Source organism: Paenibacillus sp. DCT19 (genome assembly GCF_003268635.1).
In the GTDB taxonomy this organism is placed as follows: domain Bacteria; phylum Bacillota; class Bacilli; order Paenibacillales; family Paenibacillaceae; genus Paenibacillus.
In genome coordinates, this window is record NZ_CP029639.1 from 1,913,255 (window position 1) to 1,970,925 (window position 57,671).

Annotated in this window: 51 protein-coding genes, 1 tRNA gene and 4 pseudogenes (2 of these 56 running past the window's edge); 45 read left to right on the top strand and 11 right to left on the bottom strand. The window is 44.6% G+C overall.

Annotated elements, in window-relative coordinates; all coding sequences use genetic code 11:
• The 8 genes and pseudogenes from DMB88_RS08605 to DMB88_RS08635 all read left to right on the top strand — a co-directional run.
• Positions 1 to 100, top strand: partial view of a hypothetical protein gene (locus DMB88_RS08605; protein WP_128101031.1) — the end only. It extends 359 nt beyond the left edge of the window; only the last 100 of its 459 coding nucleotides appear in the window; its start codon lies beyond the left edge, outside the window; it ends in the stop codon at positions 98 to 100.
• A gap of 132 nt (positions 101 to 232) precedes the next feature.
• A pseudogene (locus DMB88_RS08610) lies at positions 233 to 1,122 on the top strand (TIGR01777 family oxidoreductase).
• A gap of 186 nt (positions 1,123 to 1,308) precedes the next feature.
• Positions 1,309 to 2,169, top strand: coding sequence for an SDR family oxidoreductase (locus tag DMB88_RS08615; protein ID WP_128101032.1), 861 nt, complete (start codon positions 1,309 to 1,311; stop codon positions 2,167 to 2,169).
• Between the two features lie 57 nt (positions 2,170 to 2,226).
• Positions 2,227 to 2,403 (top strand): hypothetical protein, encoded by a 177-nt coding sequence (locus DMB88_RS30200; protein ID WP_164848567.1) that lies wholly within the window; start codon positions 2,227 to 2,229, stop codon positions 2,401 to 2,403.
• A gap of 96 nt (positions 2,404 to 2,499) precedes the next feature.
• The gene (locus DMB88_RS08620; RefSeq protein ID WP_128101033.1) at positions 2,500 to 3,039 is read left to right on the top strand and encodes a GNAT family N-acetyltransferase; all 540 of its coding nucleotides are present in this window, start codon (positions 2,500 to 2,502) and stop codon (positions 3,037 to 3,039) included.
• Between the two features lie 363 nt (positions 3,040 to 3,402).
• Positions 3,403 to 3,876 (top strand): GNAT family N-acetyltransferase, encoded by a 474-nt coding sequence (locus DMB88_RS08625; protein WP_128101034.1) that lies wholly within the window; start codon positions 3,403 to 3,405, stop codon positions 3,874 to 3,876.
• A 50-nt stretch (positions 3,877 to 3,926) separates the two neighbouring features.
• Positions 3,927 to 4,880 carry a glutamate racemase gene (murI, locus tag DMB88_RS08630; protein WP_254438509.1) on the top strand — a complete coding sequence of 318 codons (954 nt, stop codon included), beginning with the start codon at positions 3,927 to 3,929 and terminating at the stop codon, positions 4,878 to 4,880.
• Positions 4,881 to 4,904: 24 nt separating this feature from the next.
• Positions 4,905 to 5,456, top strand: a complete 552-nt coding sequence (locus DMB88_RS08635; RefSeq protein WP_128101035.1) for a histidine phosphatase family protein — start codon at positions 4,905 to 4,907, stop codon at positions 5,454 to 5,456.
• 70 nt (positions 5,457 to 5,526) lie between these two features.
• On the opposite strand, the gene DMB88_RS08640 is transcribed toward DMB88_RS08635, so the two are convergent.
• Positions 5,527 to 5,889 (bottom strand): DUF423 domain-containing protein, encoded by a 363-nt coding sequence (locus DMB88_RS08640; RefSeq protein ID WP_056698751.1) that lies wholly within the window; start codon positions 5,887 to 5,889, stop codon positions 5,527 to 5,529.
• A 57-nt stretch (positions 5,890 to 5,946) separates the two neighbouring features.
• Positions 5,947 to 6,876: a type I pantothenate kinase gene (gene coaA / locus DMB88_RS08645; protein WP_128101036.1), complete on the bottom strand. Its 930-nt coding sequence runs from the start codon at positions 6,874 to 6,876 to the stop codon at positions 5,947 to 5,949.
• 250 nt (positions 6,877 to 7,126) lie between these two features.
• On the opposite strand from coaA, the gene DMB88_RS08650 reads away from it, so the two are divergent.
• The 10 genes from DMB88_RS08650 (at position 7,127) to odhB (ending at position 15,625) form a co-directional block, all read left to right on the top strand.
• On the top strand, positions 7,127 to 7,924 hold the full coding sequence (locus DMB88_RS08650) for a DUF3891 family protein (RefSeq protein WP_128101037.1): 798 nt from the start codon (positions 7,127 to 7,129) through the stop codon (positions 7,922 to 7,924).
• Positions 7,925 to 8,109: 185 nt separating this feature from the next.
• Positions 8,110 to 8,604, top strand: a complete 495-nt coding sequence (locus tag DMB88_RS08655; RefSeq protein ID WP_128101038.1) for an 8-oxo-dGTP diphosphatase — start codon at positions 8,110 to 8,112, stop codon at positions 8,602 to 8,604.
• An 85-nt stretch (positions 8,605 to 8,689) separates the two neighbouring features.
• A complete protein-coding gene (locus DMB88_RS08660) occupies positions 8,690 to 9,115 on the top strand; it encodes a GNAT family N-acetyltransferase (RefSeq protein ID WP_128101039.1) in 426 nt (141 codons plus the stop codon).
• Between the two features lie 124 nt (positions 9,116 to 9,239).
• On the top strand, positions 9,240 to 9,725 hold the full coding sequence (locus DMB88_RS08665) for a GNAT family N-acetyltransferase (protein WP_128101040.1): 486 nt from the start codon (positions 9,240 to 9,242) through the stop codon (positions 9,723 to 9,725).
• Positions 9,726 to 9,727: 2 nt separating this feature from the next.
• Positions 9,728 to 10,087, top strand: a complete 360-nt coding sequence (locus DMB88_RS08670; RefSeq protein ID WP_128101041.1) for a cupin domain-containing protein — start codon at positions 9,728 to 9,730, stop codon at positions 10,085 to 10,087.
• A gap of 14 nt (positions 10,088 to 10,101) precedes the next feature.
• Positions 10,102 to 10,233 carry a hypothetical protein gene (locus tag DMB88_RS31705; protein WP_260865854.1) on the top strand — a complete coding sequence of 44 codons (132 nt, stop codon included), beginning with the start codon at positions 10,102 to 10,104 and terminating at the stop codon, positions 10,231 to 10,233.
• Complete coding sequence (locus DMB88_RS08675) at positions 10,233 to 10,670, top strand: NUDIX domain-containing protein (protein WP_128101042.1); 438 nt, start codon at positions 10,233 to 10,235, stop codon at positions 10,668 to 10,670. Before DMB88_RS31705 ends, DMB88_RS08675 begins: the two co-directional genes overlap by 1 nt.
• 15 nt (positions 10,671 to 10,685) lie before the next feature.
• Positions 10,686 to 10,759, top strand: a tRNA-Pro gene (locus DMB88_RS08680).
• 712 nt (positions 10,760 to 11,471) lie between these two features.
• Complete coding sequence (locus DMB88_RS08685; RefSeq protein WP_128101043.1) at positions 11,472 to 14,345, top strand: 2-oxoglutarate dehydrogenase E1 component; 2,874 nt, start codon at positions 11,472 to 11,474, stop codon at positions 14,343 to 14,345.
• 5 nt (positions 14,346 to 14,350) lie between these two features.
• Positions 14,351 to 15,625 carry a 2-oxoglutarate dehydrogenase complex dihydrolipoyllysine-residue succinyltransferase gene (odhB, locus tag DMB88_RS08690; RefSeq protein WP_128101044.1) on the top strand — a complete coding sequence of 425 codons (1,275 nt, stop codon included), beginning with the start codon at positions 14,351 to 14,353 and terminating at the stop codon, positions 15,623 to 15,625.
• Positions 15,626 to 15,748: 123 nt separating this feature from the next.
• Here the strand turns inward: odhB and DMB88_RS08695 are convergent, their stop codons facing one another.
• From DMB88_RS08695 to DMB88_RS08710, 4 genes are all read right to left on the bottom strand, one after another.
• On the bottom strand, positions 15,749 to 16,726 hold the full coding sequence (locus DMB88_RS08695; protein WP_128101045.1) for an alpha/beta fold hydrolase: 978 nt from the start codon (positions 16,724 to 16,726) through the stop codon (positions 15,749 to 15,751).
• A gap of 81 nt (positions 16,727 to 16,807) precedes the next feature.
• Positions 16,808 to 17,785: a type I phosphomannose isomerase catalytic subunit gene (locus DMB88_RS08700; RefSeq protein WP_128101046.1), complete on the bottom strand. Its 978-nt coding sequence runs from the start codon at positions 17,783 to 17,785 to the stop codon at positions 16,808 to 16,810.
• Positions 17,786 to 18,045: 260 nt separating this feature from the next.
• The gene (locus tag DMB88_RS08705; RefSeq protein WP_128101047.1) at positions 18,046 to 18,630 is read right to left on the bottom strand and encodes a tRNA 5-(aminomethyl)-2-thiouridylate-methyltransferase MnmM; all 585 of its coding nucleotides are present in this window, start codon (positions 18,628 to 18,630) and stop codon (positions 18,046 to 18,048) included.
• A 1-nt stretch (position 18,631) separates the two neighbouring features.
• Positions 18,632 to 19,585 carry a tRNA modification radical SAM protein MnmL/YtqA gene (locus DMB88_RS08710; protein WP_056698715.1) on the bottom strand — a complete coding sequence of 318 codons (954 nt, stop codon included), beginning with the start codon at positions 19,583 to 19,585 and terminating at the stop codon, positions 18,632 to 18,634.
• Positions 19,586 to 19,888: 303 nt separating this feature from the next.
• Here DMB88_RS08710 and DMB88_RS08715 point away from each other — a divergent pair, with 303 nt between their 5' ends.
• Together DMB88_RS08715 and trmB are read left to right on the top strand one after the other, a co-directional pair.
• On the top strand, positions 19,889 to 20,089 hold the full coding sequence (locus DMB88_RS08715; RefSeq protein ID WP_128101048.1) for a hypothetical protein: 201 nt from the start codon (positions 19,889 to 19,891) through the stop codon (positions 20,087 to 20,089).
• Positions 20,090 to 20,240: 151 nt separating this feature from the next.
• Complete coding sequence (gene trmB, locus DMB88_RS08720; protein WP_128101049.1) at positions 20,241 to 20,990, top strand: tRNA (guanosine(46)-N7)-methyltransferase TrmB; 750 nt, start codon at positions 20,241 to 20,243, stop codon at positions 20,988 to 20,990.
• A gap of 82 nt (positions 20,991 to 21,072) precedes the next feature.
• On the opposite strand, the gene DMB88_RS08725 is transcribed toward trmB, so the two are convergent.
• Complete coding sequence (locus tag DMB88_RS08725; protein ID WP_128101050.1) at positions 21,073 to 23,325, bottom strand: AraC family transcriptional regulator; 2,253 nt, start codon at positions 23,323 to 23,325, stop codon at positions 21,073 to 21,075.
• A gap of 405 nt (positions 23,326 to 23,730) precedes the next feature.
• Here DMB88_RS08725 and DMB88_RS08730 point away from each other — a divergent pair, with 405 nt between their 5' ends.
• The 3 genes from DMB88_RS08730 (at position 23,731) to DMB88_RS08740 (ending at position 27,222) form a co-directional block, all read left to right on the top strand.
• Positions 23,731 to 24,636: an ABC transporter permease gene (locus DMB88_RS08730; RefSeq protein ID WP_128101051.1), complete on the top strand. Its 906-nt coding sequence runs from the start codon at positions 23,731 to 23,733 to the stop codon at positions 24,634 to 24,636.
• A 30-nt stretch (positions 24,637 to 24,666) separates the two neighbouring features.
• Positions 24,667 to 25,566 (top strand): carbohydrate ABC transporter permease, encoded by a 900-nt coding sequence (locus DMB88_RS08735; RefSeq protein WP_056698705.1) that lies wholly within the window; start codon positions 24,667 to 24,669, stop codon positions 25,564 to 25,566.
• Between the two features lie 105 nt (positions 25,567 to 25,671).
• Positions 25,672 to 27,222, top strand: a complete 1,551-nt coding sequence (locus tag DMB88_RS08740; RefSeq protein WP_128101052.1) for an ABC transporter substrate-binding protein — start codon at positions 25,672 to 25,674, stop codon at positions 27,220 to 27,222.
• Positions 27,223 to 27,383: 161 nt separating this feature from the next.
• Here DMB88_RS08740 and DMB88_RS08745 read toward each other — a convergent pair whose 3' ends face one another.
• Both DMB88_RS08745 and DMB88_RS08750 read right to left on the bottom strand, forming a co-directional pair.
• The gene (locus DMB88_RS08745) at positions 27,384 to 28,532 is read right to left on the bottom strand and encodes an MGDG synthase family glycosyltransferase (protein ID WP_128101053.1); all 1,149 of its coding nucleotides are present in this window, start codon (positions 28,530 to 28,532) and stop codon (positions 27,384 to 27,386) included.
• A 50-nt stretch (positions 28,533 to 28,582) separates the two neighbouring features.
• Complete coding sequence (locus DMB88_RS08750; RefSeq protein ID WP_128101054.1) at positions 28,583 to 29,110, bottom strand: phosphatase PAP2 family protein; 528 nt, start codon at positions 29,108 to 29,110, stop codon at positions 28,583 to 28,585.
• An 884-nt stretch (positions 29,111 to 29,994) separates the two neighbouring features.
• Between DMB88_RS08750 and DMB88_RS08755 the strand changes: the two genes are divergently transcribed.
• The 9 genes and pseudogenes from DMB88_RS08755 to DMB88_RS08795 all read left to right on the top strand — a co-directional run bounded on the left by DMB88_RS08755 (position 29,995) and on the right by DMB88_RS08795 (position 38,707).
• Complete coding sequence (locus tag DMB88_RS08755) at positions 29,995 to 31,233, top strand: glycosyltransferase family 2 protein (protein WP_128101055.1); 1,239 nt, start codon at positions 29,995 to 29,997, stop codon at positions 31,231 to 31,233.
• A 322-nt stretch (positions 31,234 to 31,555) separates the two neighbouring features.
• The gene (gene infC, locus DMB88_RS08760; protein WP_128104375.1) at positions 31,556 to 32,050 is read left to right on the top strand and encodes a translation initiation factor IF-3; all 495 of its coding nucleotides are present in this window, start codon (positions 31,556 to 31,558) and stop codon (positions 32,048 to 32,050) included.
• Between the two features lie 24 nt (positions 32,051 to 32,074).
• Positions 32,075 to 32,278: a 50S ribosomal protein L35 gene (rpmI, locus tag DMB88_RS08765; protein ID WP_017689665.1), complete on the top strand. Its 204-nt coding sequence runs from the start codon at positions 32,075 to 32,077 to the stop codon at positions 32,276 to 32,278.
• 88 nt (positions 32,279 to 32,366) lie between these two features.
• Complete coding sequence (gene rplT, locus DMB88_RS08770; RefSeq protein ID WP_095288335.1) at positions 32,367 to 32,726, top strand: 50S ribosomal protein L20; 360 nt, start codon at positions 32,367 to 32,369, stop codon at positions 32,724 to 32,726.
• A gap of 552 nt (positions 32,727 to 33,278) precedes the next feature.
• Positions 33,279 to 34,318: pseudogene (locus DMB88_RS08775) on the top strand (BMP family protein).
• A gap of 232 nt (positions 34,319 to 34,550) precedes the next feature.
• Entirely contained in the window at positions 34,551 to 36,089 is a 1,539-nt protein-coding gene (locus DMB88_RS08780; protein ID WP_128101056.1) for an ABC transporter ATP-binding protein, read from the top strand.
• Positions 36,082 to 37,160 (top strand): annotated as a pseudogene (locus DMB88_RS08785) (ABC transporter permease). The gene DMB88_RS08780 and the pseudogene DMB88_RS08785 overlap by 8 nt, the downstream one beginning before the upstream one ends.
• A complete protein-coding gene (locus DMB88_RS08790) occupies positions 37,161 to 38,123 on the top strand; it encodes an ABC transporter permease (protein WP_128101057.1) in 963 nt (320 codons plus the stop codon).
• Between the two features lie 203 nt (positions 38,124 to 38,326).
• Positions 38,327 to 38,707, top strand: coding sequence for a hypothetical protein (locus DMB88_RS08795; protein WP_128101058.1), 381 nt, complete (start codon positions 38,327 to 38,329; stop codon positions 38,705 to 38,707).
• Here DMB88_RS08795 and DMB88_RS08800 read toward each other — a convergent pair.
• A complete protein-coding gene (locus DMB88_RS08800; RefSeq protein WP_128101059.1) occupies positions 38,704 to 39,174 on the bottom strand; it encodes a GNAT family N-acetyltransferase in 471 nt (156 codons plus the stop codon). The two genes, DMB88_RS08795 and DMB88_RS08800, sit on opposite strands and share 4 nt — an antisense overlap.
• Before the next feature lie 598 nt (positions 39,175 to 39,772).
• Here DMB88_RS08800 and ilvB point away from each other — a divergent pair.
• From ilvB to DMB88_RS08820, 4 genes are all read left to right on the top strand, one after another.
• On the top strand, positions 39,773 to 41,524 hold the full coding sequence (gene ilvB / locus DMB88_RS08805) for a biosynthetic-type acetolactate synthase large subunit (protein WP_128101060.1): 1,752 nt from the start codon (positions 39,773 to 39,775) through the stop codon (positions 41,522 to 41,524).
• Positions 41,521 to 42,003 (top strand): acetolactate synthase small subunit, encoded by a 483-nt coding sequence (gene ilvN / locus DMB88_RS08810; protein ID WP_128101061.1) that lies wholly within the window; start codon positions 41,521 to 41,523, stop codon positions 42,001 to 42,003. Before ilvB ends, ilvN begins: the two co-directional genes overlap by 4 nt.
• Before the next feature lie 235 nt (positions 42,004 to 42,238).
• Positions 42,239 to 43,231: a ketol-acid reductoisomerase gene (gene ilvC, locus DMB88_RS08815; RefSeq protein ID WP_056698659.1), complete on the top strand. Its 993-nt coding sequence runs from the start codon at positions 42,239 to 42,241 to the stop codon at positions 43,229 to 43,231.
• A gap of 179 nt (positions 43,232 to 43,410) precedes the next feature.
• Positions 43,411 to 44,952 (top strand): 2-isopropylmalate synthase, encoded by a 1,542-nt coding sequence (locus tag DMB88_RS08820; RefSeq protein WP_128101062.1) that lies wholly within the window; start codon positions 43,411 to 43,413, stop codon positions 44,950 to 44,952.
• Positions 44,953 to 45,178: 226 nt separating this feature from the next.
• Here DMB88_RS08820 and DMB88_RS08825 read toward each other — a convergent pair whose 3' ends face one another.
• Complete coding sequence (locus tag DMB88_RS08825; RefSeq protein ID WP_128101063.1) at positions 45,179 to 46,159, bottom strand: aldo/keto reductase; 981 nt, start codon at positions 46,157 to 46,159, stop codon at positions 45,179 to 45,181.
• Between the two features lie 234 nt (positions 46,160 to 46,393).
• Here DMB88_RS08825 and leuB point away from each other — a divergent pair, with 234 nt between their 5' ends.
• The 9 genes and pseudogenes from leuB to DMB88_RS08870 form a co-directional block, all read left to right on the top strand.
• Positions 46,394 to 47,479: a 3-isopropylmalate dehydrogenase gene (gene leuB, locus DMB88_RS08830; RefSeq protein ID WP_056698648.1), complete on the top strand. Its 1,086-nt coding sequence runs from the start codon at positions 46,394 to 46,396 to the stop codon at positions 47,477 to 47,479.
• Positions 47,480 to 47,755: 276 nt separating this feature from the next.
• The gene (locus DMB88_RS08835) at positions 47,756 to 48,295 is read left to right on the top strand and encodes a peroxiredoxin (RefSeq protein ID WP_128101064.1); all 540 of its coding nucleotides are present in this window, start codon (positions 47,756 to 47,758) and stop codon (positions 48,293 to 48,295) included.
• Between the two features lie 359 nt (positions 48,296 to 48,654).
• Positions 48,655 to 49,071 carry a hypothetical protein gene (locus DMB88_RS08840; protein WP_024628323.1) on the top strand — a complete coding sequence of 139 codons (417 nt, stop codon included), beginning with the start codon at positions 48,655 to 48,657 and terminating at the stop codon, positions 49,069 to 49,071.
• 523 nt (positions 49,072 to 49,594) lie between these two features.
• Positions 49,595 to 50,698 (top strand): PAS domain-containing sensor histidine kinase, encoded by a 1,104-nt coding sequence (locus tag DMB88_RS08845; RefSeq protein WP_128101065.1) that lies wholly within the window; start codon positions 49,595 to 49,597, stop codon positions 50,696 to 50,698.
• A gap of 135 nt (positions 50,699 to 50,833) precedes the next feature.
• A complete protein-coding gene (locus DMB88_RS08850) occupies positions 50,834 to 51,802 on the top strand; it encodes an AAA family ATPase (RefSeq protein ID WP_128101066.1) in 969 nt (322 codons plus the stop codon).
• Between the two features lie 2 nt (positions 51,803 to 51,804).
• Positions 51,805 to 52,866, top strand: a complete 1,062-nt coding sequence (locus DMB88_RS08855; protein WP_128101067.1) for a DUF58 domain-containing protein — start codon at positions 51,805 to 51,807, stop codon at positions 52,864 to 52,866.
• 49 nt (positions 52,867 to 52,915) lie between these two features.
• Complete coding sequence (locus DMB88_RS08860; protein WP_128101068.1) at positions 52,916 to 54,211, top strand: hypothetical protein; 1,296 nt, start codon at positions 52,916 to 52,918, stop codon at positions 54,209 to 54,211.
• Positions 54,212 to 54,303: 92 nt separating this feature from the next.
• Positions 54,304 to 55,260, top strand: a complete 957-nt coding sequence (locus DMB88_RS08865) for an aldolase catalytic domain-containing protein (protein WP_128101069.1) — start codon at positions 54,304 to 54,306, stop codon at positions 55,258 to 55,260.
• A 466-nt stretch (positions 55,261 to 55,726) separates the two neighbouring features.
• Positions 55,727 to 57,671: pseudogene (locus DMB88_RS08870) on the top strand (EAL domain-containing protein); it runs 49 nt beyond the window's last position.

Here is a 57,671-nt window from a genome sequence, read left to right on the forward strand (position 1 = left end):
TTTTTATGATGAGCTGCGATATCAATTGGAGCAGAATCCTGCCAATGATTGGGCGATTCAAGAGCGTGATCGATTGTATGCTGCTATGGGAGCAAAATAAATATTCATTCGATTATGGAATTAGCTGATGCTGTGTTAGCCACATGTAAAAGGTTGTTTGTGAATTCCGTTGCGTTGTGAACACGTACCCTACGTTAATCGTCTTATACCCATTTGGAAATGAGGGGATGGAATGAATAAGGTCGTTTTGGCAGGTGGAACTGGTTTTGTGGGTCAGGATTTTGCTCAGCGATTTAAGCGATTAGGTTATGAGGTATTCATTATCTCACGCCAGTCTGGTCATATAGCCTGGGAGGATCGAGCAGGCATTATTCAAGCGCTGGAAGGTGCCGAGTTATTAATTAATCTGGCTGGAAAATCCGTGAACTGTAGGTACACAGAAGAGAATCGTAGAATCATTCTGGAGTCCCGCACACAAACCACACGTATCCTTGGGGAGAGTGTCTTGGCCTGCAACAACCCTCCTAAACTATGGATTAACTCAAGCACAGCTACAATATATCGACATGCTGAGGATCGACCTATGACGGAACAGGACGGCGAGATTGGTACAGGCTTCTCCGTGGATGTGGCTACAGCATGGGAGCAAGCTTTTTTTGAATTCAGTTTGCCTTCTACCCGGCAGATTGCACTACGAATTGCCATTGTGCTGGGAATGGCGGGGTTATGGAGCCTTTAACGAATCTGGTTCGTTTTAGACTAGGTGGTTCTCAGGGCTCTGGGCGGCAGCAGTTCAGTTGGATTCATATCGAGGATCTGTTTCGGATGGTGATCTATTTACAGGAGCATTCTCAGTTGGAAGGTGTATTCAACGCCTCTTCACCTCATCCTGTTACCAATCGCCAATTGATGGCAGCGCTCAGACAACAATTGAATGTGGGATGGGGGCTTCCTTCACCGCGCTGGATGTTAGAATTCGGTGCTCGCATCATTCGCACGGAGACAGAACTTGTGCTCAAAAGTCGTTGGGTCATTCCCGAGAGATTAGAGCATGAAGGCTTCGTATTCACATATAATACGTTGGATACAGCGCTTGCTGAGATCCTCAAGCAGAAGAATTAATCTTCACGACAATTCAGTCTCACGAAGAAAGTTTGTTCTGAAGAATAAATGGTTCATAACCATACAGAAACACGATGAGAGGGACAGCGACGACTGTCCTTCTGTTATTCTATCTGCACGTCTTGGCATGAGGTATAGAGAACGTAGGGATGCTTGGTAAACGGAGTGAGGAAGAAGGTGAATTTATTGACGAATGGAAAAAGGAAGACGGACAATGCACCGGTGGTCTTAATAACCGGCACATCTAGTGGATTTGGGATGCTGACAGCGATTAGTTTGGCGAAACGAGGTTATCTGGTTGTAGCAACAATGCGTGACCTCAGTCGTAAGGAAGCGTTGGTGAGGCTAGCCGCAGAAGCGGGAATCTCGGATCAAATACGATACATACGCTTGGACGTCACTGATCCCGATTCGGTAACGGAGGCGATGGATGAGATCCTTCGGCAGTACGGCCGGATTGATATGTTGGTGAACAATGCAGGTTTTGCAGTTGGAGGATTCATTGAGGAAGTACCTATGGCGGATTGGCGAAGACAAATGGAGACGAATCTGTTTGGACTTATTGAGGTTACGCGCGCTGTTCTGCCAGTGATGCGTAAGCAAAGAAGCGGATTCATTATTAATATCTCCAGCGTTAGTGGGTTATCGGGCTTTCCAGGATATGCACCCTATGCTACCTCTAAGTTTGCGGTGGAAGGTTTCACAGAAAGCTTACGCCATGAGATGGCTCCATTTGGTATAAAGGCTGTATTGATAGAGCCCGGCGCGTATCGTACCCCTATATGGAACAAGGGCTTAGGTGAGATTCGTCAGCGGGAGCAGTCGCCTTACTACAAGCAGCTGGATGCAGTGCTCCGTTACTCCCGTCGTACAGGCGAAACTGCGCCTGATCCGCAAGAAGTGGCTGACCTAATTGTTCGGATTGGACAGATGCGCTCCCCACGACTTCGATATGCGCTCGGCAAAGGCTCTCGTTTGCTGATTATCGGTAAGGCTCTATTGCCGTGGAAGTGGTTCGAGTGGATTATTGCCCGTGGATTGAAATAAAAATAAAGAATGGGCAGCTAGCTGTTAGAGCAAATGTGAAGCAGATTTTCATGGGAGGTGCTTGAGCTGTTTGAATTCATTGTAATCGTTCTATTGCTGATCATGGTTACTCTTCTTCTACGAATCAATAGTAAATTGCCTAAACGAGATCCAGTGGAAGAAGCGATGGAGCGTGACGCTGCTCGCAAGCAGAAGTTAACCCATATCCAGCCCACTAGAGAGCAGGACGAGTAGTCTAGTTTTGAATCACTATAGTATTATTTGTTGTGCGATATATGTCGTGCAAGGTTATTACTATATGAACCTATGAAATGCAAGGAGTGGTGAGGTATGAGCAAAGCTTCCTCCAACGAATCTATCTCAATTTGCAATATTGTGCGTGATGATGCAGAGCACTACTGGCCTTTTCGACTAGAAGCGCTCAAAAATCATCCTGAAGCGTTCGGTGCTTCGTTTGAGATTTCAGTACAGATCCCCATGACTGAGGTGCAAGAACGCATACATAATGAGCCGGATGATTACATTCTTGGAGCATACGCCCAGGATGGTTCTCTAGCAGGAATGATGGGGTTCAAGCGAGAATATGGGCTAAAGTTAAGACACAAAGGCATGATCTGGGGTGTCTATGTGTCTCCTGCTTATCGTGGACTTGGAGTGGCTTCTCGTCTACTTCAGGAGGTGCTTGAGCGAGGGAGACAGCTAGAGGGATTGAAACAAATCAATCTATGTGTTGTTACAACGAATGGATCAGCTAAACGTTTATATGAACAAGCGGGGTTTGAGACATACGGAATCGAAAAAAATGCCTTGGAAGTTTATGGTCAGGGATATGATGAAGCTCATATGACTTACTTCTATACGAAACAATAGCAGACAGCTGAGTCTACTGCTACGTAATGCTCATTCGTAATTACGCAATCTCAATTCGTATCTCACAGGAATATACCGTATAATGGAAAATGATTGAGAGAATAGGTGGATATGCAGGTATGCTCGATCTGAGTCTTATAGAGGTTGTTCAAAAAGTCCGCTTTTGATTACGAAGAATGCCTGACGGCATCTCAGCATCGAATATGGGATTCAGCCGAAATGTCTGTTGCTCACGTAGTCCTGCCTACGCTCCGCTACTCCATTTCTAGCTTCAGCCCATCTTCTTGGTACTGAAAACCGACCTTTTCGAACACGCACTTATAGATAAGTCTTATGTGAACAGAACAGAGGTGTGTCAGGGCAATGATCCGAACTTTTGAACAAAAGGACCTACAATATGTCATTGAAGCTCATATCCGTATCTATCGAAATGAGTATAATTATGATCATAGCTTTGCTATTTTCATTGAGGAATCTGTTCAGGAGTTCGGTCGTGCTTGCCATCACAAGAAGCAAATGATCTGGATTGTTGATCTGGACGGAGTTGCCTCAGGTTGCATTGGGCTCGTTGAACTGGATGAACACACTGCTCAATTACGCTGGTTTCTCATTGAACCTGAAGTTCGTAATGAAGGGTGGGGTCGTCATCTGGTTGAACATGCTATTCAGTTTGCCAGAGAACAAAACTATGCTTCGATCTTATTATGGACTAATCAAGACTTAACAGGAGCACGCAGACTCTATCAATCTCTTGGTTTTCATGTGGTCGAGACCAAGCGGCAGTTCTTATCCGGACAGGAGCTTACGGAGGAGAAATGGGTGCTTCCCCTGACATAACTTGTTGGGGTGAGGATCACGATCTGAATGAATGAATATGGCATAGGCAAGTGACGAGTTTACTTGGAGAAGATCGTACGGCGGAGCATTGGAACAGTGGCAGAGACTGGCTCATGCAGTATAAAATGAAGGAAGAATCAACATACCTCACCTCCAGTCATCATGAGCAGGAATACCGGGTTCGATGGAACCTGAAAGAATACGTTATAGAGGTGAAACCTTTGAATAAGAAAATTGCATTTTTTGACTCAGGCATTGGTGGTCTAACGGTGTTACATCGAGCGTTGCAACAATTTCCTGAAGAACAGTTTATATATTACGCAGATACTTTACATGTTCCTTACGGACCCAAAGCTGCAGATGAGGTAAGAGGACATATTTTTGATGCTGTAGATGCGATTCTGCACGAAAATGTAAAAGCCATCGTCATTGCTTGCAATACAGCAACCAGTTTGTCTGTGAAGGATTTGCGTACCCGAATCGACATTCCGGTCATCGGCATGGAACCAGCGGTGAAGCCAGCAGTGGAGATGAATCGTGAGAGTGGAAAAAGAGTACTTGTATTTGCCACGGCATTAACCCTGAGTCAAGCCAAATATAATGAACTGGTATCTCGTGTGGATGACCATAATACTGTAGATTCCATCCCGCTTCCTGAACTTGTTGAGTGGTGTGAGCGATTGGATTTTGATGAGGAGAAGGTCACCGCATATTTTCGCATGAAAATGGCGGATCTTGATCTGAACAAGTATGGAACTGTGGTACTTGGCTGCACGCATTATCCATATTACACCGCTATGCTTCGCAAAGTTCTTCCAGCACATGTGCGAATCATTGATGGAAGCACAGGCACGGTTAATCGTCTGCAACAGCTCCTTGAGCTGTCTGAGCAGCACGGTGTGTGGACAGAAGATCAGATTACTTTTCTCAGCTCCTCTGGAAAATCGGTAGATCGGGATAATATGAAACGAGCCCTGCAATACCTTCAAATGAGCAACTTGTAATCTCGTTTAACAGGAGGATAAGATATGAAGTCCATTTATCTCATTCGACATGCCAAAGCGACCGGGCAGGAACCCGAATCGGAGCTTACAGCAGAAGGATTGCAACAAGCTGAGCAGCTAGCAAAGGTGCTTGGACAACATGACATCACTTATATTGCTTCGAGTCCTTGGAAACGGGCGCTACAGACGGCGATGCCGCTTAGCCTATCGTTGTCCCAGCAGATCCATACGGATGAACGCCTTCAGGAGAGAGTGTTAAGCACCCTACATCTGGAAAACTGGATGGATTCGCTAAGACGTACATACACTGACGAAGACTGGACGGAAGAAGGAGGCGAGTCTTCTCGTACGGCAACAGCACGTGGCATGAATGTGTTGGATGAGTTGTGGGAACGATCCGAATCAAGCGCTGCAGTGGTGACTCACGGGAATTTATTATCCCTGATCATCCGTCAGTACGATTCATCCTTCGGCTTCGAAGCGTGGAAATCTCTAACGAATCCGGATGTATATGTACTGGAGCAGACGGCAGCAGATGAGTTAGCGCCTTCGATTCGTCGAATCTGGACGAATTGAAAAGCAAAAAAAAGAGTGCTTTAGTCAACAGCTAGAACACTCTTTTTCTTGTAATCTATTGGTGTAGGAATTACAGAGCTGCAATCAATAAAGTTACCCATCCTGCGAGAAATGCGACTCCGCCTAATGGAGTGATGGCACCAAGCTTACGTACACCTGTAATGCTGAGTACATAAAGGCTACCTGAGAACAGGATGATGCCTGCGAACAAAAGCCATCCAGCGAGCAATACAAGCGAAGTCTGTTCCAAGCGATCAGCAAGCAGTCCCATGATGATGAGTCCAAGTCCATGAATCAGGTGGTATTGGACACCCGTCTCGTAAATTTTGATCATGTCAGCGGACAATTTGCGCTTCAGTGCATGTGCTCCAAATGCACCCAAGGCTACGGCCAGAAACATCATAATGCTTCCTAATATGATTAACGTTTGCATAGGGATATCTCCTTCATATGGTGGTATTCGGAACATGGAGTGCTCCGAACCCGTCAACTACAGTTTGCGCAATTGAATACGTTGGATGGAGTGATCAGCTTCCTTTTTCAATATAAGTCTGGCTCGTCCCTTCGTTGGCAAAATGTTTTCGTGCAGATTTTTGGCATTGATATCTTGCCAGATCTGACTAGCGGTTTGCACGGCTTCCTGCTCGCCAATATTGGCGAAACGGCTGTGGAAGAAGGATTCTGTGTTCTGAAACGCGGTATTGCGTAGAAGCTTGAACCGCTCAATGTACCAGTGGCGTATATGTTGTTCTTCTGCATCAATATAGATGGAGAAGTCAAAGAAGTCGCTCACCAGTAACGGTGTCTCTTTCTTGATTTGAAGTACGTTAATGCCTTCAATGATCAGGATGTCCGGCTGACAGATCGTCTTTTCCTCGCCTGGAATTACATCGTAGGCAAGATGGGAGTAGACCGGAGCTTTAACTTCGGGCTTGCCGGATTTCACATCACCCATGAATTGAATGAGTGACTTGATATCGTAGCTTTCAGGGAAACCCTTTCGGTTCATGATGCCCTTTTCCTCCAGCACGGCGTTGGGATATAGGAATCCATCTGTCGTAACGAGGTCGACTTTGGGATTGTTTTTGCCTCTGGCTAGCAGAGCTTGCAACAGGCGAGCAGCGGTACTCTTGCCTACGGCAACACTACCCCCAATCCCGATAATGTAAGGCACAGGGCCAGCTTCTTTTTTTAAGTAAGAGGCAGTTAACCGATTTAACTCTCGTGAGACACGTGCATATAAGTCAATAAAGTGGGTAAGAGGTAAATAAATATCTTTTACTTCCTGTATAGATACCTCTTCATTTAATCCCTTGAGCTGTTCTAATTCAATTTCCGTCAGCGGAATTGTGGTCTGATGCTCTTGCAGTCCAGCCCATTCCTTGCGGTTGAACTCGATGTAAGGAGAATATAAATTCATGAGATCCCGCTTTCTATATGTAATGTAATCTGTGACACAATCTTTAGTGTACCAAATTTCAGGGAACTGACAACACCTTTACATTTAAAATGGCGCCAGGGCTTATAGTGAAGATGTATAAATAACGGGGTATCCGAAATTTTATACGTAATTTTAACCAATTTACATCATCCCATGTTGAAATGAAATGGGAATTATAACATGGGAGCAGTGTAGAGTCGAATTATACCATGCGGAAGGGTGACAGCAAATGATCGTCTATGAGAGAGAGCATGATTTTGTATTGACCGCACAACAAGAGCATGGGAAAGTAGCTGGAGAGATGGCTTCGCATTGGAAACACGAGTTGCTCGCTGACGCCAGTCACTTTGAAGAGCTTGTTCTTGCGGCAAGAGAGCATGATCGTGGATGGATTGAACTGGATGCTGCTCCGTTCTGGAATGATTATAGTCAGTCTCCGTACTCGTTCCGTGACTTTCCGCTGCGTCCGCGCTTTGTATTTTACCAGAAGGGCATTGCTGAAGTCTGTGCAAAAAACGTGTACGCAGGATTGTTATGTAGCATGATGTATACGGAGTTGTTCCAAAATACACTCGGGGCTAATGCACATGATGATGAAGATATCAGGGAATATCTGAATAGCGAGCGTAAGCAGCAATCGGAATGGATTGCACAGCTAGGTGGTGGAGAGGAGTTACAACGTAGATTACAAAGTGATGTGGACATTATGCTTTTTTGTGATCAGTTGAGTCTGTTTCTCTGTATGGAGGAACCGGGCACTCCTGCGGCACGTTATGAGTTTTTTGCCGAAGGGTTAGGCTGTACATTTGATGCTTGTGGGAGAGAACCGATTCGGGCGGAATGGATATCCAAAGAGAAGGTTGGCTTGTCTTACGTACCGTTTAAGGAAGAGTTTACGGTAGTCATGCCTTATAAATCCGTGCCAAAAGCCAGCATTCGCAAATTCGGTCTGTTACAGGCCTATCGACGTGCGGAGTGGAAAGAACGGAGAGTTTTAATTACAGCGTTGAATCAAGATAGCCATTAATGATGAGTGGTAAATAGGTTGAGATAGACAGACTCCGAGACTCTTCGGGGTCTTTTTGGTACATGGCTTTTTCTAATAATTATGCATGACTACGTGTTGTTAGAAATTAAGATCAGTCGAAGCAGGAAAAACCAGTGGATTACCAGAAATGTTAATGTACAACGAAGGATTGCAGGAGGATACGTATGAGTACACAAATTGAGATTCTGACGATGTGCATGGTGTGGGATAAGGCAAAGGGTAAGGTGTTATTGATGAATCGCCCGGACAGTAAAGGGTTTCCGGGATACATTGCACCTGGAGGCAAGGTGGATTATCCAGAAAGTATTGTAGATGGAGCCATGCGAGAGGTAGAGGAGGAAACTGGACTTAAGGTTACTGAAATTACGTATAAAGGACTCGATGAGTTCTGTGATCCGGAGCAGGGATTGCGTTATATGGTGTTTAACTATCTGGCAACGGCGTTTGAGGGAGAGCTGCTGCAGAATCCGCCCGAAGGTGAATTGATATGGATTCCCTTGGAGCAGGCGCTTGATCTTCCGATGCAGGACTGGTTCGCAGAGCGTTTCCCACGATTTTTCCATGAGGGTACATTCGAACGAAGTGTGATCTGGGAGAAATCCACAGGGCAGACGCTGAAGGAAACGTTTAAAGTCTATTCGGATAAAGTTCTACAATAGCAAGAGATCATCCATATCTATATAGTAATATCCATATATTATGATATAATGAAATTTACTTTGTTTTGAGATGAGGGTTGGTTATATGCATGTAACGTTTCGATCCTCGATAGAGGAAATAGGTGTGGAGCAACTGTCAGGACATTTTTTCGATGGTTGGCCGAATCCACCATCTCTAGCTACATTTATGAAGTTATTGGAACAGTCTTATGCTGTAGAACTAGCTATTGATGAAGAGAGTAATCAAGTGGTTGGCTTCATTCAGGCAATTTCAGACGGTGTGCTTAGTGCATATATCCCGTTATTGGAAGTTGTGCCATCGTATCAAGGTAAAGGAATCGGGGCTTCTCTGTTAGAGCGAATGCTTCATCGACTTCAGCATCTATATATGATTGATCTGTTATGCGATGTAGAAATGCAAAATTTCTATGAAAAGCAAGGAATGATCAAAGCGTCAGGAATGCTGATGCGCAACTATTCTAATCAATCAGGTGCAGCAGGAAGTTCATAGAATGAGTTAAAAGAGGTTACATGGCGTGTTGATGCTACGGTGACATGACATGAAGATTTAGCCGATACATAGGCTTCTGCAAACGGGACGTAAATGAATATTGTTACAAAAAGGTGGGATTATCATGAAATTATCGTTCCGAATCTTGGATTGGGAAGAAGAAAAGCCTTATGAGCTTTTGTTGATGGCTGATCCTTCAAAAGCGATGGTTGACGAATACTTGAGCCGGGGTGTTTGTTTTATTGCTGAATATGAAGGAGAGATGGTCGGAGAGTTCGTCTTGCTGAAGACCCGGCCGGAAACCGTGGAGATTGTTAATATTGCAGTTCAAGAAGAGTTGCAAGGACAAGGTGTAGGCAGACATATGATTAAGGAAGCGATTGAAGCTGCACGTAGACTGGGATGTAAGACGGTGGAGATTGGCACAGGAAATTCAAGCTTCCACCAACTGAAGCTGTATCAGCGTTGTGGATTCCGTATTGTTGGCGTCGATCGTGATTTCTTTGTGAGACATTATGAGGAAGAGATCATTGAGGGTGGTATTCGTTGTGTGGATATGATTCGGCTGTCATTAGATCTGGATACAATTCCAAGGCAGGATGAGAAGTGAACATGTATCGAATGGACTGGGCAGACGGTCGAGTAATTACGGCTTTTGATAGCAAGGCAGCCATGATTGCACCTATTCTTCGCAATACTGCGGGGTGCCATGTGGCATTTATCAAGCTAGATGTCGGTGGACATGTTGGGCTTCATCCAGCCGTAGGTGAGCAATTGTTCTTCGTGCTGGAAGGAGAGGGCTGGGTAGAAGGCGGCGATGGAAAACGGGTGGTGATCAAGGCAGGAGAAGCTGCCTTCTGGCAGGATGGAGAGAATCATCAGTCTGGCTCAGACCATGGTCTGATCGCTTTAGTGATTGAAGGAGAAGATTTAGTTGTTCGTATGTCTTTGACAGCAGATGAAGCCGAATAAGAGGAGTGGTTCATTTGGAATATATGTGGGTCGCTGTAATCATCGCTGGCTTGGTGGTGACTCCATCTCTTTATCAGATGAATAAGCGGATACGAAGATTGGAAGAACAGGTCAGACATTTGTCTGGCGATAAGAAGGTTCTATAATGGAGCGCCATACACATCTAGGCGTGTACGGTCTATTGGTTTGGGAACAGAAGGCACTACTGATTCAGAAGGCACGTGGGCCTTATCAGGGGAAATGGGACCTGCCAGGAGGTAGGCTGGAGTTCGGAGAAACACCGGAGACAGCGCTCCATCGCGAGATCGAAGAAGAGACTGGGCTTACGGATGTTCGGTTGGTTCTTCGATCCGCGGAATCCAATCTATTGCAGTGGATGTATGAAGGTAGTCCAGAAGAAGTTTATCACATTGGCATTTTATATGATGTATATCTGAAATCAGCAGAGCATGCCAATGATATCAAAATAGAGCCGGATGGCGAAGATTCTCTAGGTGCAGCATGGTTTACGATGGAACAACTTGGTTCGCTCGCATTAACGCCGTTTGCGCTGCATATGATTCGGAATCGGATGAAGCTGTAATTAAATGGCTAACATCGGGGTATAGCGCAGCCTGGTAGCGCGCACCCTTGGGGTGGGTGAGGTCGTGGGTTCAAATCCCGCTACTCCGATTCAAAGCAATAGATTTACTAAAAGTTTAAAGGTAAGGCCATAAATCTTCGGATTTATGGCTTTTATTTGTGTCCACAATTTTTTAAGGCTTATGAAGAACGTAGAAGAAATACGCATACGAATGCTTGGACATCATTGGCAGGTTTCAGGAATAACAGGTTCCTCACTACCTGCGTCTTCCGTGTTTCCGTTTAAGAATCTAAAAATGCGCTTCTATTCATTGCATTTTAGTGTAAAACACGTACCATTGGTTAATGTTTAAAGTGACCGTTTGTTTTTTGACTTTATCGACCACAATTAAAAAAGGGGGAATTAGCAACTTTTTGACGTAAGGATCACACCATTTATTCGATTCATCTAATTTATGCATCAATCGAACTAAAAATAGGAAATGCTCCTGAGCGCAAAAGTTTATAGAATAGATATTAGAACACAGAACTTCAGTTGAAAATATTGGAGAATGTGTAACCTTCGAACGGATCAGGACAGTATTCGACATCTGTGCGACGGTATATATAATCATTCTTTTTCTATGATTTTGAAAACGCAGACAAACCTTGACGGGAGCGTCGGAACAACGTTATTACCACCAACAGCACGATTATTGGACTTCATGAAAAATTTCGCTTAAAATGTTGAACGAACGCAAATTACAGCTTAGTCAATGATTTCCGTCAAAAATACGACTAAATCAAGACGGAGGGAACGTCGATGACGATCGTGGAAGGCAACAAGAAACCCTGGGAAAGTTACTATGGACCCAATTTGGGATATGTACAAGAACAATATGAATTATTTTCCGAAGACCCTGGTGCAGTGACACCAGCTTATCGGGAGTTGTTTGAACAATGGGGTGCACCGCCAATGCCTGGCCGAGATGCACATACAACCACTTTTTCGGGTAATGCTCAAAATAACTCGGGAAGCGTGGATATTCAACTTTTACAGAAAGCGGTTACAGCCGGGAAACTGGTTTGGAATATCCGCACGTATGGTCATCTTGCTGCAGATATTGATCCACTTGGGATTAGTGAAGAAGCAGATACCTCTTTGCTCGAACCGAAGAATTTTGAATTAAATGAAGAAGACCTCAAAGCATTGCCGGCTTCCTTGATCTGGGAGGGTGCTGATGGTCAGACGGCAAATGGTTGGGACGCAATCCAGCGTCTACGCCAGATTTACACAGGGCCAATAGCTTATGAGTTCAGCCACGTACATGAAGTACAAGAGCGTGAATGGCTCAATCGTCGTGCGGAATCTCGCACTTCCCCGGCGCCACTTAATCAGGAAGAACGTACTGCTCTACTGGAGCGTTTGGTCGAAGTGGAGCAATTCGAAGATTTCCTGCATAAAACCTTTGTGGGACAAAAGCGCTTCTCTATTGAAGGAAACGATGTGCTTGTGCCAATGCTGGATGAAGCTGTACGTATTATGTCACATTCGGGCTCAAGCCATATCCTGATGGGGATGGCTCACCGTGGACGCTTAAACGTACTGGCACATGTACTGGGTAAACCATATAGCAAAATCTTCTCTGAATTCCATCATGCCCCGAACAAGGATTTGGTTCCATCTGAGGGTTCTACAGGAATCAATTATGGATGGACGGGGGATGTAAAATATCACTTAGGTGCTAATCGCTTCGTAAAAGAAGGCGAAACGGTACAGGCTCGCTTGACACTAGCGAACAACCCGAGTCACCTAGAGTACGTAAACCCTGTTGTACAGGGATTCGCGCGTGCTGCACAGGATGATCGCCGTGAACCAGGTTACCCGAAACAGGACGTTTCCAAAGCAGCAACGATTCTTATGCATGGTGACGCAGCATTCCCTGGTGAAGGAATTGTAGCTGAAACGCTGAATTTCAAGGCTCTGCCTGGATACCAGAATGGCGGAACGATTCATATCATTGTAAACAATCGCTTAGGCTTCACAACGGATAGCAGTGATTCACGCTCAACGCATTATGCGAGTGACCTTGCAAAGGGATATGAAATTCCGATTATACACGTTAATGCGGATAATCCGGATGCTTGTATCGCAGCGATCCGGATGGCCGCAGAGTACCGGAACCGGTTTAAGAAAGATTTCTTGATCGACCTCATCGGATATCGTCGTTATGGACATAACGAAACGGATGATCCAGAAACAACACAACCGAAAGTGTATGACAAAGTTAAGAACCATCCGACCGTAAGTCATCTGTATCAGGATCAGCTGAAACAGGAATCTATTGTTGACGAAGCGTCCATTAATAGCATTCGTGAAGCTGTGACGAACCGGTTAAAAGAAGCTTACGACCATATGAAGAAAAATGAAGTGCATGAATACTATCAACGCAAGACAGATGAACCTGAAACCGTGAAGGTGATTCCAACTGCGGTACCACTTGAGAATCTACGGAGTATCAATGCAGATCTATTGAAATGGCCGGAAAATTTCAATGTGTATCCGAAGTTGCAGCGGATTCTACAGCGCCGTAGCACATCACTCAATGAAGGCGAAAAAGTAGATTGGAGCCTTGCAGAGACACTGGCGTTTGCAACTATTCTTGCAGATGGCAAGCCAATCCGGATCAGTGGTCAGGATGCAGAGCGTGCAACATTTGCTCACCGGAACCTGGTGTTGCATGATTCAGAGAATGGAAGTAAATTCTGCCCGCTGCATCATTTGCCACAGGCACGAGCTTCATTTGCAATCTACAACAGCCCATTGTCTGAGGAATCGGTTGTTGGATTCGAATATGGATACAACGTATATTCACCAGAGACACTTGTCATCTGGGAAGCTCAGTTCGGTGATTTTGCGAACTGTGCACAGGTTATTTTTGACCAGTTCGTATCCGCAGGTCGCGCGAAGTGGTCGCAAAAATCAAGCTTGGTTATGCTGCTTCCACACGGTAATGAAGGTCAAGGGCCTGAACATACAAGTGCACGTCTCGAACGTTTCCTACAGCTTGCTGCAGAAGACAATATGACCGTTGCTAACTTGACAAGTGCTTCTCAATATTTCCATCTGCTTCGTCGTCAGGCTTCCCTGACTGAAACCGAAGATGCGCGTCCACTTGTAATGATGTCACCGAAGAGTCTAATTCGTAATCCACGTGTTGCTTCTCCGGCGATTCAGTTCAGTGAAGGCAAGTTTGAGCCAGTGCTGGAACAAGCAGGGCTTGGCACGAAGCCTGACCGTGTTGAACGGATTATCTTGTGCAGTGGTAAAATTGCGATTGACCTTGAGGATGCGTTTGAAAAAGAAGGCGGAGACTTGTCATGGCTGCACATTATCCGTGTTGAACAACTGTATCCATTCCCAGCCGAAGAGATCCAGCGTGTACTCGCACGTTTCAGCAAGTTGAAAGAGCTGGTATGGGTACAGGAAGAAAACAAAAACATGGGTGCATGGACGTATATGGAACCACGTCTTCGTGAAATTGCACCAGAAGGTACAATCGTTAAGTATGAAGGCCGTCCGGAACATGCAAGTCCTTCCAGCGGTTATCAGCTTGTGCATAGCATGGAACAACAACAGATTATTACATCCGCGTTGAAACAAACGACGAAGAATAATATTCCACTTGGGAGGTAACAACTGTGAGCGAAATTAAAGTACCTGCAATGGGTGAGTCGATAACCGAAGGAACGGTATCCAAATGGCTTGTTAAAGAAGGAGATACCGTTAATCAAGGTGATGTCCTTCTAGAATTGGAAACGGATAAAGTTAATATTGAAATCAGTGCTGAAGAAAGTGGCGTATTGGAGAAAATTATTCGTCAAGAAGGGGATACCGTTGAAATCGGTGAAACGATCGGTACCCTTTCCGCGGGTGCAGGGGGAGGAAGTAGCTCAGCTGCTTCCCAGCCGGCTGCAACGGAGCAAAAACAAGCGGCTACACCAGCGCCTGAAGCGCCAACTCCGCCACCAGCACCTGTTGCTGCAGGTTCTGAATCTTCTGATAATGGAAACAAAACAGCTTCCCCATCTGCGCGTAAACTAGCGCGTGAGCGGGGCATTGAGCTCGATCAGGTTCAAGGTAAGGATCCAATCGGACGCGTATATCAGGATGATGTGAAGACTCATAATACACAGGCTACTGCTCCAGCAGCACTTTCTGCGAGTAAAGCCCCAGCGGCACCAAGTGCTCCAACCGGAGGCTCCACGTATACTAAGCCAGTTGAACGTCAACGTATGTCTCGCCGTCGCGCAACCATAGCGAAACGTCTTGTTGAAGCTCAACAAACAGCGGCAATGTTGACTACGTTTAATGAAGTTGATATGACTGCCATTATGGATGTTCGCAAACGTCGTAAGGACAAGTTCAAGGAGAAGCATGAGATCAATCTGGGCTTCATGTCCTTCTTCACTAAGGCTGTTGTGGGTGCACTGAAAAAGTTCCCAACCATTAACGCAGAGATTGATGGCGAAGATGTTGTACTTAAGAAATACTATGATATCGGTATCGCGGTATCTGCCAAAGAAGGCCTGGTTGTACCTGTCGTTCGTGATGCAGATCGTCTAGGCTTTGCTGAAATCGAGAGAAGTATTGCCGATCTGGCTTCGAAAGCTCGTTCCAACACGTTGGCACTTTCGGATCTGCAAGGTGGAACGTTCACGATTACGAATGGTGGAACATTCGGCTCGCTCTTGTCTACACCAATCCTGAATACACCTCAAGTGGGTATTCTGGGTATGCACAAGATCCAACTTCGTCCTGTAGCGATTGATGCAGAGCGCATGGAGAATCGTCCAATGATGTATATCGCTCTGTCCTATGATCACCGTATTATTGATGGTAGTGAAGCAGTACGATTCCTCGTTACTGTTAAAGAACTGCTTGAAGATCCGGAATCCTTGCTCATCGAAGGATAAGAAGGATAAAGGTATCATCTGATATACTATTCATAAAAATGATCATAAAGAAGCCCCGGAATCAAATGCAGCCTTCGCTGGCATTCAGATTCCGGGGCTTCTTTTTACTTGGCATGGAGCGAATTATACCGAATCAGCGATATCCGTATTGCCGGTGGTAGGAGCTGCGCTAGATAGTACCAGATGGCGATCCAGCCAATGTAATACATCGAGAGCTACATCTGCCCGATTCGTCTCATGCAGCATCTCATGGCGACCGCCAGCGTACAGGCGGTACTCAATATGTTGAAGCTGAAGCTGGCGATATTGACTCACCAGGTTATGAACACCTTTGCCATGTAAACCGACAGGGTCTTGCTCACCTGAGAAGAGGTAAACGGGCTTATTTTTTGGAATACGTTTCATGTTATTTGGCAGATGTATTTCAATTAGCAGTTTGAAGAAGTCGCGGAAAAAACCTGCTGTACATATCGCTCCGCACATCGGATCATCAATGAACCGTTTAACTTCCTCAGGGTCACGAGATAACCAATCAAAAGGAGTGCTCGCCGGGCGAAAGGAACGATTGAATCCACCGAACACCAATGCGTTAAGCAGCATACTCGGATGGGTTGCTCCTTGAAATCCACATTGAAGGAATGCGAGCTTCTCACCAAAACGCAGAAGACCACGTTTGCCGTTGGTTCCCGACAATATAAAGGCATGATAGCGTTCGTGCCCGGCATACATTAGGTGCTGGACAAGAAAAGAGCCCATACTGTGTCCCATTAAAAAGAGGGGAATCTCAGGATACTCCTTAGATGCGACCTCTCCAAGATTGATCATATCACTGGCCATCCAGCGAAAGGCATCTACCCCGGCGTTACCTAACAAATTTGGATCTTCGACCGATTTGCCATGACCGCGATGATCATTAGCATAGACCGCATAGCCATGGCGGGTAAGGCACTCTGCAAACTCTGCATACCTAGCTGCCGTTTCTCCCATTCCATGTGCAATCTGCACCACACCCCGGACGTCAGTTCCAGGATCAGGAAGCCAGCGGTACACATGAATGCGGGTACCTTCATTGCCCACAAGGCCAAAGGTAGATTCCTGCATCTTGTGCCAATCCTCCTTCATTGTTTACATTCAAGCCTGATCTAAGATAAGACGAATCTGTCATCTCACCTTTGAGAAAAGTTAAGGCAGGTAAGAGCGAAGAACAGTGGTATTCCCGTCTAATGTATATGTACCCAGGTTGGCGGGCAATAGATAGCATTGACCTGCGTTTAATTCAATTTTTTCGGACGAGTCGTTGTCCCATGCTAAAGTACCGTTACCTTCGCATACAACTAGAATGGTGAAGCTCTCAGCGCTTGTCGCAAGCTGCCATGGCTTGGTCACGATCCCTTTTTCGACGACGAAATATGGGCATTCGGCCAGCTTCAGCCATTCACCTGAGATTGCGTTGTTCGTTTTCATTGTTGTGGCACCAGCGCCTTCATAGGCAGTGACATTAAGGGAGTCCTCAACATGTAACTCACGGGGCTTACCATCCAGACCTGGGCGGTTATAGTCATAAATCCGGTAAGTTGTATCTGAATTTTGCTGAATTTCAGCCACAACGACACCTGCACATAGTGCATGAACGGTTCCGGCAGGGATAAAGAACGTATCGCCTGCTTCTACAGGAACTTGGCGTAACGTATCCATCACGGTTCCATTTTCAAGAGCTTCCTTCAGTACGTTACGATCAACGCCTTCATTTAATCCATAAATGATATGAGCGCCTGGTTTCGCATCAAGTACATACCACATTTCCGTTTTGCCGAGCTCACCAGGAGGCAGTGCCTCGTAATCATCCGTAGGGTGAACCTGTACAGAGAGATCATCGTTACAGTCTAGAAGCTTGATCAGGAGCGGGAAGCGTCCTCCTTTTTCGGAAACACCTTTTGTTCCTAACCAAGCCGTACCGAGCTGTTCACGCACTTCATCCAGACCTTTACCAGCAAGTGCACCATTTAAGACTTTTGTTGTTCCATTAGGGTGATCTGCAATCATCCAACCTTCTCCGATATGACCTTCAGGTGGCGTAAGGCCAAAATTCTCAAGTGCACGGCCACCCCAGACACGTTCTTTGAATTCAGGTTGAAATTGCAGTGGATATGGATTAGTCATTGTAGTCTCTCCTTTAGTATATGAAATGGTGGAATGAATTAATCAACCTATAACCGGTTCGACACCTACATGTATACGGTTGCAGATTATGTATTATAAGTGACCAGTGCGAACAATCAACAACTCATAAATGGGTTCAAAAAGATTCGATTTTGTACTGAAAACCGTACTTATTGGAACTCACACTTATTGGTTGACGCGTATTCAGCAGATGGCACTTACAATATGTCTATCGTAACGTATTTGGACAAGTAAGGAAATTACTTCTTCTCGATTCCAATCAAGAAGGGCGAGGTTTCACGTTGTAATTGCCGATAGAGCATGACCTGTGCTTCCGTGACAGGTAAAGCAGAAGCCCATTTCATTACAGCTTCAGCCTCCTGAGAGCCACCTTCATGTCCTGGGTATAGTACAACGGTAATAATTCCTTTTGGCCGCAGTAATGTTAGAGCAGCCTCTAATGCAGCAAGTGTACTATCGGTTGCCGTAATAATGGAAGCATCTGCACCTTCCGCAGGCAAATATCCAAGGTTGAACATAACGGCTCCAACGGCATCTTGCCAGTCTTCCGGAACAGCTTCAACCATACGGTCATGGCTTAGCTGCAATAGTGAAATCGAGCCAAGTTTGGCACCGTCCTCTTGTTTGCGAATCCGAGCTTGAGCCAGAGTGAGAGCTTCACTTTGGATATCGAAACCAATGACTTGCCCACGTCTGCCCACCTGTTGTGCGAGGAATAACGTATCTGCGCCTGTACCTACGGTTGCATCGATAGCGAGGTCTCCGGGTTGTACACGCGCTGTAATCCATTGATGGGCACAGCTTAGAACAGATAGAAAACCCATCTTATGCTCCCCTCCAGTACTTGCCTTGCCATGTATCACGTTGTCTCAATTCACGGTCAATGGAGTTCAGCACTTCCCATTTATTCAATGACCACATCGGACCGATGAGCAGGTCTCGTGGTGCATCACCAGTGAGGCGGTGAACGATCATTTCTGGCGGCAAAAACTCAAGTGTATCTACAATCAGCTTGATGTACTCATCTTGTTCAAGGAAACGGAGCAGACCTGCTTCGTATTGTTTCACCATAGGCGTTTTGCGCATGAGGTGTAGTAAATGAATCTTAATCCCTTGAACATCCATATTCGCTACGGCACGACCGGTATCCAGCATCATCTCGTGTGTTTCTTGAGGCAAACCATAGATGATATGCGTGCAGACCCGGATATTGTGTTTGCGTAGCTTAGCCACAGCATCTTCATAACACTTCGTATCATGCGCACGATTAATAAGGGTAGAAGTGGATTCGTGAACCGTTTGCAGCCCCATTTCAATCCACAGGTAAGTTCGTTCATTAAGCTCAGCCAAATACTCGATAACGTCATCTGGTAAGCAGTCAGGTCTTGTGGCAATGGACAAACCAACAACTCCAGGTTGTTTAAGAATCTCTTCATAGTACTCTCGAAGTTCTTCAACAGGTGCATATGTATTGGTATACGCCTGAAAATAACCAATATAATGGGCAGTGGGCCATTTCAAATGCTGTTTATCACGAATGGTATTAAATTGTGTAACCAAGTCGTGGCGGCGACTTCCCGCAAAATCGCCAGATCCTCGGGCGCTACAGAATGTGCAGCCACCTTTGGCTATTGAGCCATCGCGGTTCGGGCAAGTAAATCCCGCATCCAACATGACTTTGAACACTTTGTTGTCAAATTCATTTCTCATCTCGTAATTCCAGGTATGGAATCGTTTATCTCCCCAGGAAAGAGGGCTGGGTAGAGCAGGTGCATTCATCTTCAGGAACTCCTTCGGTTGTTCGTGTATTAATGAAACGCATGCCAGCATCTATTCGTGAAAAAGAACAAAAAACGGCAAAATTTGCGTTCCCATGGACTTTTACCATTGTATCAAAAAACTCAAAAAAAAGGGAATGCAGATGCAAAAATAGGCCGGAAAATCGCGGTTTTCTTCTTGCTATAGTTAACACCTTGTGTTATATTTAAATCAACGTCAGACACCATCTAATGGGCAGTATTCATCATAGCATTTGAATTAATGTTGACGTCATGGATCATACTATACCGTGAGGTGATATGAATGAATTCCCAAGTTAAAAACAATGATCTTCATCATGTTTCTGTAGAACTGACGGCTGAAGAGGCACTGGCTTTGACAGGTGTTCGTTTTAATGGAAATCCGAAGGTGAAAGCGGCTGCAAAACAAAAAGTTCGCGACGCTTTCGAAAAGACATTTGATTTTTCGCACCAAGATAAGGTAGACTATGAACTATTAAAGTAGTTGGACCCCAATTCCAAATAAATCGAAGAGGGAATCTTTGAAATTTGCCACTAGTGGCAATTCCGAAGATTCCTTTTTCATTGCTCTTTACAATTGGTCCGTTCTTCGGCAAAATGAATCTGAGACAAGTATGGATAAACGGAGGAATAAAATGCGTTTACGTGGTAGAAAAGGAATCCGAGAAAATCTGGAGGAACAAGTAGATCTCGTTGTTCTAGAACCCAATCAGTACAAAGGAAAATGGTCTGAACTGTTTGGCAATGACCATCCGATCTTTGTAGAATTCGGTATGGGCAAAGGGCAATTTATTAGCCAAATGAGCTACAAATATCCGGAGTTTAACTTTATCGGAATTGATATGTACGATGAGCTCGTTCGTCGTGCTAGTGAGAAAGCTCGTAATGCGTGGAGTCAGGCAGAAGTGGAAACACCACCTAACCTGAAGCTGGCGCTCGCTAATATTGAACAAATTGAGGATGTATTCGATCCAGAGGAACTGGAACGTATCTATCTGAACTTCAGTGATCCTTGGCCAAAAGCTAAGCATGCACGTCGTCGTTTGACACATCCACGTTTCTTGAAAAAATATAAAGAATTGCTCAATACTAGAGGACAAATTCACTTCAAGACTGATTCGGAGACGTTGTTTGAATTCTCGCTCAATTCCATTGCTGACTTCGGTCTGCAAATGACAAACATCTCCTTGAACTTGCACCGGGACGGATTGAATGAAGAACATGTCATGACCGAGTATGAGCAGAAGTTCATGGGCAAAGGTATGAATATTCACCGTGTTGAAGTCGTTGTTGGTGAAGAGGCTTTGCGTGAATATCAACAAATGCGTTTGGACAAGTACAAAGTGCGTGAGACTTCCGAAACGGCTGAAGACACGCAAGAATAATTGATCTACATCAATTGATGTCATTAGCAAAGCGACACAGAGAGCAGTAGCCATAACTCTCAAGTGTCGCTTTTTTGCTTGTTTAAGACTCTGAATGTAATTCTTTGCGGCGATAATCATTAGGCGTAACTCCATTGAACTTCTTGAACATGCGATAAAAATAGGAGCTGTTGGTGAAGCCTGTTCTTTCTGCAATATCTGCAACGGAATTCTCTGTCTCAATTAATAGATCCTGAGCTTTCACAATACGAGTTTCATTAATGACATCGGTTAGCCCTTTTAATGTTAGTTGCTTATACAGTCTGCTTATATAGATTGGAGACATCGTCAATTCTTCTGCAATAGAGGTGAGGCAAAGGTTCGTGTCCGCGTAATCCCGCTCAATAATGCTGTTAATTCGGCGGATCAGCTCATCATGTTTAAGTGTTCGCTTCTCCTCCACCTTGGAGCCTAGTTCATCGAACAGTTGATAGAAGTGGGCATGCACTTCACTAAGATCCTCGGCCTCATGGAGTGGTAGCATCGTGCCATCCGAAATAGAGTTAAGCGTCAGCTGGTTATTCTTTTTGAGTGTGTTGCGTACATGGTTTAGTGTCATTGTAAGATGTGAGAGCGCGAGCTGGAAGACATTGAACGGATACTTCGCCGTTTCATTAACGATCGTGGTATACACCTGTTTTGCTTCCTCTGTTTTGCCTGTCATCAAACAATCGATGAGCTGTTTTTCCTTACCAACAGGGAAGGCGTACTCTTTCGCACGATAGGCCATGATGTCTGACGTGTACAGTAGACAGCCAGAACCATGGAATAATCGATGCAGTGAGGCTTCCGCTGACCTTGCATAAGATGCAATGCAGTCCTCAAGAGACTTTTCTTCTGGTCCGATTGTAAAGGATATGGAGCATTTCAGATGTAGCATGACCGCATCCTGTAGCATTAGCAGTAACTCCTCGATCTTTTGCTCTCCAACACCCACTGAATGTTGACCCGGATCTTTCTCGTTGAAAATAAGCGTAATCAGATCTCCACCCATATCTATGGCTTCGGAATGATACATCGTTTCAATTGTTTCTGTACATATGTTCATCATCGCGTATTTAACCAATTTGACCTCGTCCCGGTAAGTGTCACAAAAGTCGGCAAAGTGATCGATTCGAAGCAAGACAAGTCTAGAGCTACGCTGCACATCTAAGGATGAACCGTAGAATTTCATGCGCTCTGCAAGTAACCCACACGTAAACGTCTCACGTCTTTGGAGAGCTCCACGCAAATAATCTTGTCTGAGAATGTGCAGGCTTCCTCGCCGCTCTGCTTCCATCACACGCATGCGAACGAGAACTTTATCAATAGGATGATATAACTTGCGAGATACAAGGTAAGACAACAGCAAACCAACAACCAACAGTCCAAGGCAGAAAAGGACGGTATGGGTTCGCATATTCCGGATGTCTGTAGTAATCAGGTCGTAAGGTGTAATTCGCACATATCGCCAGCCTAGATTATCAGGAGAGGTATAGGTAATGAGTGATTTTTCCCCATCCACTTCTGCGGTGAAGAATGCGGACTTGGCTTCGTTTTGCAGAATAGGCTGTATAAACGATTCACCAGAGAGATCCTTCATTAATGCCCGTTCACCAAAATCAGACAATAACTCGCCTTTCTCATTAATAATGAATGTACTGCCAGGCTGATCCTCTGAATTGATGTTGGGACTTAGCCAGTCATCCTTGATGTTTACAATGACAGCATAATTCAGCTTGGCATTATCGTTGATCGTGTCATAGCACAAGTAGGTGTAACTGTTGACCTCGGTTTCTTCTGTCGTGCCAACCTGATATGTACGTGGGATGGGGACAAAGGGTTTATAGTCATGGAATTGCCGAAGAATCTCCGTGATCCCGTGATCGTCAATGTCAGAGATGGATTGTTGTCCAGTACGAACACCATCTGAACTGATGAAGAACTCATTGCTTTTGGAGTTGTACACATAGATGGATTCAATAAAAGGAAGGGACATGCGGTAGTTATCAAGCTGCTCCATGGCGGGAGTAATCTCATATATGCTCGGTTTGGAGTATAGGAGTAGAGCGGAAATCGTGTAATCCTGATAGATCTGATAAGACAAGGATTTGGCGGTCTCTGTCATTTTGGAAACTTCACGACTCGCCTGTGTGAGACTATCCATATCGGTACGATAGACTTGGCGAAGAGCAATGCGATTATAGTTGGCGTATAAAATGACAGTAGCAACAAGCAAGGTAGCGACCGTGCTGATGATAATGCCAACCAGAATCCGTGTAAACACCTTTTGGCTGTCTTCCGAACGTTTACGCACTACTTTTCCCCTCCATTTCTAATGTATACATGATGGGTGAAGCATCGTTTTGATCAAGCCAAGTTCATTCACAGAAGTCCATAGTCATCCAGAGGTGGCAAAATAAATTATATATTATGTATGCGTTTACATCAATGCTGTACATAGGATTGGGCTGTCATTACAAACGTAAAGTTCAACTTTCGCTTGATTGTTCACTACGCCTAGCGTATGTACGATATCAACATTTGTGAACGTTCAGCTGTTCATTTCACTGTTCGTTCAAATTGTTCATATTCACTTTGGCAAGATCGTTCATTTTCCGGACGGATGATTCAGTATTCAAGAGCGGCAGGGGCATCTACAATAAAAACCAGAGCTCCACAGCGCACCAGCGCCGTCAAGAAATTCGGGAGGGATCGAGCCATGCTCAAAGAATTGAACAAAAACAAAATGTTGTTTCTGATGCTGCTACCTACACTGATCTTTTTTCTGATTAACTCGTATTTTCCGATGGTCGGCATCTACTACGCCTTTACGAGGTATGATTTTGAAGGTGGTTTGTTCGGTAGTCCATTTGTAGGTTTGGAGAACTTCAAGTTTCTCTGGCAATCAGGAATGCTCCTGAAGCTGACCACGAATACCGTGGGTTACAATCTAGCCTTCATTATATTAGGAAACGGACTCGCTATCTTTTGCGCAATCATGCTCAGTGAGATCAGGGGCAAAGTGTTCAAAAAAGTTACCCAATCCGTTATGTTTTTACCGTATTTCATTTCATTTGTACTATTGAGTGTAATCGCTTACAACATGTTCAACTACGAATCCGGTTTTGTGAATACAGTGCTGAAACGCTTCGAGGCAGGGCCGGTTGATATCTATAATACGCCGTGGATCTGGGTGTTCCTGATCATCATCTTCTATCTATGGAAGAACCTCGGATACAGCATGGTCATCTATCTGGCTGCCATCACAGGCATCAGTGATGAATACTACGAGGCGGCTCGTATGGATGGGGCGAATATCTTTCAACGTATCTGGTACATTACGGTTCCGATGTTGAAACCAACGTTTGTTATTCTGCTGCTCTTCTCATTAGGAAGCATTATGAAGGGGCAATTTGATCTCTTTTACCAACTGATCGGAAACAACGGGGTGCTATATAATGCCACCGATATTATTGATACGTACGTATATCGCTCGTTGAAGGTGACCTTTGATATTGGCATGGCGACAGCTGCTGGGCTGTATCAATCACTGTTCGGCTTTATTCTTATCATGACGGTCAATTACATCATTCGCAAAGTGAATGAGGATTACGCTTTGTTCTAGAACGCCCAATAGGCAGAAGGGAGACCAACTATGCATACTCGTGCCAGAGATTCGGAATTCACAATGCTCTTTCAAGTGATCGCGTACACCTTTATTTTGTTTCTTTCCATTATCTGTTTGGTGCCATTTCTACTGATTTTGTCTGGTTCATTCAGCAGTAATGAATCCATCGTGAGGGACGGATACCATCTGTTTCCCACCGATTTTTCACTGGAAGGTTATAAGATGGTATTCAAATTCCCTACACAGGTACTCAAAGCCTATGGCGTCACTGTATTTACGACCGTTGTAGGAACAGCGCTTGGACTATTCTTCATCACAATGGCGGGCTTTGTGCTACAGCGCAAAGATTTCAAATACCGGAATACATTCTCCTTCTTCATCTACTTTACGACCTTGTTCGGTGGAGGACTTGTGCCTTGGTACATCATGCTGGCGAATTACTTTAACTTGACCGATACGTACACCGTATTGATCTTCCCTGGCCTCATGACGCCATTTCTCATCATTCTAATGAAAAATTTTATTCGATCCGCTGTTCCTGATGAGCTCATTGAGTCTGCCAAAATTGATGGCGCGAATGACTTCCGTATTTATTTCAGCGTTGTATTGAATTTGGCGATGCCTGGCATTGCCACAGTTGGACTTTTCCTCGCACTCGGATACTGGAATGACTGGTTTACATCATCGCTGTTTATCAACAATCCGGATATGTATCAATTGCAATTCTATCTATACAACACGATGAACACGATTACGTTTATAGATCAGATGGCGATTGGAACAGGTATTACGCTGAGCCAGGATGTACCTACTGAATCGACCAAGATGGCGATGGCGATTATCGTGACAGGGCCGATCTTGTTCCTGTATCCGTTCGTCCAACGTTATTTTGTCAGAGGTCTGACGATTGGTGCGGTTAAAGGTTAGAACGCGAAACCGATATGGCTTCAGGGCGGTTGCAGTCCGAACTTTCCTGTACCACATCGGATCTGCGCTAACATATACGTTTCAACACAAAAAGGGAGGATGCATATGCGAAACAAAACATTTCTTCGGCACCTGTCTCTAATTATTGCCTTGATGATGTTTGCTGGGGTGCTGGCCGCATGTAACACCGGTTCGGGGGAATCGACACAAGGTAGTGCAGAGGGAGGCTCTTCAACTTCCAAAGGAGACAAAGTAACCCTGCAATTCTACATGCTTGGTGATGCACCGAAAGACCTACCGACCATTGAATCAGAGATTAATAAATTGGCTGAGGCTGATCTGAACGTTAACGTCAAATTCAATTACACCTCCTGGACAGACTGGGATCAAAAATATAAATTGCTGCTCTCCTCGGGGCAACCGATAGACCTTATCTTTACGGCCGATTGGACATTCTACCAATCCTATGCCAAAAAAGGTGCGTTCCTGGCGCTGGATGAAATGCTGCCTAAGGTTGCACCGACTCTGCAAGCACATGTACCAGAGGATATGTGGAATGCAGTCAAAATCAATGAAAAAATCTATACAGTTCCTTCCACATGGATTGAATATGTAACCGAAGGTATTGCTTACCGTGAGGATCTGCGTGAGAAGTATAATTTGCCTAAGCCTGAATCCATGGAGACGCTTGAAGCGTACCTTGAGGGGATCAAAGCGAATGAACCTGATATGATACCGATCGCAGACAGCAATGCGAATCATACCCATGGCATTCGTCAATTGAACTCTAAGCTCGTAAATACGGCAGGTCAGTTACCTTACGGTCTGGACATCATGTATGAGTCACCTTCCAATGTTGCATCCTATTGGGGTTCAGCACAGCACCTAGAAGATCTGAAGACTTATAAACGCTGGATGGACAAAGGATTTTTCCCGAAAAACGTACTGAATGTGAAGGACACCTCCAATTCACTACTGCAAAATGGCAAAGCAGCTGTGATTCTCTCTGGAGAGAATCCGAACAAATTCAATGCCGACGTGATCAAGATTCAGTCAACGCATCCAGATTGGAAGTTGGGTTATTTCCCATATCCGAATGCGAAAGGGTTTGCACAACCGGTTCATCCGATTCATAACGGTTTTGCGATTCCACGTAGCAGCAAAAATCCTGAACGCGCATTGGCGTTCTATGAGAAGCTTGTAACGGATAAACGATACAACTGGCTTACTGAGTACGGCGTAGAGGGTAAAAACTTCGAAGTACAGGATGGCTACTACAAGATGATTGGCGATGCTCAAACCAACGGTTTCCCACGTGAAGGGATGAATGGCTGGGCATGGCGGAATCCGGAATTCATGCTGTATGACAAATCATTTGACGATGTGCTGACCATGTTCGAGGAACTCGACAAAATTAAGAAGCCAGATATTTTCACTGGATTTGCAGAGGACTGGACACCTTATCAGGCTGAAAAGGCAGCACTGGAGCAAGTGGAGAAACAGTATCTCTACCCGCTTAACGTAGGCTTAGTAGCCGATGTCGAGGCAGGTCTGAATACATTTATGGAGAAGGCGAAGCAGGCAGGACTTGAAAAAATCCAAAGTGAATACACGAAACAGTGGCAAGAATATCTGAAATCAGCAGGAATTCAATAGAGCTGTATTTGAAGTGCAACGATGTTGAACGAAGCTACTGATAGGCATTAATTGTAATGCGGAGATCGTGAGGTTTGCTATCTTGAACCAATATACAAAAAAAGGTATCTTCATTTCGAAGATACCTTTTTTTTGTATGGATGGGAATTTGCTTAGAAACGTTAGAAGCTTGAATGGTCTGTTGGATAAGACCGGATCTCTAATAAATCAATAATGCTCTGCGCACTCTGTGTTGGATGATACTTGGCAATTTGCGCCAAATGACGTTTACGTTTTCGGACAATATCCGGGTATTTATGTAGCAATCGATTCATCCATTTGACCACAATATCTAGCGAAGTAATCGCTTCTCCAAGCCCTCTAGAAGTAAAATAATGAACATTCTCTTCTTCCTGACCCGGAATCGGATTATGAAATAACATCGGAATACCCTTGGCAAGTCCCTCACTACACGTCATTCCACCTGGCTTGGTGATGAGCAGATCGGACACCTCCATTAGTTTATCTACTTCGTTGGTGTACCCGATAATATGAATATTTTCTTTTTGATATATAGGATTCTGTTCCATACTGATTCTTACTTTGTCATTCCGCCCTAAGCAGAAAATGAGCTGAATATCCTTGTGCCAACGGGTAAGCGTCTGATTCACAACTTCATCACTGAGCATTCCCCAACCACCGCCCATGACTAAGACCGTAGGCATATTTTTCAAGTTAAACCTGCTCCGAATCTCATCTCGTCCGGGGTGCTCCCAAAAGTTAGGGTGAACCGGTATGCCTGTTACTCGAATTTTGTCTACAGATACACCTCTTAGCATCAGTTTGGACTTCACCTCATCTGTAGAGACGAGGTATAAGTCCACCTCAGGGCTGATCCATGTACCGTGCGCATCATAATCGGTAATTACGGTACACAGTGGCACTTGAACGCCCAGCCGCTTGAGTCTGGATATCACAGCACTTGGAATAGGGTGTGTACAAACGATGACATTTGGGCGAAGCTGACGAACAATGCTCCGTGTATGAGTATAGAACAGCTTATGCAGCGCCAAAGTAGTCAATCGATTCAGCGACTTTTTATATTGATGTTTGTATACATAGCCGACTAACTTGGGCTGGTTGGTAACGGTTTTTTTGTATGCTGTAATAATTAATGGTGCAACTCGGGGATTAAGGAAGCTTCCGAGTTCAAGGACTTTGGTCTGCACATCTGTAGAAAGTTTGCGCAAACTGCTGGAAAGAGCGTAAGCCGCTTGGGTGTGTCCTGCACCAAAACCTTCTGATAATAGTAGTACTCGTTTTTTTTCCACGCTTGATTCACCTGTTCCTGCTAGGTTTTCCTTCGTCTAACATATCGACTTTAAGTCCAGAATGCAACTGTTGCGAGTGCGACCAAAGTACCGATTGTAGCACCAGCAAGGACGTCGGAAGGATAGTGCAATCCCAGGTATATACGGGAGAATCCGACAACAAGCGCTACAGGCAACAATACGCTGAGAAGAAATGGATCCATTGTCATAAAAGGCACAGTAACCGAAAAGATGGCGGTGGTGTGTCCAGATGGGAATGAATGATCCGTCAAAGGATTGCGGAACGTGATCGTGTCTGGTAATGCAAGGTAAGGCCGTATACGAGGATACAGCTTCTTGGCGATCGCCACGGGAATATGGCTAACGGCTAAGGCTACACAGGCTTGGAGTCCTGTTGTATTCCATGGAGCCGGTGCGAACAACCATATCAACAGTGAAATGGCGATGGATGATGTTGCCCCGCCCAGATGGGTGAAGTAATAGAGCCAAAAATTCATAAACCGATTATGAAGTCGACCATTAATCCACATAAACACATTTCGATCATACTCTTGAAACTTAACAAATAAACGGCTCATATTGGCCTCCTGCCAGTCAGGCCGCCCTAGAACGTGTCACAAAAATTGCTGTAGTGCATCTTGTACCGCATTTCGCTCCCTGCTGCGTCACTTTCCCTTGACGTGCCTGGGCATGCCAGCTGAAAACTTCCTTACTTGGAACGAAATTTCGGCAAAATCTGCTTTCTTCAGAATTTTTAGACACGCTCTAATTGGCGGCAGTATTTCCGGGTAAGTTCTGGTTCCGGTTTTTTGTCCTGATTACTATATAACCGTTTTTAAGATGCTTAGGTTATTTCAGGGATATGTTTATCATATTTTTAAATGTTGTCCTTTTCAAGAAGAAGACATGTGAAGAAAGTAAAATTCATGTTAAAGAGTGGATGAAAACCCAACTTAACATTTTGACTTGGACGAGCCAAAAAAGATACAATGATTCAATGCTGCCGAAATGAGGTAAGAAATTGTGTGATTTATATTAAACTTTTGTTGAACTTTTTGGGCTTGGTTTGCGTTATTTAGATGTGTAGACTCTGAAGCTATATAGGCTTGGTAGAAAAAAAGCAGGGACTATAGAAATAAAAAACAAGCAAACGGCTGAAAATAAGACATAACTGGCATGAATGCAAGTGTACAGCATCGCGGAGTGCCAATTCAGCGTTTAATGTTCACATTTCTGCTTCAGGAAGTGAAATTGCGGTTTTGACAAATGGCTAAAAAGAATCCAAAATCGATAAAGCAGCCAATTAGGTTCTAGCCAAGTTTGAAACATTGTTCAAAGCACTCACGTAGTACTCAAAAGAACAGGGTCATATTCTGCACAACCAAAAAAATAAGATGCAGAAGCAGGAAGAGAAACGCTTGTATTTAGTAAAGGGTTTGAATAAAAGGGGTAACAGAGAACGATGTTGGACGCTATATTCGTCACGCTGCAGGTGCTATTGGCACTGCTAGCCGTGTACCAATTCACGTTTTCGCTGTTCGGTCTGTATAAGAAAAAGAAAAAGAAAAACTACCCAGCGACGAAGTCATTTGCTGTACTGGTCGCTGCGCACAATGAGGAACAGGTCATTGGTGCATTGATGGAGAACTTGAAAGAACTTGATTATCCGGAAGATCTGTACGATGTATTTGTTATCTGTGATAACTGTACAGATGGAACAGCTCAAATTGTTAGAGACCATGGATTGAACGCATGTGTACGTACGAATGCGGATCTTAGAGGTAAAGGGTATGCCATCGAGTGGATGCTCAAATATCTGTGGAAATTGCCACGTCAGTACGATGCAGTTGTGATGTTTGACGCGGATAACCTGGTAGATCGTAACTTTTTGCTTGAGATGAACAATGATCTTTGCAACGGAGCGCGCGTGATCCAAGGTTATATTGACACGAAGAACCCAGAAGATTCTTGGATTACAGCAGCTTATGGTGTATCGTACTGGTACATTAACCGTCTGTGGCAGTTGTCTCGTTACAACCTGAACATGGCGAATTTCCTTGGAGGTACAGGAATGTGCTTCGAGACTAATTTGCTGAAAGATATTGGTTGGGGAGCAACAAGCTTGGTAGAGGATCTAGAGTTTACGATGCGTAGTGTGCAACGTAATGTATATCCAGTCTTCAACTATGACGCTAAGGTGTTCGATGAGAAACCGTTGACGTTCAAAGCTTCAGCTAGACAACGTCTTCGTTGGATGCAAGGTCACTTTACTGTTGCACGGAGATATTTCTTCCCATTGCTGTGGCAAAGTATCAAAGAAAGAAGTTTGGTCAAATTTGACCTTGCCGTATATGGCGCCAACGTATATGTAGTATTGCTAACCTTCTTGCTGACAGCAGTGATGTGGGTAGATACAGCCGTGTTTAACGGTCCGAATATCGCCAATGTGTATGGGTACTTCCCATTATGGGTAGGATTTGTAGCCATCGGTTTGAACATTTTGACGTTCTTGTTGTCAATGGCGCTGGAGAAGGTTACTTTTGCCAAAGTATATCTATATCTGGTGTTGTTCCCGATCTACCTGCTCTCTTGGTACCCAATTACGTTCTATGCATTCTTCACACAGAACAACAAACAGTGGAGCCACACGCAACATACACGTGTTGTACGCTTGGATGAGGTACAGAGCAAGCAAGGGTAATGCTTGGATTTTGGAGTAGTTAGTGAGCGGGTTTACAATGGAGTAAAATTAAAATTGTAAAGTCGTTGACAATGACTGCGACAGATGATATAGTATTCAAGTGCGTTAAACAAATAGTGATATGGAATCACAAGAAGAAGTCCGACTTCTCACCTGACCAACAACTGTTGGCTGGTCAACGATCCCAATAATTTATGAAGTGTATACTCATGAAGAATTGTGTTGATTACAGGGATGTCGGTAGCTTAACCGGCATCCCTTTTAATTTTGCAGTACAGTATTGAAAATGACCTGGAGGTGGACGGTTATTAGTAAAGATCACATGATTAATGATGAGATTCGGGCAAAGGAAGTACGCCTTGTCGGAGCTGAAGGAGAACAAATTGGGATCAAGCCGATTCGTGAAGCACTACAAATGGCGATTGATCTGAACTTGGATCTGGTCAATGTGGCACCACAGGCTAAACCGCCGGTGTGTCGCATCATGGACTATGGCAAATTCCGCTATGAGCAACAGAAGAAAGAGAAAGAAGCCCGTAAGAACCAGAAAATTGTTGATATTAAAGAAGTATGGTTCCGTTCCAATATTGAGGAGCATGATTATCAGACGAAGCTTCGTAATGTAGTTAAGTTTTTGAAAGACGGCGACAAAGTGAAATGTTCTGTTCGTTACCGCGGACGTGAAATTGCGCATGCCGCCATTGGTCAACGGATTTTGGAACGCGTTAAGGTAGAAGTTGAAGAGCTTTGCACCATTGAGCGCCAACCAAAATTGGAAGGCCGCAGTATGATCATGATTCTGGCTCCTAAAGCCTGATAACATTGAAGGAGGAAACACAAAATGCCTAAAATGAAAACACACAGCAGTTTGAAAGGACGCTTCAAAATTACCGGTTCCGGTAAAGTCCTGCGTTACAAAGCTCACAAAAACCACTTGCTTTCCCACAAATCAAAACGTGCTAAGCGCGTTCTGAATGGTAACCCAGTTATGGCTGCAGGTGACGTGAGACGTTTGAAACAAGGTTTGGCTAACCTGAAAGGCTAATTCAGTACAGTACATTCCGTATGGGGATCGGCTACGGCCGTACACATACCACGGATACATTTAATATTTATTTGGGAGGTTCTTTAATATGGCAAGAGTAAAAGGCGGTTTTGTAGTACGTCGTCGTCATAAAAAGGTTTTGAAACTGGCAAGAGGTTATTTCGGTTCCAAACACCGCATTTTTAAAACAGCTAACGAGCAAGTAATGAAATCTTTGGTGTACGCATACCGTGACCGTCGCAACACAAAACGTAACTTCCGCAGACTGTGGATCGTTCGTATCAATGCTGCAGCACGTCAAAACGGTTTGTCTTACAACAAATTGATTCATGGATTGAAACTTGCTGGTGTAGATATGAACCGCAAAATGTTGGCTGATCTGGCCGTTAACGACATCAATGCGTTCAACTCTTTGGCTACTGTAGCTAAAGGTAAAATCAACGCCTAAACTATATTTATACAAGCCGCCGTACCTAGGCGGCTTTTTTTACGCCAGATTCTGCGTAAAGAATATACAACTGTCAGGAAGGGCACACTGAAAATGGCGGTTAAAGGTATGGCAGTATTATGGTGGTACATAAAAGTTGGATAATCAAATAGTACAAATGAAAATGGTTTATTTTTAGTTGATGATCCTCATTATGGAATATATTTGTTATATAACATCACATCGTTGTAACGTTAGCGTGTTAAACTGCTAAATTTTTAAGCGCTTTCAACAATAAAAGTGCAAAAATAAGTGCTTTTTGGTTATGAAACATCTAGATTTTAACACTGGTTAAATGTATAATCACCTCTAGTAGGCAAGTCCTAAACTTTTCTCTCTAGTCATAATGTTCGGTTTTTCGACAGTTGATCCGGTAAAGTTAAGGGTGGAATGTGTTTAATATGTCGAATTAAGCATACATTTCATAACTAAACCGTGCTTGGCATCTGTTCTTCCGAACAATATGGAACGGAGTAGAAATTAGGTATATATCATTAAGGGGAACTAAAGAAAATGAAGAAGATGCTCAGCTTGTCTTTGGTCATGTTGCTGGCAGTATCCGTAATGCTCGCAGGTTGCGGAAGCAAACCAAAAGAAGAAACGAATGCCGGAGGAACTACAGGTGGCGAAGCTACTGAAGCGAAATCCGATTTGAAAATTGGTATGGTAACTGACGTAGGTGGAGTTAACGATAAGTCCTTTAACCAATCCGCTTGGGAAGCTCTGCAAGCAACTGAAACTGAAACAGGTGTAGCTGTTAAATACCTGCAAAGTAAATCCGATGAAGAGTACATTCCTAACTTGAACGAGTTCGTTAAAGGTGGATATGACCTGACTTGGGTATCGGTTTCCAATTGGCTGATGCAATCAAAACGGTTGCTGACCAAAACCCAGATTCCAAACTCGCGATCATTGACAGCGTAGTGGATTCTCCCAACGTTAAATCTGTAACTTTCGCTGAAGAAGAAGGATCTTTCTTGGTTGGTGTTGTTGCAGGTCTGACAACGAAAACAAACAAAATTGGTTTTGTAGGCGGTATGGAAAGCCCACTGATCAAGAAGTTTGAAGTTGGATTCAGAGAAGGCGTAAAAGCAGTTAACCCTGACGCTCAATTCATCTCCAACTACACAGGTGCATTTGATAAACCTGACCTTGGTAAAGCAGCAGCAGCTACACTTTACAACGAAGGCGTAGACATCATCTTCCACGCTTCTGGCGCAACTGGTAACGGTGTGTTTAACGAAGCAAGCGCTCGTAAGAAACAAGGCCAAGAAGTATGGGTTATCGGTGTTGATAAAGACCAATCTCTTGAGTTCGGCGATGAGATCACTTTGACTTCCATGATCAAAAAAGTTGACGAAGCGGTTAAACGCGTAAACCAAGAAGTTGTTGATGGTACATTTGCTGGTGGTTCTGAGAACCTGACACTGAAAGAAAACGGTGTAGGTATCGCTGATACTTCTACTGCTAACGTTCCTGCTGATGTACTTGCTAAAGTTGACGAGTACAAAGAAAAAATCATCAACGGCGAAATCAAAATACCTACTGAGTAATTGATTTCAAAGTTATGCAAATGAATAGTCATAGAGGCCGGTCTTGACCGGCCTTATGATTGTCATGAGACTTGTTCTAGCATCTGAGAATCATCTGATCCACACGCACAGTGAAGTAAGCCTATAAGCAAGAAATCGCTGTTTGAATGGCAGTTATTATTCCTAATAAACGTCGCTAGACGTTTTTCTTACGTTTGTGGAACCACACTATATCAGGTATAAGGGTGATTACATGGGTGCAGCAACCCCCGTCGTTGAGTTAAAACAAATCACGAAGCGTTTTCCAGGCATTGTTGCCAACGACGCCATCAGCCTTCAGCTTCGTAAAGGCGAGATTCATGCTCTACTAGGCGAAAACGGCGCTGGTAAATCAACATTGATGAATATTGTATTTGGTCTCTATCAGCCAGATGAAGGTTCCATTGAGGTGAATGGCAAGCCGGTGATCATCGATAGTCCGAACAAGGCCATCGATCTGGGAATCGGTATGGTGCATCAGCACTTTAAGCTCGTACAGCCGTTCACGGTAACAGAGAACATTATTTTGGGATCTGAGCCAACAAAGGGTCTCAACATTAATTATAAAAAAGCTGCTGCAGAAGTGCAGCGTCTGTCTGAGCAATATGGTTTGAAAGTGAATCCACATGCCAAAATACATGATATTTCGGTCGGAATGCAGCAACGTGTAGAGATCGTGAAGACCTTGTACCGTGGCGCTGATATTCTGATTTTTGACGAGCCTACAGCAGTCTTGACGCCTCAGGAGATCAAAGAACTGATGATCATTATGAAAAAGCTCGTAGCTGAAGGTAAGTCCATTATTTTGATCACACATAAGCTGAAAGAAATTATGGAAATCTCCGATACCGTAACGATTATTCGTCGTGGTAAAGTCATCGATTCAGTCAAGACTGCGGAGACTAATCCGAATGAACTAGCCGAAAAAATGGTAGGACGTAATGTCACGTTTAAGGTCGATAAGAAGCCAGCTACACCAGGTGCTAACATTCTGGAAGTTAGCCAGTTGACGGCTAGAAACAAAGAGGACATGCCTGTTCTTAATAAGCTGAACCTCAATGTGCGTGCAGGAGAGATTGTCGGTATCGCTGGGGTAGATGGTAACGGACAGAGTGAGTTGATTGAAGCACTTACGGGACTGCGCAAAATAGAGAGTGGCTCGATTAAATTACAAGGTAAGGAACTTGCTAACCTATCTCCACGACGTATCTCGGAATCGGGCGTAGCTCACATCCCTGAGGATCGTCATAAACATGGACTTGTTCTTGATTTTTCAGTCAGCGAAAATATCGTACTGGAGTCGTATTATAAATCTCCATATACACGCAGAGGCTTCTTGAACTTCGATGCAATTAAAAAGCAAGCGAAGCGTCTTGTCGAGGCATTTGACGTGCGTACACCGAGTATTGAAACCAAAGCACGTTCCCTGTCAGGAGGTAACCAACAAAAGGCTATTATTGCCCGTGAGGTTGATAAAAACCCAGAACTGCTGATTGCTGCTCAGCCAACCCGTGGTTTGGACGTAGGGGCCATTGAGTTTGTACAGAAGCAATTGATTGCACAACGTGATCAGGGGAAAGCAGTGCTACTGATTTCATTCGAGTTGGACGAAATTATCAATGTCTCCGATCGGATTGCTGTCATTTATGAGGGAGAGATCGTAGGCGAGGTGCTGCCAGAAGAAACCAATGACAGGGAGCTCGGCTTGATGATGGCGGGCAGCACCCAAAAGAGAGGTACAGTGCATGAATAACGTATTAAAATGGTTTACCCGTGATTCATTTATTTTACCTGTTGTAGCGATTATTATGGGTCTGATCCTGGGCGGTATCGTAATGCTGATTGGTGGATATAACCCAGTTGAGGCTTATGGTGCGTTGTTTAAAAAGGTGTTTGGAGACATGTACAACTTCGGTGAAGCTGTGCGTGAAATGACTCCGCTTATTATGACTGGACTTGCCTTTGCCTTTGCATCTCGCGCTGGTTTGTTTAATATCGGGGAGAAGGACAATTCCTCGTTGGTATGACAGCAGCAACATTTGTAGGTGTGAAATTTACAGGACTACCGATCTTCATTCATGCTCCACTCGCTTTGATCGCAGGTGCAGTATTTGGTGGACTGTGGGCAGCTATTGCAGGTTATTTGAAAGCTAAGCGTGGCGTCAATGAAGTTATCAGTAGTATCATGTTGAACTGGATTGGTCTGTATTTGGCCAACTTGATTGTGCGTCAGTTCTTGCTGCAACCAGGGGAGAACCGCTCACAAAATATTGGTGAATCAGCATCGATCAGTATCGCGTGGTTGTCTGAGTTAATGGGTAACTCTCGTGTACACATGGGAACGATAATAGCCATTGTTCTGGCTGTGCTCTTCTACATCTATATGTGGAAAACGAAACAAGGATATGAAATTCGTGCTGTAGGATACAACCCGAATGCAGCTGAATATGCGGGTATGCATGTCAACCGTAACATTGTCAAAGCGATGTTCATTAGTGGTATGCTTGCTGGTTTAGGTGGAGCATTCCAAGTGTTGGGTGTATTCCAATACCAAACCGTTATGTCCGGTTCACCGGGAACAGGTTTTGATGGGATCGCGGTTGCTTTGATTGGTTTGAATCACCCATTTGGTGTGCTTCTAGGTGCGTTGCTGTTCGGTACGCTCACTTACGGTTCTGCGGGAATGAGCTTTGCCGCGGATGTACCACCCGAGATTATTCGGATTGTTATCGGTTCGATTATCTTCTTCATTGCGGCACAAGGCATCGTGCGCTGGGTACTTAAACCGTTCTATTCCAAGCGCAAGAAAGAGAAGGTGTTGTAGATGGACTTGTTGACAATCGGGCAAATTATCAATACGACGCTTGTCTTTGCCACGGCATTGATTTTTGCATCCTTGGGTGGTATTTTCTCAGAGAAATCAGGTGTAACTAACCTGGGTCTTGAAGGTTTCATGGTATTTGGAGCGTTCGCAGCGGGGATTGGTGCGCACTATGCCCAAGAAGCAGGCATGGACGGAACAACATCCGCTTGGATGGGTGTTCTGCTTGCCATTGTACTTGGCGTAGTTGTATCGCTTATTCATGCGGTTGCTTCAATCACGTTTAAGGCTGACCAAATTATTAGTGGTATCGTAATTAACTTTTTGGCGGCAGGTAGTACACTGTATTTGGTTAAATTGTTGTTCGAAGGTTCAGGGGATTCTCCGCTCGTACAAGGATTTAGCAAATTTAATGTGCCCCTGTTACAAGATATTCCATTGCTTGGAGAAGCTCTGTTCAAGAACGTATATCCAACGACATATCTGGCCATTGCGTTTGTATTTGTGACGTATTACATCATGTACAAAACGCCGTTTGGTTTGCGTCTTCGTTCCGTAGGGGAACATCCAAGTGCTGCGGATACTGTAGGTGTGAAGGTGCTTAGATATCGTTATGTCGGCGTAATGATCAGTGGTGCGCTCGCAGCAATTGGTGGAGCTGCCATTACACTAACGACGACAGGAACATTCTCGCATAACACAGTTTCTGGACAAGGTTTTATCGCGATTGCAGCAATGATCTTTGGTAAGTGGAACCCGATTGGTGCGTTCATCGCAGCATTGTTCTTCGGATTCTCACAAGCCATTCGAAACTATGTGCAATTGTTCGATTGGTCTCAAAGTATTCCCCAGGAAATTATTTTCATGTTGCCTTATCTACTCACGATCATTGTGCTTGTTGTAGCGGTTGGGCGTTCTTCTGCTCCGTCTGCACTTGGAGAGGCATACGATCCAGGGAAAAGGTAAACAAGCCAAGTATGTTAAACAACTCCAAATTGCATTGCAAAAGATCCGCTATGTGCGGGTCTTTTTTTTCTGTAACAGTGAACTTTTGTTATTATCTCTAGATTGGGCATTGAACCCATATTTCGTGGTAGGGACAAAGAAACAGGCGAAGCGAGCCATGGACGAATACACTGTTCTGAACGATGCGAGGAGGAGGGGAAAGTATGAAAAAACATGTTACGCGTCATGCGGCTAGGAAATTGATAGGCAAAAATATTATTGCCGTCAAAAAGGATGGTACTCGAGTTACCGGAAAGCTGCTGAAAGTGTCCGGAAATAAATTGGTTTTGAAGCGGATGGATGGGAAGAAGGTACGTACAAAGGCAATTCTGCCACTTGTTTTATTTGATCTGCTCGCCATCGCGACTTTACCTTATGCTTACGGGTCAGGCCCAGGTTTCGGAGGTGGTTATGGTCCTGGTTACGGCCCTGGCTACGGACCAGGCCCGAAACCGGGTCCAGGATATGGTGGTGGTCCAGGTTACGGACCAGGTTCTGGATTTGGACCATATGGACCAGGACCACGTCCACCAGGTTTCTTTTAAGGACTACGCACTTTAGTGTAATCAGATTCTTTTTCCATTTCGTAGCATCGGCTAATCATAATATAGCGAATCGTACTATAGCCATTTTTTTGATAAAAGTGTAGGCCCTTTATGTTTCCTTCATCGACCATGACCTTGGATCTTTTGCAGCCTCTTGATGCAGCGAATTGCTCGGCTTTGAGTAACAAGTTTTGTCCGTAGCGCTTTCGTTGCTCTTTCGTGGCAACGGCCATCATATCCACATACAGAAGTTCACCATGCATGAGAAAATGGATGAATGCGACTGCTTCTTGGTCAGGCTCCGATGAGACAACAAAGGTCATGCCCCTGTTCATTCGCAGGGGTATTTCTTTGCGTATTTTATTGATTTCACTTTCACTCATATGAGAAAGGGGAACAAGTTGAGAATCAATCAGTCTCATAATGGCAGTGTCATCCAGCTTAGATTTGCGTTGCCGAATAACCATAGGGAGCCTCCTCTCTTAACCAGTCATGCTGCTTGTGTATCCTATGCCTGGAGCAAGATAAAAGGTGACTGAATGAGAGTAGTAGGTTTGGGTTACATTAGTTCTTGGAGATGAAAAGTGAGTGTGTTTAAAATTTTTATCAAAAACAGGTATTGACTTATCGCTCGGAGGAATCATATAATGTTCCTAACATTTAACGAGAATATTTCATCGGCTATGAAGAGGACGAAGTTTTAAGGGCTCTTTTGCTCAGAGAGTGGCTGGATCTGCTGAAACCACCACCATTATCCCTTATATACGAGCTCACCTCGGAGCTGTTTTCCTGAAAAGCATTGGATGTCACTCCAACTGGTTATTAGGGAAAATCGTATGTCTGCGTTACAGACAACAGGTATAGATAACGGATATGTCCGTTAGGACTATTGTTTTTTGTACCTGGTAAGGTCCGTTATTGCGAAATTTCGGACAAAGTTGGGTGGTACCACGGAAGCGATAACCTTTCGTCCCTCGCAAGCATGAACTTGTTTGCAGGGGATGGAAGGTTTTTTTTGTAACTTCTAATGTCAGAATGGTGTGAATTTCGAGAGGAGGATGACTAATGGGTGCTCAAATTCCAGAAGTACGATCAACAGAAGAATTACGTGAAAAATGGATGAAGCCGGAGGTCATTAGCGGTTCCGAGATTTTGCTAAGAAGCCTGTTGCTGGAAGGTGTAGATTGTGTCTTCGGTTACCCTGGGGGTGCAGTACTTTATATCTATGATGCGATGTATGGTTTCGAGGATTTCAAGCATGTATTAACTCGTCACGAGCAAGGTGCCATTCATGCGGCTGACGGATATGCACGTGCGAGTGGTAAGGTAGGCGTATGTATCGCCACTTCCGGACCAGGGGCAACCAATCTGGTTACTGGAATTGCAACAGCGTATATGGACTCTGTTCCTCTCGTTGTGATTACAGGTAACGTTGTCTCCAGCCTGATCGGATCGGATGCTTTCCAAGAAGCAGACATCACGGGGATTACAATGCCAATTACGAAACACAGCTATTTGGTAAAAGATGTTAAGGAACTACCGCGTGTCATTCACGAGGCATTCCACATCGCTAATACAGGTCGTAAAGGTCCGGTTCTGATCGACATTCCAAAAGATGTATCTGCGAACAAAACATTGTTCGAGCCAAGTACTGAGCCTGTTACGCTTAGAGGGTATAATCCTCGTACTGTACCGAACAAACTGCAGGTTGATCGCTTGGCACAAGCCATTCAAGAAGCAGAGCGGCCGATGATCCTTGCAGGTGGAGGCGTTGTATACTCTGGTGGACACGAAGCACTCTTCGAGTTTGTTGAGAAAACAGGTATTCCAATTACAACAACTTTGCTGGGCTTAGGCGCTTTCCCAAGTGGACACGAATTGTGGACAGGGATGCCAGGGATGCATGGTACGTATACCTCGAATCTAGCTATCCAACAATCGGATTTGTTAATTAATATCGGAGCACGTTTCGATGACCGGGTTACTGGTAAACTGGACGGTTTTGCGCCACACGCCAAAATTGTACACATCGATATCGATCCAGCCGAAATTGGTAAAAACATTGCAACAGATATTCCAATTGTTGGTGATGTGAAGACCGTGCTTGAGATTGCGAACAAAGAAGTGCAGCGTGCAGAGCGTGCGGATGCATGGAGAGATCAGATCAAGCAATGGAAACAAGAGAAACCTTACAGTTACACGGATTCGGATGAAGAATTGAAACCGCAATGGGTTGTCGAGTTGTTAAACGATACAACGAAAGGCGAGGCAATTGTAACGACGGATGTTGGACAGCACCAGATGTGGGCAGCTCAATATTACAAATTCAATCAGCCGCGTTCTTGGGTAACCTCAGGTGGTTTGGGAACAATGGGCTTCGGATTCCCTTCAGCAATCGGTGCTCAAATGGCAAATCCAGACAGACTGGTTATCTCTATTAACGGTGACGGTGGAATGCAGATGTGTTCCCAAGAACTAGCAATCTGTGCAATTAACAACATTCCAGTGAAGATTGTTATTATCAACAACCAAGTGCTTGGAATGGTACGTCAGTGGCAGGAAATTATCTACGAGAATCGCTATAGTCACATTGATTTGGCGGGAAGTCCTGATTTTGTTAAATTGGCAGAAGCCTACGGTGTTAAAGGATTGCGCGCTACGAACAAGGAAGAAGCGGAGCGAGCTTGGCAAGAAGCACTGGACACACCGGGACCAGTCGTTGTAGAGTTTGTTGTACGTAAGGAAGAAAACGTATATCCAATGGTTCCGCAAGGAGCGACAATCGATCAAATGCTGATGGGGGATGCTGAGAAATGATTAGACATACAATTTCGATTTTGGTCAACGATCAGCCGGGCGTCCTTCAGCGGGTATCAGGTTTGTTCGGTCGACGCGGTTACAACATTGAGAGTATTACGGTGGGTCAATCGGAAGAGCCGGGTTTGTCCCGGATGGTCATTGTCACCATTGGTGACGATAAAACATTGGAACAGATCGAGAAACAATTGTACAAGATCATTGATGTCATCAAAGTTGTTGATTTCAGCCTGAAACCTATGGTTGCTCGCGAGCTTGCGCTAATTAAGGTAAAAGCAGAGCCATCCGAACGGCCTGAGATTATGGGTGTTGTGGAAACTTTTAGAGCAGCCGTAGTCGATATCGGACCTGGTAGCCTGATGGTGCAGGTGGTAGGAGATACAGACAAAATTGATGCCATGATTGAGTTACTTAAACCATACGGTATTCGTGAACTTTCTCGTACAGGCGTAACGGCATTGGTAAGAGGAAACGCATAAATTATTATGAATTTTCTTTGAAAATGTAGAGAACGACAAAATCCGGCATTGCTTGCAATTTAACATTTTAGTGATGTAACGCTTGAAAAGAGAAATACACACCCGCATTAACGAGCGGGTGTCTGAACGGATCGAATCAGACCAACTCACGTTAAGTCAACTTAACGTGTCGGTCCCTTGAGACACCCGCTCATTAATGAAGGGTTCTTTACAATACAAAGGAGGACTTATAAACATGCCAGTAACTACTTATTATGAACAGGATGCAGAGCTTAGCGTATTGAAAGGAAAAACGATTGCCGTAATTGGTTACGGTAGCCAGGGTCATGCCCAAGCTCAAAACTTGCGTGATAGCGGATTGAACGTAGTCATCGGACTTCGTGAAGGTAAATCCTTCGATACTGCAAAAAATGATGGATTTGAAGTTCTTTCCCCAGCTGAAGCAACAAGCCGTGCGGATGTCGTTCAAATCTTGTTGCCAGATGAAACGCAAGCTTCTGTTTACAAAAACGAAATCGAACCAAACCTCAAAGAAGGCGCTGCATTGCTCTTCTCCCACGGTTTCAACGTTCATTTCGGCCAAATCGTTGCTCCAAAAAACAGCGATGTATTGCTGGTAGCTCCTAAGTCCCCTGGCCACATGGTACGTCGTACTTACGTGGAAGGATTCGGTGTACCGGGTCTGATCGCGATCGAGCAAGATGCAACAGGTAATGCAAAAGCGATTGGTTTGGCTTATGCAAAAGGTATCGGTTGCACACGCGCAGGCGTTATCGAAACTTCTTTCCGTGAAGAAACAGAAACAGACTTGTTCGGTGAGCAAGCGGTTCTGTGTGGTGGTGTAAGTGCCCTGGTTAAAGCTGGATTCGAAACGTTGACAGAAGCAGGATACGCTCCTGAAATGGCATATTTCGAGTGTCTGCACGAACTGAAATTGATCGTTGACATGATGTATGAAGGTGGACTTGCAAGTATGCGTGATTCCATCAGTAATACAGCTGAATACGGTGACTATGTAACTGGACCTCGCGTTGTAACTGAAGATACGAAGAAAGCAATGAAAGAAGTACTGACGGATATCCAACAAGGTAAATTCGCACGCGACTTCATCTTGGAAAACCAATCCGGACGCGCATTCTTGACAGCAACTCGTCGCAACGAAGCTGAACACCCAATCGAAGTGGTTGGCGGACAATTGCGTGAGATGATGCACTGGATCAAGAAATAAGCATCTCGTTTAAGGAATTATAGCAATTCACAGAGTTTCAACTGGAAATAGCGGCCGTGCTTATGCGTGAGCCGCTATTACTGGTTTAAAGGAGCAAGGGGATGGTTGCCGTCTGCTAACGACGGTAATGAATTGAACCCAATTGCCTGAATAATAATCAAGTCAAGGAGGTGCGAAGCGTGCGTAAAATCTATGTATTTGACACAACGCTACGTGATGGAGAACAATCTCCGGGAGTTAACCTGAACACTCGTGAAAAGGTGGAGATTGCACATCAGCTGGAGCGACTTGGTATTGACCGGATGGAAGCAGGTTTTCCAGCGGCTTCTCCAGGGGATCTGGCAGCAGTCAATGCAGTAGCCAAAGCGGTGAAAAATATTACAGTAATTGGACTGTCTCGTTCGAGAGAACAAGATATTGATGCTGTAAAGGAAGCGCTGAAAGGTGCACAGGATCCGTGTATTCACGTGTTTTTGGCGACGTCACCCATTCACCGTCAACATAAACTCCGCATGGACAAAGCGCAGGTGCTTGATACGGCACGCTCTGCGATTCGTTATGCCAAGAAAACGTTCTCTAAAATTGAATTCTCTCTGGAGGATGCAGGACGTACAGAGTACGATTTTCTCGTAGAAATGGTGAATATGGCGGTTGAGGAAGGCGCGTCCGTTGTTAATATTCCAGATACGGTCGGATATCTGAGCCCATATGAGTACGGTAACATTTTCAAACATCTCAAAGAGAATGTACATGGGATCGAAAAAGTACAGCTAAGTGCTCATTGCCATAACGACCTGGGCATGGCTACAGCAAATACGCTGGCCGCGATCCTGAATGGTGCTGACCAGATTGAAGGCACGATCAACGGAATCGGTGAACGTGCGGGTAATACCGCAATTGAAGAAATTGCGATGGCACTGGAGACCCGCCAAGAGTTTTTCCAAGCCAAAACATCGCTACAACTGTCTGAGATTGCGCGGACTAGTCGTCTCGTGAGTCGTTTGACAGGTATGGTTGTGCCTGGAAATAAAGCGATTGTTGGTGCGAATGCATTCGCACATGAATCCGGAATCCACCAGGATGGCATGTTGAAAGAGAAAACAACGTATGAGATTATGACGCCAGAGACCATTGGTCTGAAGGAAAGTAAACTTGTACTGGGTAAACATTCCGGACGTCATGCATTCCGTGAACGTTTGATCGAGCTGGGTTATGAGTTGGAAGATGAAGCGCTGAACCGCGCATTTGGCCAATTCAAAGATCTGGCAGATAAGAAAAAAGAAGTTACCGATGAAGATCTACTCGCCCTGATTGAAGAGAAATTGCAGGATGCACCTGAGGTGTATAAACTGGAGTCTATCTTTGTAACATACGGGGATGAATCTGTTCCAACAGCGAAAGTTCGCATCACAACCCTCGAGGGTAATACGATCGAACAGCAGGCTGAAGGAAATGGATCTGTAGATGCCATCTACAATGCCATTGACCTGGTTAGTGGAGAAGAGGTAACCTTGTCCGATTATTCGATCAAGTCAGTTACACATGGTAAGGATGCATTGGGTGAAGTTCATGTTGTTCTTACCCAAAATGAGGTGTCTGTACAGGGGCGTGGGGTAAGCACTGATATTTTGGGTGCAAGTGCGCGTGCCTATGTAGACGGTCTGAACCAATTGATCGAGAAACGAAAAACATACACGAACCGAGTGAATGTGAACCTGTAATTATACTTGTGTTGTGCGAAGGCAATGTGTGAATTCACTATGTTACGCCTGAGCTGAAGTACATTTACTGAAAATCACATGTTGGTGAAACCAAAAAAGTCTGACCTCCTTAGCGTTACAAGGGTCAGACTTTTTGGCTATCCTATGATTTTATCTAACAGCATGAGTAACGTTATAACTGCTGCTTTAATCAGATATGAGTACGATATCAGGATTCATTCTGATGTTACCACGCATAAGCGTTCGGGGCATGTCCGCCAGGGCCTGGGAAAATTTCATCCAAGCCCTTAAGAACTTCTTCGTCTAGCGTTACTTCGAGACATTTGAGTGCAGTCTCAAACTGCTCTAATGTACGTGGGCCGATAATAGGTGCTGTGACTGCTGGATTCGCGGCTACCCAAGCGAGTGCTACTGTATCCTGTGGTTCACCGAGTTCACGACATAATGCCGCGAATTGCTCAAGTTGTGATTGCTGACGTTCGATCCGTTCGGAGATACCGCCACTGCGCGTTCCTTCCAGCTTTTGAAGCGCATTACGTCCGAGCAGTCCACCATCCAGTGGGCTCCATGGAATTACGCCTAAGCCTAATTCTTTCGCTGCAGGAAGAACCTCCAGCTCAGGTAAACGACAATTGAGGCTGTATTTATGCTGTTCGGAAACGAGACCAAGGAAATGGCGGTTTTTAGCTTCACTCTGTGCAATGGCAATCTGCCAAGCGGCAAAGTTGCTTGAACCTACATATCCAATTTTTCCCTGATACACTGCGTTCTCAAATGCATGCCATAGTTCGTCCCAGGTAACGACAGGATCAACATGGTGCATCTGATATAGTTCAATATGATCCGTTTGCAGACGGCGGAGGGAACCTTCGAGGTGGCGTCTGATTTTATATGCGGATAGCCCAGCTTCATTGTTCGGGCCATCGTTCTCATCATGCATAGAGCCGTAGACTTTGGTTGCGAGAACAACCTTCTCACGTCGGCCGCCACCTTGGCTGAACCAACGACCAATAATTTCTTCTGTCAGGCCTGAATTTTCGCGCCAGCCATAAATGTTAGCGGTATCAAAAAAATTCACTCCCGCATCCAGCGCGGCATCCATGATGCGAAAGGCTTCTTTTTCGTCTGTGATCGGTCCAAAATTCATGGTACCGAGACAGATGCGACTAACCTTAAGACCGGATTTACCCAAATACGAATATTGCATGGTGATTATCCCTCCTGCGTACCTGATTTGAATTCAGCTATATTTTACCTTACCAAGAGAAGTGGAACAACTTATATACGTTAAGATTGAACTGCTTATAGGTAAAATCTATTAAAGTCATAGATTGTATATCTTGGTCAAATGACCTCAAAATATGATACAAAAGAGAGAGTTAATATGAGAGCGTTACTTCGTGAATAGTTATAATGAATCGATACAAGGAGTGGACAACCCATGGCAGAAGTGAAAAAAATTGCAGTCATTGCTGGAGATGGAATCGGACCAGAAGTCGTAGCTGAGGCTGAAAAGGTACTTAAACGCACAGAAGAAGTATTCGGCTATCGTTTTGAAACAGAGCATGCTTTGTTTGGCGGAATTGCCATCGATGAGAAGGGTACACCGCTTCCTGAAGAAACGTTGACGGTATGTAAAAGTGCTGACGCAGTCCTGCTCGGAGCTGTAGGTGGTCCTAAATGGGACAATAACAGTAAGGAGCTGCGTCCTGAAACAGGTTTGCTTGGTATTCGTAAAGCGCTTGGACTTTTCTCCAATCTACGCCCGGCAGTTGTGTTTGATTGCTTGAAAGACGCGTCCACACTGAAACCGGAAGTACTGGAAGGTACGGATCTCATGGTTGTGCGTGAGCTGACTGGCGGAATTTACTTCGGTGAGAAATTCAGACGTGAAGGTTCACAAGGTGAAGAGGCTGTAGACACTTGCGTATATAATGTAACTGAAGTGGAGCGCATCGTTCGTCAGGCCTTCGAAATTGCTCAAGGCCGTCGTAAAAAACTCGCTTCTGTAGACAAAGCGAACGTACTCGAAACATCCCGCCTCTGGCGTGAAGTCGTTAACCGGGTAGCACCGGATTATCCGGACGTTGAAGTGGAACATGTGCTTGTTGACAACTGTGCAATGCAGTTGCTGCGTCGTCCAGCTAGCTTTGACGTCATCGTAACGGAAAATATGTTTGGCGATATCTTGAGTGATGAAGCAGCAATGCTGACAGGCTCTATCGGTATGCTCGCATCTGCATCTCTTGGAGAAGGCAGCTTCGGTCTGTACGAGCCGGTACACGGCTCTGCACCTGATATTGCGGGTCAAGGTTTGGCGAATCCAATCGCAACGATTCTATCACTTGCTCTGATGTTCCGTACAACCTTTGGTTATGCTGAAGGCGCAGATGCGATTGAAGCAGCTGTATCCAATGTGCTGAATGCAGGACATCGTACCAGCGATATCGCTGTAGATAAGAGCACAGCAATCAGTACAACGGAGATGGGCGACTTGATCGTCGCAGCAATCCAGAAACAGGCGTAATTATACGATCAACAAGACAGCCCTTTGTCTCCTATTATGGAAGATACAGAGGGCTGTTCCTTTATGAGATTGGCACGAAAAATCCTTATTTATAATTATTATAAAAAAATAACGTTTATAATCTTGACTTTGAGAAGTCCGGATGATAACATTTTACTTGTACTTGTTATCAAGTATCAAATTCATTTAATGACAGGAGAGACGCCCTGCGTTTCTACCTGATGATGAGCAATCCATATGGATGCTTACATAATCCCAAAGGAGGAATTTTTAGTTATGGCAGAACGTTTGGTTGGTAGACCAGCACCAGATTTCGCAATGGAAACAGTATCAGGAGACGGACAAGATTTCGGTTCCGTGAAACTGTCCGATTACCGTGGCAAATGGCTCGTATTCTTCTTTTATCCTTTGGACTTCACATTTGTGTGCCCAACTGAAATTACAGCTTTGAGCGTTGCTGCAGAGCAATTCAAAGCTTTGGATACTGAAATTCTTGGCGTGAGCGTGGACTCCGTACACAGCCACAAAGCTTGGATCAACACACCTGTAGACAGCAATGGTCTGGGTCAATTGAACTTCCCACTCGCTTCCGATATCACGAAGCAAGTAGCTAAAGATTACGGCGTTCTGATCGAAGAAGAAGGCGTTGCATTGCGCGGTTTGTTCATCATCGATCCAGAAGGCGAATTGAAATACCAAGTCGTTAACCACAATGATGTAGGCCGTAGTGTTGAAGAAACACTTCGTGTACTGCAAGCACTGCAATCCGGCGGATTGTGTGCAATGAACTGGAAACCAGGCGACAACAACCTGTAAGCCAGAATTAACTTGAACGCATCATGTTCAAGCCCTCATCCCATACGGGATTGAGGGCTTTTTGCACCCTTTTTCCCGGATCGAAAAAGGAGTTGTCCAAAGATGTTTAGATTCGTATGGAAACGTGTTAATGATGTATTATAAGAATGATCATATTTTATCCTCGTGAAAGAGGAATCGAAGGGCATAAAGGCGAATAGGGTATGGAAACCCGGTAAATTATCCGGTATGATTGCTCTCATATAATGAAGCATGTGAAATCCGTTGGAACTATTCCCTTTTCGGTAAGTGCTACAGGTGTACGGGATGTGATCTGCACACATTTTGATCCCGACACGTAATAAGGAGGGTGAACAAAAATGAGTTACTGTTGTGGGGCAAGTATGGTGGGAACAAAGGGCACGCTGAAGCATTACCGCACCCAGGTTCATAATGTTCCCCTGCTGTTTTGTCCGGTATGTCATCGGGTTGAGGTGCATTACAAAGTTGAAAACGAATATGAGATTCTTGCGGAGTATGCACATGGAGACGGTGCTTCCGAAATTGATTTTCAAGACTATGTAACAGAAGACGAAGATGCGATCTTCGAAAATTGTGTGAATCGCGAAAGCGAGGATGCCATGGTCATCGTGCAACGCCAGATTGATATGTCTCTCGATCTGCTTCGACTTGCTAAGGAAATGAAGGATGAGAAATGGGAAAGTGAGCTCAAGCGTCGATTAGCCGTGATGAGCCAACGCAGACTCAAAATCCAGCACAATAAAAGCGGCTTGTAGATCTTTTTGACGGCATATGGTTTCGATTGAATTCCATGATAGGTTGGAAACAAATGATGCTAATTGGCAGGCTGCGAATCCAAAGGGATTTCTCGAACAACGTCTATAAGAAATATAAATAAACGAAGCTTTTTCGCTATGCTCGCGAATCAGCTTCGTTTTTGTGTATTGAAACTTAGCTATTTCGAGGTTTTTCTTAAAATAATTTCCATTCGACACTTTCTCCGATTGACTCCATTCTATAAACTTGTCTATGATAAAAACAGACTTGCAAAAGAGGCGGAGCAAAAAGTGTTCGTGTATGGGAATAGGAGAAGGTCAGAATGGAACATACGTATATCGTTTTCCGGATCGATTGTTGGTTACCGGAGATAAACCAGCTTGGGTTCCGGACGCACCATCCATATTTTCGGCTCAGCCCCCTAACGAAAGGGCTCCGGTAAAGATCGGCCCTTCCTGTTTCTGTGATGATATGATGTCCGAATGGCAAGTTTATCATTTACGTGAAAAGGAGGAACCTGACGTGATTAGTGAAATTCAGGATACAGTCCCTCAATTAACGAATGGTTTTCCGCCTGTACCTCTGGATAACAACAAGTACGAGAATGTCCTGGAGCATCTGGATAGCGGTATTATGTTGTTTGACAGCAATGGTGTATTGACGTTTATTAACGTACAGATGGCAAAATTGTTGGAGCTTCCGCGGAGCCTGCTCAACGGATGCACACTGATGCAAATGATGCATCTTCCCCAGATGAGCCGATTCAAGAAAAAGAAAATTTTACGTATCTATCGGGAAACCATTTTTCATCGTAAGCGATATCATGAACTGATTGATGAGTATGGCAGGCACTGGCTGGTTACGGTTACCTATGGCGATCAGATGGATGGAGACTTTCTGTTCAGCGTTAAGGATGTATCCGACTACAAACAAATTGAACAGACGGCCTATCAAAATGACAAGCTTGCGATGTTGGGGCGGATCTCGGCATCGATTGCTCATGAGATTCGTAATCCTCTGACAGCCATTCGTGGATTCATCCAACTGCTACGTCCACACTTGTTGCAGCTAGGTAAAGATGAATACGCCAGAATCATACTAACTGAAATCGATCGAGCCAACGATATTATCTACGAATTCCTAAATTCCTCCAAACCGTCAGCGCCCCAGAAAACCATCATGTCTGTGGACTCTTTGCTCAAAGAGGTGGTCTTGCTGACTGAAAGTGAAGGCTTAATGAAGGGGTGTGAAATTACCCTGGATGAAGCAGAATTACCATTGAATGTCTCGATAGATGTGAAACAGATTAAACAGGTTATTTTGAATATGGTCAAAAATGCAATGGATGCGATTGAAGATGTGGGCGAGGAACATACCGGCTTAATTCGGATATCGACCAGCACGGAAAATAAATTTGTTCAGATCTCCATAGTGGATAACGGTCATGGAATGGATCATAATACGCTTGTACGTTTGTTCGATCCATTCTTCACAACGAAAGAAAGTGGTACAGGGCTTGGTCTGTCTGTTAGTTATCGCATCATTAAGAATCATGGAGGAACGATCTCTGTGGATAGCAAGAAAGGGGAAGGCACACAGTTTAGAATTATGCTCCCCCTCGTGTAACTTCAAAGGTGTAAACAACGAACAGGAATTGGTCAATTAGCCGATTCCTGTTGTTTTTTGTTAAACTAAATAGGGTTATAGTTAAAATGAATGCGAATACATAAATGTAGCTTATGGAAGGAAAGGTGATTGCGAATGGATATTCAAGGAATGGAGCAGATGAACAAACAGCTGTTGAATCATGTGGGTCAGGTGATCGTGGGCAAAGAGAATACGATGGAGCTGGTTTTAACAGCCATCATTGCCTCAGGTCATGTCTTACTTGAAGATGTACCAGGTACAGGGAAAACAATGCTTGCCAAATCAGTGGCAGCTTCGCTCGATTGTACGTTCCAACGCATCCAGTTCACACCGGACTTACTACCGTCGGATCTCACAGGGATTCATTTCTTCAATCAGAAAACAGGGGATTTCGAATTCAGACCCGGTCCATTGTTTGCCAACCTTGTTCTTGCAGATGAGATCAATCGTGCTACACCGCGAACTCAGTCCAGCTTATTGGAGTGTATGGAGGAACGGCAGATCAGTATTGATGGTTCAACAAGGCAACTTGAACATCCATTTATCGTCATTGCAACGCAAAATCCAATTGATAACCAAGGAACGTTTCCTCTGCCAGAAGCACAAATGGATCGATTCATGATGAAGATTCGTATGGGGTACCCGAGCGAAGGTGAGAGTGTAGAAATTCTAAGACGTACTGTGGCAAGCCGCTCAGTTGCTGATCTATCGAGCATTATCACTCGTGAGCAGCTAATTGCCGCTCAGCAGACCTATAAGTCCGTGCAGATCGATGAGGATCTGCTGACGTATATCATCCAGCTGACCGAAGAAACACGCAAGCATCCAGAGCTATCCCTAGGGGTTAGTCCACGGGGAGCACAGGCTCTACTTAAGGCGAGCCAGGCATGGGCTGCTTTGCATGGCAGAGATTACGTTCTACCAGACGACATTAAAGGCTTAGCAGAGCCAGTACTCGCACATCGCTTGGTGTTCCGCAATCGAATGCGTCAACAGGAAGGACTGGCAGAGCGAATCATTCAGGATATTCTGAATCAGGTGCAAGTACCAACGGAGAACATGACTGCTGGCAGTGGGCGCTAATTATGAATTTGCTATGGTTAGTCGTTGTAGGCGGCATTGTTATAGGGATACATGGCTTGTGGTTTGGGCGCTCCGCATTACGTAGGCTCACGTACTCAAGACAGTTTAGTAAGTCACGTTGTTATGCTGGTGACGAATTGGAGATGATAGAGACCATCGCCAATGAGAAACGTGTGTCTGTACCTTGGCTTCGACTTGAGGCCATGCTGCCAGGATCTTTTGTTTTCCGTACTGGTTCAGGTATGGCGATCAGCCAAGGAGAAATCTATCAGAATCATAAGAGCATCTTTACATTGAAACCGTTTACCCGTATTACACGCAAGCATCCTCTGGTATGCAGTCGCCGCGGGGTATACACGATGAATAGCGTAACCATGACAGGTGGGGATCTCTTTGGAGTATGGCGTACATCCAAGCTTATTCCGATGCCTCTATCTATGGTTGTGTATCCTTCCCTGATTCGTCCTGAGGATCTACCGGCCATTTATCAAGTATGGCAAGGAGAGGTAGAAGTGTCCCGCTGGATTGTGGAGGATCCCTTCCTGATTCTAGGTGTACGTCCATATGGTGCAGGTGACCCCATGAATCGCATTCACTGGAAAGCAAGCGCGCGTACAGGAGAATTACAGGTGTACAAGCAGGGCTGGACAGCAGATCCGCAATCGTGGATTGTAGTCAACATTCAGGAATCTGCTGACATGTGGAGTGTGGTGACGAAGCCGGAGACAATCGAGCAAGCACTTCGTTATGCTGCAACCGCAGTGGTGGATGCCATTGGCCGTGGCCTACCTGCAGGTTTTGCTCATAACGGTTATCGAATAAGTGGTGGACATGAGCCGTTAAGGATCGAACCAGACTACGGCAGCCCTCATCTGGAGTTATTGTTAGAGGCGATGGCGGAGATCGAAATGAAATGTATGGTACCCATGGAGCAGTTCTTGCGCGATGAGGTACTTCGTAATGAAGAAGCTCAACAGGCGAGAAGTTATCTATTGATTACAACTTATGTGTCCCAGCGATGGAGTATGAAATTGCACGCTTGCATGAACAAGGACATCGTGTGACCATTCTTCCTGTAGAGCAAGTGACAACGAGTAACAAGGCGGTGAGTGCATGAATGATTCGCTCTCTTCGAAGGTTAAGTTGGGAATTTCGTTCACTGCAACTCTGTTAATCGGTATCTACATCTATCCTATAGTGACACTCACCTCACTTTACGCGACTGGTTCATTACCCTACACGTTAATGTTCTACTATATTATTGCTGCAGGGTTAGCGGTAATCGTCCAGCATCGACTTCCTCGCTTGGGTAGCAATGCATTCTACCGATTGGGCGTAGCTATTGGACTAGGTGCACTTATATTTCTAGCCGTTAAGCTTACGTCATCTCTCCCATGGCTTGAACGATATACAGTTGGGGTGTGGGGGATGATCTCCGCTTATATCGGACTTACTTCAGAACCTGCTCTTCGTTCAACTGCGACATTGAGATTACAGCTTGTAGGGGTAGCTAGTTCGATTCTGCTGAGTATGGCTTCCAGTTGGGGCGAACCGTTTAATTTGTTGCAGCCATATGTGACAAGTTTATATGTATCAGGTGTCATTAGCTTCGCTGGCTGGATGATAACCTTGTATAGTTCGCAAATGGATCGAGCCATACTAAATGATGGCCAAAGAAGGATGGTTCTACGGGAATTTGCGAGAGCTAACCGCCAGCGTTTAATGTGGATTTTAATTACAATCGCGTCCATTGGAGCATTTCCAAGTCTTGCTGCCTGGTTAGGTCCTCTGCGTGATCGCTTGCTAGCCTGGATCAGGGGATTATTGAGTAGTTCAGGGCAGGAGACACCTTTACCACCGATGGAACCCATGAATACACCCATGTTGCCTGAACAGATGCCCGAAGGAAGCTCAGAGCCTTCTATTTTTTGGGATATACTTGGCTGGGTAGTTCTTATTATCGTGATCCTGGTCATTCTATGGTTTACGATGAAATGGGGTCAAGGTGCACTGCATAGACTTATGGAGCGTTTAAAAGGCATGATGAATCCCAAAGAAAAGAAGATGGCACCACAGACGGAATATATGGATATCAGTGAGACACTTGCAGCTCCCACCAGAGTTCGAAAGCCTTGGTTTCGCAAGAAAGAGCCTCTACCCACGCAGGACAGAGATCGAATCCGTTTTTACTACCGAAAATGGATCAACAGCGCTACGCGTAATGGGGTTCATATTGAAAATTCACAGACACCTCTGGAAGCGGGCGAGAGTATTGAGCGTGAGGGATCGAAGCAAGCGGATAAGAGGTTATCTACGATTTTGCCAGATGCATATAATGCTGTACGTTATGGGAAGAAAGCGCCGGATACTGCCAAAATGAATGAATTGGATCAAATATGGAAGTCCTAGTTACAGAATAGCTCGTTTATCTCTTTACTTTTCTTGTCACGTTCAAGTATCATGAGAGGAATACACAAGTTGGTCAGAAAAGGAGCAGACAAATGAAGACAAATCATTGCAAAATTGTAGATTGTACGATCCGGGATGGCGGGTTGGTTAATAACTGGGACTTTAGCGTGGACTTTGTTCAACAGCTCTATGCTGGATTGAATGAAGCAGGCGTTGATTATATGGAAATTGGATATAAAAACTCTCCTAAACTGCTGAAGGGTGCCGAAGAGGCAGGCCCTTGGCGTTTTCTGAATGATGACTTCCTACGCAAAGTTATTCCGCAAAAAGGAAACACTAAACTGTCTGCACTCGTAGACGTTGGCCGTGTGGACGAGAATGATATTTTGCCACGCAGCGAAAGCATGCTGGATCTGATCCGTGTGGCATGCTACAGCAAAGATGTGGACAAAGCACTTGCGCTGGTGCAAACATTCCATGATCGTGGTTACGAAACAACACTTAACATTATGGCGTTGTCTAATGTTATGGAGAATGAACTGCTGGAAGCATTCGAGATGATCAAAGACAGCTCTGTAGACGTTGTTTACATCGTAGACTCCTACGGCAGCCTGGATCATAATGATGTGAAGTACCTTGTAGAGAAATTCAAAACACATCTTCCAAACAAACGTCTTGGCGTGCACACTCACAATAACATGCAGCTTGCATTCTCCAATACACTTATAGCTGCTGAGCTGGGTGTGGAATTGTTGGATGCTTCAGTCTACGGTATGGGTCGTGCTGCAGGGAACTGTCCAACGGAACTGTTGGTTGCTCACCTGAAGGGAACTAAATACAACTTGCGCCCAGTATTGGGTGTATTGGAACAACTGATGGTGCCTCTTCGTGAAAAAGAAGAGTGGGGCTACATCCTTCCATACATGATTACAGGCACATTGGACGAGCACCCTCGCTCAGCCATGGCACTTCGTTCATCTGAGGATAAAGATAAGGTTGTTGATTTCTATGATAAGTTGACAACGCCTGAAGTGAATTTTGATAAGTAATATAGCTATGCATAAATGCATATAAACAGTTCATTGGACTGTTGCTAAACTAAAAAAACATGCTCTCCTTATGGAGAGTATGTTTTTTTAGTTCTAAATACCTTGTTTTTCGATGAGTCATGAATAATTATTCCTATATACGATTATTTTTTTGTTCACGTCTGCGGATATAAATGTTATTATGTACCAGACAGCATGTTGAAGCATGTAATTTGAACGTTGGTAAAATAAATAAAATGTCGAATGATGTAACTCTTGAAAATTTTCAAAGCGCACATCACAGATGAGAAATGTTATTCAGGATAGGTGACCCCGGGAAGGAAAAGTATGCATGAAGGTTAAACTGCAAGATCAGAGAAAAGTAGTCATTTTTGCCCTAGTATGTGGCTTATTGCTTTACTTCGTTAGTCAATGGTTTCGTTCCTCTACAAGCTCTGATCTGATCATATCAGGTTACCCGGTTTTAATGCTTTTAAGTGGCTTCGGTGCAGCGGCAGCATGTATTGGGATTTATAATCAAAGTCTGTTGTTCCAAACGCCCAAATTAACCCTTCGGAGGGTTTTACTGACCACCCTATTTTTATTAGTGGGTCTATTTCAACTGGTTCATATTGTTCTATTCGCCGAAGAGATGCCGAATGGTGCGATGATCGAATCCGAGCTTTCGTTGAAAATGATGACACTAGCATCCGTAGTATGTGCGATCGGATTATTGTTCATTTATACAGTGAGCGAAAAGGAAATTGCGTTACCACGCAAATTCCTGCTGTTTAGTGGAACACTGGGTGGATTTGTAATTCTGTACACTTTGGGAATTCAAGAGTGGAGTGGGTTACCTAAACTTCTTGAAGGCGATGTGCTCAGTCATACATTTACGCAGTTTCACTTTATGGTAGGTGTCTTATATGGCATATCTGCTATCGTTTTATTTTATAAGTGGAAGAAAAATAAAGATGGAGACCTGCCTTACATTCTGTATGGCACGCTAAGCTTTCTATTTGCGGAATGTTACTGGGTCTCTGCAACAATGGTGAATGATATCAACCTGTTAATGGGGTTATTGAGCAATTGTATCGGATACTATTTTGTTCAAAAAGGGTTATACACCTCGGTTGTCGATACACCTTTCCTCAAACAGCAGGCCGCTGAAGCGCGGATGAATTACATTGCCCATCATGAAGATGTGACAGGACTTCCTAACCGTCGTCGTCTTTCTCAGAGACTGAAAGCGATGATGGACGAAGCGGTAGTCCACGAACAGCTTGTAGGGGTACTGGTGCTGAATATCAATCGCTTCAAAACCATTAATGATTCACTTGGGCAACAGGCAGCTAATCGAGTTCTACATCAGGTAGGACAACGTCTGAAGCATTCCTCTCTGCCTTGTGAAGAAGTATTTGGTCTGGGAAGAGACGAATTCGTCATTGCGATGACAGATTTTTATACAACCGATACGGCTTTACGTCGTACAAGATCCATTTTGCAGCTTTTTGAAAAACCGGTCATGGTCGATGGGAATGAATACCATCTGACTTTAGGAGTGGGTATGGCTATATTCCCTCATGATGGTGAGTCGCCTGAAGAGATCATCCAGAATGCGGATACGGCGCTGCACAATGCGAAGGAGCAGGGGCTGGAGCTGAATCGTTATGCACATGCCATGCAAATGAAGGCTCAGGAGCGTCTTCAACTGGAGAATGACCTGCGTAAAGCGCTGGATCGTGGGCAGTTCTATCTGATGTACCAACCACAAGTAAACCTCGAAAGTGGCCTTGTCGTAGGCATGGAAGCCTTGGTGCGCTGGCAGCATCCACAGCGAGGATCGATATCCCTGCAGAATTTATTCCACTCGCGGAAGAGAGCGGCTTGATTGTTCCGTTGGGTGAATGGGTGCTACGTCAGGCATGTAAGCAAAATAAAATCTGGCAAGAAGCGGGTTATCGTAAGTTATGTGTATCCGTGAACCTGTCGATGAGACAGTTTAGACACTCCCATTTGCTGGACAATATCAGTGGCATACTTAATGAAACGGGTCTGGAGCCAGCATGGCTTGAGCTTGAAATTACGGAAAGTATGACTTTTGATAAAGATCGTGCATTTGAGCAGTTGCGCAAAATTAAAGAGATTGGTGTCCATATCAGTATTGATGATTTTGGCACAGGATATAGCTCACTTCACTATCTGAAGGATCTACCGATTGACCGACTGAAAATCGATCGTTCTTTCGTGAATGAAGTCATGGAGGATCGCAACAATGCAGCGATTGTATCCACAATTACATCGATGGCGCACCATCTACAGTTGAAGGTTACAGCTGAAGGCGTAGAGAATGAGGATCAGCTCGTATTTCTACGTGATCAGCATTGCCATGAGGCGCAAGGATACTTTTTCAGCAAACCGATCTTGGCATC

Coding starts and splice junctions, on each gene's coding strand:
- DMB88_RS08620 (WP_128101033.1), top strand. CDS start 2,500: ATGAGCAAAGCTTCCTCCAACGAATCTATCTCAATTTGCAATATTGTG.
- DMB88_RS08625 (WP_128101034.1), top strand. CDS start 3,403: ATGATCCGAACTTTTGAACAAAAGGACCTACAATATGTCATTGAAGCT.
- DMB88_RS08635 (WP_128101035.1), top strand. CDS start 4,905: ATGAAGTCCATTTATCTCATTCGACATGCCAAAGCGACCGGGCAGGAA.
- DMB88_RS08640 (WP_056698751.1), bottom strand. CDS start 5,889: ATGCAAACGTTAATCATATTAGGAAGCATTATGATGTTTCTGGCCGTA.
- coaA (WP_128101036.1), bottom strand. CDS start 6,876: ATGAATTTATATTCTCCTTACATCGAGTTCAACCGCAAGGAATGGGCT.
- DMB88_RS08650 (WP_128101037.1), top strand. CDS start 7,127: ATGATCGTCTATGAGAGAGAGCATGATTTTGTATTGACCGCACAACAA.
- DMB88_RS08655 (WP_128101038.1), top strand. CDS start 8,110: ATGAGTACACAAATTGAGATTCTGACGATGTGCATGGTGTGGGATAAG.
- DMB88_RS08660 (WP_128101039.1), top strand. CDS start 8,690: ATGCATGTAACGTTTCGATCCTCGATAGAGGAAATAGGTGTGGAGCAA.
- DMB88_RS08665 (WP_128101040.1), top strand. CDS start 9,240: ATGAAATTATCGTTCCGAATCTTGGATTGGGAAGAAGAAAAGCCTTAT.
- DMB88_RS08670 (WP_128101041.1), top strand. CDS start 9,728: ATGTATCGAATGGACTGGGCAGACGGTCGAGTAATTACGGCTTTTGAT.
- DMB88_RS08675 (WP_128101042.1), top strand. CDS start 10,233: ATGGAGCGCCATACACATCTAGGCGTGTACGGTCTATTGGTTTGGGAA.
- DMB88_RS08685 (WP_128101043.1), top strand. CDS start 11,472: ATGACGATCGTGGAAGGCAACAAGAAACCCTGGGAAAGTTACTATGGA.
- DMB88_RS08695 (WP_128101045.1), bottom strand. CDS start 16,726: ATGCAGGAATCTACCTTTGGCCTTGTGGGCAATGAAGGTACCCGCATT.
- DMB88_RS08700 (WP_128101046.1), bottom strand. CDS start 17,785: ATGACTAATCCATATCCACTGCAATTTCAACCTGAATTCAAAGAACGT.
- DMB88_RS08705 (WP_128101047.1), bottom strand. CDS start 18,630: ATGGGTTTTCTATCTGTTCTAAGCTGTGCCCATCAATGGATTACAGCG.
- DMB88_RS08710 (WP_056698715.1), bottom strand. CDS start 19,585: ATGAATGCACCTGCTCTACCCAGCCCTCTTTCCTGGGGAGATAAACGA.
- DMB88_RS08715 (WP_128101048.1), top strand. CDS start 19,889: ATGAATTCCCAAGTTAAAAACAATGATCTTCATCATGTTTCTGTAGAA.
- trmB (WP_128101049.1), top strand. CDS start 20,241: ATGCGTTTACGTGGTAGAAAAGGAATCCGAGAAAATCTGGAGGAACAA.
- DMB88_RS08730 (WP_128101051.1), top strand. CDS start 23,731: ATGCTCAAAGAATTGAACAAAAACAAAATGTTGTTTCTGATGCTGCTA.
- DMB88_RS08735 (WP_056698705.1), top strand. CDS start 24,667: ATGCATACTCGTGCCAGAGATTCGGAATTCACAATGCTCTTTCAAGTG.
- DMB88_RS08740 (WP_128101052.1), top strand. CDS start 25,672: ATGCGAAACAAAACATTTCTTCGGCACCTGTCTCTAATTATTGCCTTG.
- DMB88_RS08750 (WP_128101054.1), bottom strand. CDS start 29,110: ATGAGCCGTTTATTTGTTAAGTTTCAAGAGTATGATCGAAATGTGTTT.
- DMB88_RS08755 (WP_128101055.1), top strand. CDS start 29,995: ATGTTGGACGCTATATTCGTCACGCTGCAGGTGCTATTGGCACTGCTA.
- infC (WP_128104375.1), top strand. CDS start 31,556: ATGATTAATGATGAGATTCGGGCAAAGGAAGTACGCCTTGTCGGAGCT.
- rpmI (WP_017689665.1), top strand. CDS start 32,075: ATGCCTAAAATGAAAACACACAGCAGTTTGAAAGGACGCTTCAAAATT.
- rplT (WP_095288335.1), top strand. CDS start 32,367: ATGGCAAGAGTAAAAGGCGGTTTTGTAGTACGTCGTCGTCATAAAAAG.
- DMB88_RS08780 (WP_128101056.1), top strand. CDS start 34,551: ATGGGTGCAGCAACCCCCGTCGTTGAGTTAAAACAAATCACGAAGCGT.
- DMB88_RS08790 (WP_128101057.1), top strand. CDS start 37,161: ATGGACTTGTTGACAATCGGGCAAATTATCAATACGACGCTTGTCTTT.
- DMB88_RS08795 (WP_128101058.1), top strand. CDS start 38,327: ATGAAAAAACATGTTACGCGTCATGCGGCTAGGAAATTGATAGGCAAA.
- DMB88_RS08800 (WP_128101059.1), bottom strand. CDS start 39,174: ATGGTTATTCGGCAACGCAAATCTAAGCTGGATGACACTGCCATTATG.
- ilvB (WP_128101060.1), top strand. CDS start 39,773: ATGGGTGCTCAAATTCCAGAAGTACGATCAACAGAAGAATTACGTGAA.
- ilvN (WP_128101061.1), top strand. CDS start 41,521: ATGATTAGACATACAATTTCGATTTTGGTCAACGATCAGCCGGGCGTC.
- ilvC (WP_056698659.1), top strand. CDS start 42,239: ATGCCAGTAACTACTTATTATGAACAGGATGCAGAGCTTAGCGTATTG.
- DMB88_RS08825 (WP_128101063.1), bottom strand. CDS start 46,159: ATGCAATATTCGTATTTGGGTAAATCCGGTCTTAAGGTTAGTCGCATC.
- leuB (WP_056698648.1), top strand. CDS start 46,394: ATGGCAGAAGTGAAAAAAATTGCAGTCATTGCTGGAGATGGAATCGGA.
- DMB88_RS08835 (WP_128101064.1), top strand. CDS start 47,756: ATGGCAGAACGTTTGGTTGGTAGACCAGCACCAGATTTCGCAATGGAA.
- DMB88_RS08840 (WP_024628323.1), top strand. CDS start 48,655: ATGAGTTACTGTTGTGGGGCAAGTATGGTGGGAACAAAGGGCACGCTG.
- DMB88_RS08850 (WP_128101066.1), top strand. CDS start 50,834: ATGGATATTCAAGGAATGGAGCAGATGAACAAACAGCTGTTGAATCAT.
- DMB88_RS08855 (WP_128101067.1), top strand. CDS start 51,805: ATGAATTTGCTATGGTTAGTCGTTGTAGGCGGCATTGTTATAGGGATA.
- DMB88_RS08860 (WP_128101068.1), top strand. CDS start 52,916: ATGAATGATTCGCTCTCTTCGAAGGTTAAGTTGGGAATTTCGTTCACT.
- DMB88_RS08865 (WP_128101069.1), top strand. CDS start 54,304: ATGAAGACAAATCATTGCAAAATTGTAGATTGTACGATCCGGGATGGC.